Here is a 57,671-nt window from a genome sequence, read left to right as displayed (position 1 = left end):
CCGCCAGATGAAATATCCTTTGGAAATTGTAGGGTGTCCGATTGTGCGTGAGGAAGACGGGTTGGCTCTGAGCAGTCGCAATGCCCGTTTATCTGCCGAAGAACGTAAAAATGCACTGAAAATTTCGCAGACTTTATTTGAAAGTCGTACCTTTGGAGCTTCACATACGGTAGCTGAGACACAGAAGTTTGTGGAAGACACCATCGCAGCCGCCCCCGGATTGCGTTTGGAATACTTTGAGCTGGTGGATGGCAATACCTTACAGAAGATTACCGATTGGGAGGAAACTTCTTATGCTGTGGGTTGCATCACAGTATTCTGTGGGGAAGTTCGTCTGATTGATAATATCAAGTACAAAGAGCCTGCTGCCTTGTAATTTATAATTAGTAATTCGTAATTTATAAAGATATGATGATTGAAGTGTTGAAGTCGAAAATCCATTGTGCCCGCGTCACGGAAGCGAACCTGAACTATATGGGAAGCATTACGATTGATGAAGATTTGATGGATGCCGCCAACATGATTGCCGGCGAGAAGGTGTATATAGCCGACAATAATAACGGTGAACGTTTTGAAACCTACATTATTAAAGGCGAGCGTGGCTCTGGCAAAATTTGCCTGAACGGTGCGGCAGCCCGCAAGGTGCAACCTGATGACATCGTTATTATCATGTCCTACGCGCTGATGGACTTTGAAGAAGCCAAGTCGTTCAAGCCGACGGTGATTTTCCCCGACCCGGCAACGAACAAGGTGGTGAAGTAGTCTCTTTATTGAAATATGGAAATAAAGCCCTGTTTGCAATTTATTTGTAAACGGGGCTTTGTTTTACTTCTGATTCTTCTCCGCAGGGTTCGTATGAGAATGAGGAGCCGATTTAATCTTGTCGAGTAAATACAGAATCTCAGTTTGGACATCGAAATTATATCTTTGGTAATCCTGATAGGTGGGCATCAAGTCTGGATAAAGTGTGTGGGCACACCGGTCTTTGCCCGGAAAGCATATTTGTATGGAGTTGGAGATAGAGCCTTGCATACCGGTATAGGGTAGCCGGAATAAGGTTTGTTCCATGTAGGTATTGGGGGCTTGTCCGCTGGGTATTCCTACAAGGGTAGCACCCATTTTCCACAGATAGAAAGTGTAGTGGAAAGCTGCACTGAAGGTACGTTCGTTGGTAATGACGTAAATGTGTTCCGGAGTATAGAGCGCCTTTCCTTGTTGCTTTCTCAGTTCTTCCGGCACACTGGACATGCAGTTCTCGATGAAGTCGGTCCGTCGCTGTTCTATGTTTGTGGTGTCTGCTTCGTCCGTACTAAAAGTGTAGTCACCGTAGGCATAGTCTGTTCCGTATGCTTGGTTGAAATCCTGTAAGTTTGTCTGTAGTTTTTGCATGTAGAGGGGAGAGATGATACGATAGAATTCTATATCCATATCCGTTTGCAGGAAGTGGTCGCCGAACAGTTGGTAGAGTGTGGGTAGGACAATTGGAGTCCAGCCGCCGCTATTGTTGCGCAAATCTATGATGAGGGTGGAGGAGGCTTCCTTCTTCATCTCTTTCAGCATATGGGCGAAAACTTCGGAAAGGGACGGGAGTTGCCGAATGGCTTGCAGGGTATCGGCGGGCATATCTTGTTTCAGGATATCCCGATAATAGAATCCTATTTGCCGGTATAAATCTTTCAGCCCTTGTTTTTGCATATACTCAAAATTATCCCGTGCCATGATACTGTTGATATTGATGAGCATTATTTGCTTGTCGTTGTCTATGAACTGATAGGCCAGTTGTTTGTCTGTATAAGCTTTCCAACTGTTATTGTGTTGCATGGGTGTGTTTTGCACTTCCTGCCTTGACAATAAGGGAAGGGTTAATCCTCTTGATTTGCCGTCGGGAGTAAGAAGTGAGAGGTGAAGGTTGTCTTTCATTTCAGGGAAAAGCTGTCTCAAGAAATGTTCCGTAGGCATGGACCTGCATAGATTGGCATAACGGTCATATAGGTTTTCACTGGCTTGGATAGCGGCAGTGCGGGCCAGTACCTCTTCTAAAGAATCTCCGTTGATGGTTGTGATACGGCTACCTAACAAGTCTTTGTACGTTTCAGGGATTCCTTGAAGTATAATGCCGTCGGGGATGGTGCGTACTTCCAGTGCCAGGTAACGCTGATTTGCTTGTTGATTGGCTGTGGGAGGTAAAAGGTAGGTATGTCCGTCTTGCAGATTGGATAGGAAAATGCTTACCTTATCAAAAAAGGTCTGTTTCGTACCGGGAGTCCGGCGTAACTCGTTCTCCAGATGGAAAGCTTGTTCGTAGAAGAATACTTTTCCTCCGAAGCCGCTGTAAGGGTCGGGATGGGTTGCTGCCAGTTCTTTTACCAGATACCGAAAGTCTGAGGCAAGGGAATCCCCGTTTAGGGGCTCTTGGGCGCTTGCCAATAGGGAAGCCAGACAGGGAAGGAGGGATAGATAAATACGTTTCATATTCTTGAAATATTTAAATTGTATGCTAGAAGGGGAAAGTAGAGGAAGAGGTTGTAGTAGAATAAAAAAGGTGGAGTTCGTATGTCTCCACCTTTCATGACAGATTCTTATTTTTTTAGCTGTTCGTTCATCGCTGCTGCTGCCTTTCGTCCGTCTCCCATGGCAAGGATTACGGTAGCACCTCCGCGGACAATGTCTCCTCCGGCAAAGATGGTCGGGATGGACGACTGCATGTTATCGTTGACGGCAATCGTTCCTTTCCGGCCCAATTCCAGTCCCTTGATGGAGCTTGGGACAATCGGGTTGGGAGATACACCTACGCTGACGATGGCAAGGTCAATGTCGATGGTTTCCGTGGCTCCGGGGATGGGTACGGGACTGCGGCGTCCGCTGGCATCCGGCTCACCCAGTTCCATTTTCTGAAGCACCACTTGTTTCACTTTTCCTTGTTCGTCGGCAATGTATTCGATTGGGTTGTGGAGGGTCAGGAATTCTACACCTTCTTCCTTGGCATGTTTCACCTCCTCGATACGTGCCGGCATTTCTTCTTCCGAACGACGGTAGATAATTAGGGCGCGCGCTGCACCGAGGCGGCGTGCAGTACGCACGGAGTCCATGGCAGTATTACCGCCGCCTATCACGGCTACACATTTGCCGAAGGGAACCGGTGTATCGGAATCTTCACTTGCCGCATCCATCAGGTTGACACGGGTCAGGTATTCATTGGACGAGAGGATATTGATGGAGTTCTCGCCGGGGATATTCATAAAGTTGGGCAGTCCTGCTCCGGAAGCTACGAATATGCCCTTGAATCCTTCCTCTTCCAGTTGTTCCACGCTGAGCGTCTTACCGATAATGCAGTCCTTGACGAATTCCACTCCCATTTTGGCAAGGTTGTCAATTTCCACATCCACCACTTTGTTGGGCAGGCGGAACTCAGGAATGCCGTATTTCAATACACCACCAATCTCGTGCAGTGCTTCGAAAACAGTCACGTCATAGCCATACTTCGCCATATCTCCGGCAAATGACAGACCGGCGGGACCCGAACCGATGACAGCTACTTTGATACCGTTCTTTTCCTTGATTTCAGGTATGGAGATTTGTCCGCTCTCCCGTTCGTAGTCAGCGGCAAAACGTTCCAGATAGCCGATGGCTACCGGCTTTTCGTTCATTTTCAGATGGATACATTTGGATTCGCACTGTTTCTCCTGCGGGCAGACGCGACCGCAGACGGCAGGCAGTGCACTGGTTTCTTTCAGTGTCTTGGCTGCTTCGAGGAATTCACCGCGCTCAATGTTCTTGATGAAGCGGGGGATGTCGATACCTACCGGACAACCTTCCGTACATCCGGGGTTGGCGCAGTCCAAGCAACGTTTGGCCTCTGTCAGCGCTTGTTCTTTCGTTAACCCTTGGTTGACTTCCTCCTTGCGGCTGTGCGAGCGGTATTCTGCATCGAGCTCGTTCATCTCCACGCGTGGAATGGCAGTCCGTTCTTTGGCTTTCATGGATTTGCGTAACTCCTGACGCCATGCAGCATTACGGCTTTTCTCATCTTCCATGTTTTCACCGGTAGCTTGGCAGGTCTGAGGTTCTTCCAGCTTGTGCATCTCCTCGCGTTCGATGTTTTTAAAAGCGCCCATACGCTTCAGCATCTCGTCGAAGTCCACTTGATGTCCGTCGAACTCAGGGCCGTCCACACATACAAATTTGGTCTTTCCTCCGATGGTGATTCGGCAGGCGCCACACATGCCGGTACCGTCAACCATAATCGTATTCAGGGATACATCCGTGGGGATTTCGTATTTCTTTGTCAGCAAACAAACAAATTTCATCATGATGGCGGGGCCGATGGCGAAACACTTGTTCACCTTCTCGCGCTTGATGACTTCTTCTACGCCTTCCGTCACCAGACCTTTTCGTCCGTAGGAACCGTCGTCGGTCATGATAATGACTTCGTCGGAGCTTTCGCGCATCTCCTTTTCAAGGATGATCAGTTCTTTGGTACGTCCTGCCAGTACGGTGATGACGCGGTTGCCGGCAGCTTTCAGCGCTTGCACGATAGGGAGCATGGGAGCTACGCCTACACCACCTCCGGCACAGACCACAGTACCGAAGTTGTCAATGTGCGTAGCTTGTCCCAACGGGCCGACAACATCCGTAATATAATCGCCTTCGTTCAGTTCGCAAAGACGGGTAGAGGAGAGCCCGACTTCCTGAACCACCAGTGTGATGGTTCCCTTTACCGGGTCGGCTTCCGCAATGGTAAGCGGCATACGTTCGCCTTTTTCGCCCACACGTACAATGACAAAGTGCCCTGCCTTACGTGATTTGGCAATCAATGGTGCTTCAATGACTAACTTAAAGACCTTTTCAGAAAAGTGTTCTTTGCTAATGATTTTATTCATTATCTAATAATTTTGTTGGTGTAATTACGCAATTACTGTCAGATTGATAGATTTTGCAAAGATAGGGGTTATTTGGTAATATCAAAAGAAGAATAGGGTAAAACTGCATGTTGTCACTGGATAACATTCCTTTGTCACTATAATTTGTTCACTTTCTACAGCCTGCCTACTTTTGAAATAAAAAATGAGGAAGAGTATGTATCGAAATGTTTTTTTAGGGGCAATTTTATTGAGTATGCCTTTGGTGGTTTGGTCGCAGCAGGATACGATTGCCGACCAGCGTTTGGAAGAAATTATGGTAACTGCTAAACTCCCGTTGGTAGAAATATCTGCCGGTAAAACAAGTTACCGGATGGATGCGTCAGTCACTCAAAGTACGGGAAGTCTTTATGATGTTCTTGCTTCCCTGCCGGGAGTCGTGATAGATTCCAATGGTAATATCTTGCTGAACGGACAAAGCGGTGCGACGATTCTGATGGATGGCAAGCCTACTTATCTTTCGGGAGATGAATTGATGAGTCTGTTGAAATCTACTCCTGCAACTAATGCTGATAAGATAGACTTGATAACCCAGCCTTCCGCACGCCACGATGCGGCGGGAAGCTCCGGGTTGATTGATATCCGTACAAGAAAAATAAGGCTGCGCGGTGTGAATCTGGCTTTGAACGGCAATGGCAGTCTTGGACGGACGGGTGGTGGTTATGGCGGCGTTTCCATGAATGTCAGGGAGAATAAGTTCAATCTTTATTTGAATTATTCGTATTATCAGGGAAAGGATGTCATAGACTTGTTTATCGACCGTGCGTTCGAACGGGATGGAGGAAGAATGATGCAGAACTCTTACCGGAAGCGTAGGAATTATTCGCACTATTTTCGTACCGGATGTGATTATTATCTCAATGAGCGGACAGTTTGGGGAGTCTCATTGGGTGGAAACTTTTCCCGGCAAAGGGAAAATGCAGGCATGTTTACGGAAATCCGAGAAACCGGAGTTGCGGGAAATACTTACAGCCATGCGGAGCAAAACCGGAATAATGTTTCTGCCGGAACCAGTATGGTGCACAAGCTGAAAAGAGAAGGGGGAGAACTCAGCGCTTCTTTTGATTATTTCCATTACTACCGTGTTGGAAACCAGTTGATGGATAGTTTTAAACCCGATACATTGAAAGGGGACATGAAGGGAAATACCGACTTATATGTCGGACAGATAGATGCGGTTTATCCATTAAGTGAGGTTTGGAAGTTACAGGCCGGAGTCAAAACCTCATTTGTTACGATAGACAATACGGCAGGTTATATGCGTCCGTCGGCTTCCGGCTGGCTGCCGGACGGGGCGCTTGGTTCCCGATTTGTATATGATGAAAATATCAATGCCTCCTATCTGCAAGCCGGCTATGAGAAAGACCGCTTGAAAATCTCAGCGGGTTTGAGGTTGGAATATACCCATGTACACGGGGATTTTGGAGGAAATACACAACAGAAAGACTCTTCGTTTACAACGAATTACTTTCATTTGTTTCCTACTATTGCTTTGCAATACGGTTTGACTTCGGAACATCTGTTTCAGCTTTCGTATGGCAGGCGTATTACCCGCCCTAATTATGGTGATTTGAATCCTTTTACCTACATATTCGATGACTATACCCATGAAGGGGGAAATACGAAGCTGCATCCTTCCTTTTCTGATAATATAGAGTTGGGATATGTGTATCGTGACTGGTTTCAGACGGTTCTCTTTTTCTCGTATACAGATGATGCTATCATGAAGAGCTATCGCGAACAAGAGGAACGGCGTATCTATGTAATGCCTCAGAATCTGTCTTCCTATGTACAGACGGGTGTGCGTGTACATGCTGCCAACCTCTCACCTGCTTCTTTTTGGAAAGTGAATCTGACCGCTATCGGTATTTATAATAATTATAATTGGACGGAACAAGGGCAGAAAATGAAAAACCGTATGTTTACCCCGATACTCGGCTGCATGAACCAGTTTGCTTTCACTTCCGTATGGTCGGCCGAACTTTCGGCAAATTATAATGGACGAATGGCCTACGGACAAGCCACAGTACATCCGGCGCTGGAAGTGAATGTCGGCATCCAAAAGAAGATGTTCCGTAACAGATGCACCGTTACCTTGTTTGCCAAGGATGTATTCGACACCAATTATCAAAAAGTAGATATTCAATCTCCCGGTGTGCAGGCGTTTGTTGACGAACGGCACAACAAACGTGTGCTGGGTATTGCTTTCGCCTGGCGTTTTCAAAAAGGCAGCGAGACAAAAGAAAGCAGAAGGAAAAAAGAAATAGATGAAACAAAAAGAGTAAATTTGTAACTGTTATGGGCAGACTGTGGAACAAGTGGCTGGTGCCGGCATTATTTGCCGTGATTCTTTTTCTGTGTATTCGTGTGGCGAATGATATTCCGAAACATGAATACTATTGGGAAAGTAATGAGTGGAATTTCATGCTGAAGGATATGCTTGTGGTACTCTTCATGTCTTATCCTATCTTTTTTCTATTGAAGTATTGGCTTCGTTTGTGCCGGAAGCGGAAGTTGGTATGGTGGCAGGAATACGGGGTAGTTGTCCTGACGGTTCCCGTCTGGTGTCTTCTGACGATGTGGGTCATCCGCTTTTTGATGGGAGTAAGTCTTGATTTATACGATGTGCCTGTTCCGGCCATAGTCAGTATGTTGCTTGGCGGCTTCTTTTATATATTCTTGCGTAATCAGATGATACAGAAGGAAAATGAAGCTCAACGCCTGCAGTTGGAGAAGATAAAAAATGACCAGCTCCAGACAGAACTGAAATTCCTTAAAGCGCAATATCATCCACACTTTCTTTTTAATGTACTCAATACGGTTTATTTTCAGATAGATGAGAATAATGAGGCTCCGCGGCATACTCTTGAGCAATTGTCCGATTTGCTTCGTTACCAATTATACAATGATGGGGAGAAAGTGCAAGTCCGTGTGGAAGTGGAATATCTGAAACAATACATCAGCCTATGTAAACTTCGTGCTACGAAGCGGCTGCAGTTGCAGGTGCATTTCGATGAAATGGAGGCGCAGGTTGAGATTTATCCATTGTTGTTTGTACCGTTGGTGGAGAATGCTTTCAAATATGTGGGAGGGAACTATTTTATAGCTATGGATATGTGTCTGAAAGAAGGCAAGTTGTGTTTTAGTATTGAAAATTCTATACCGGAACCATTAGTGCACCAGAAAGGAAAACATGGAATCGGCATAGAAAATCTGAGGCGCAGGCTGGAGCTGCTATATCCGGAGCGTCATACGCTGGACATAAATAGAGGAGATACTTTGTTTAGAGTAAAACTTGTGATAGAATTATAGGATGAAACAGGTAAAATGTGTAATAACCGATGACGAGCCTACTGCATGTGAAGGATTGCAACGCTATGTGGAAAAGGTGGATTTCCTTTCTTTAATGGGTGTATGTGAAGATACTATGCAGTTGAACACTCTTTTGCAGACTGAGCAGCCGGACTTGTTGTTTCTGGATATTGAAATGCCTTATCTTTCGGGGCTTGAACTCTTGGCATCTCTTGCCCATCCGCCTCATGTGATTATCACTTCCGCTTATGAGCAGTATGCATTGAAAGGTTATGAACTTGATGTTACGGACTATCTGTTGAAACCGATTTCGTTTGACCGGTTCCTGAAAGCGGTGAATAAAGTACATGGTCTTTTGCAGCAGGAGAAATGGCCGGATGAAGCTAATAATTTTATATTTGTCCGTTCAGACCGTCAGATGCATAAGGTGTTGTTTAAGGATATTCTGGTGGTGGAGGGGCTGGAAAATTACGTCTGTATTTATACGGAAAGCACAAAGCTGCTTGTACGTTCTACCATGAAGCGTATGATAGAGGCTCTTCCTGGTGGAGTATTTCAGCAAGTCCATAAATCATATCTGATAAATTTGGAAAAGATTGAGATGATAGATGGCAATCGGATTATAGTTGGGAGGCATACTGTTCCGGTGGCACGTAATTTCCGCGAGGAGGTGTTTGCACGTATTTTGAAGAATACTTTGTAGTTGCGCAGGAGAAGCTTGTCATGATAAAACTCCGGGCACGAATTACATGGATTTCACGTTTTTTGCTAACCGCAACTGTGAAATTCATGTAATTCGTGCCCGAAAGAAAGTGTCAAAGGCGTATTGCTGCACGTGACTATTATGGCCTTAGTCTATTATTTCAAATCCCGTATACGGAACCAATGCCTTTGGTATGCGGATTCCTTCTGGAGTCTGGTTGTTTTCCAGCAAGGCGGCAACGATGCGTGGCAGAGCGAGTGCGGAACCGTTCAGCGTATGGCAAAGCTCTGTTTTCTTTTCTGCCGTACGGTAGCGGCATTTCAGACGGTTGGCTTGATAAGTGTCAAAATTAGAGACGGAACTTACTTCCAGCCAGCGTTTCTGTGCTTCGGAATACACCTCAAAGTCAAAACAGAGGGCAGCCGTGAAGCTCATATCGCCACCGCAAAGGCGCAGGATGCGGTAGGGGAGTTCCAGCTTTTGAAGCAAACCTTCTACGTGGTCCAACATCTCCTGGTGGGATTGTTTGCTGTGTTCCGGTTTGTCGATGCGTACCAGTTCCACTTTGGAGAATTCGTGCAGGCGGTTCAAGCCACGTACGTCTTTCCCGTATGAACCGGCTTCACGGCGGAAACATTGTGTGTATGCACAGTTCTTGATGGGCAACTGCTTTTCGTCCAGAATCACATCACGGTAGATGTTGGTTACGGGGACTTCGGCGGTAGGAATCAAGTAGAGGTCGTCCACTTCGCAATGATACATTTGCCCTTCCTTGTCAGGCAGCTGTCCCGTGCCGTAGCCGGAAGCGGCGTTCACCACTGTGGGCGGCATTATTTCCGTATAGCCGGATTTGCGTGCTTCGTCCAGGAAGAAGTTGATGAGTGCGCGTTGCAGTTGTGCGCCTTTGCCTTTGTATACGGGGAAGCCGGCACCGGTAATCTTGACACCCAGGTCAAAGTCTATCAAGTCATATTTCTTGGCCAGTTCCCAGTGGGGCAGGGCGTCTTTGGGCAGCTCGGTTTCCATACCACCTATTTTCTCTACTACATTGTCGTCGGCATCTACGCCTTCAGGCACGCTGTCGTAGGGAACGTTGGGGATGGTATAAAGCAAAGTCTGCAAATCGTTGGCAGCCTGGTCCATATTGGCTTGCAAGTCCTTGTTGACTTCTTTCAGCTCGGCCACGCGGCTTTTGGCGGCTTCTGCTTCTTCTTTCTTGCCCTCCTTCATCAGTTGTCCGATGGATTTGGAGAGTGAGTTGGCTTCTGCCAGGTTTTTATCTAGGATGGTTTGATTGGCTTTTCTTTTGTCATTGAAGTCCAGCACTTGTGCAATGGTTTCTTTTGCATTCTTGAAGTGCTTCTTTTCCAGTCCGCGGAGAACCGCGTCGGTGTTTTCTGTAATTTGTTTGATGGTAAGCATATCTTATACTTGTTTTTATGTTATTCGGTTTTGTGAGTGCAAAGATATGGAAAAAACAAATAAAGTGTTGCTTTTGACATAAAAGAAAGGGATGCAACCTATTCGGATTGCATCCCTTTTCCTTATTTCTTGTTCGGAAACTTATGCTTCTGCATTTTCTGCAGGGATAACAGAAACTGAACGTCTGTCTTCCTTGCCCACTTTGAATTGTACAGTTCCGTCTACTAAAGCGAAAAGAGTGTGGTCTTTTCCCATACCGATGTTATTACCCGGGTGGAATTCAGTACCTCTTTGACGAACGATGATGTTACCTGCTTTGCAAGCTTCGCCACCAAATATCTTAACGCCTAATCTCTTGCTCTGTGATTCGCGGCCGTTCTTAGAACTACCGACACCTTTTTTATGTGCCATTTCTTCTTACTGTTTTAATTGATTAAGCTACTACTTCTGTAATTGTTAACTCTGTGAATTGTTGACGGTGACCGTTCAACTTACGATAACCTTTTCTTCTTTTCTTGTGGAAAACAAGAACTTTATCGCCTTTTACCATGTTTGATACGACCTGGCAAACAACCTTTGCACCCTCTACTGTGGGAGCACCTACGGTGATGTTGCCGTCTTTGTCTACCAAAAGAACCTTGTCAAACTCTACTGTTGCACCGTTTTCTGCATTCTGGATGTGGTGTACAAACAGCTTTTTGCCAGCTTCTGCTTTGAATTGCTGACCGTTGATTTCTACAATTGCGTACATTTCTTATATATAATGTATAAGTTAGCTCCGTCGGGTGGTCTCTAATCACTTAGAAAGCACTTGGTCGAACCCGGTGCGGAATAATCGGGCACAAAAGTACTCTTTTTATTCTAAATGGACAAATGTTCTTTTGCTTTTTTGTTCTTTTAATGCAGATTGTACTTTTAGATTATTGGAGAAAAACTGTTTCATCAAGGAGAAACAGTCCGTGTAGGGATGGTTTCTGTTACAAAATGAATTTCAGAACATAGATACCGGCCAGCATCAGCGCCATTACAAGACACGCGAATATGACGAGTAGCACAAGACTGTAAGTCAGCATGAGGATAGTGCGCCAAAAGCTTCTCCACCAGGTGCAGCGGTACAATTGTTTGTAATCCCAACAGAATAGGACGAAAATAAGCCATAAAGGCAGCTCATACAAATCGTCTACCTTTGCGTACCCGTTGAAAGGCAGCACGATGATGCTCAGCAGGAGTATCTGGCAAGCTATGTAGGCTTGTATGAACACATGCTCCGTGGTATTGTAGTTTAACTTATATTTCCGGCGTCGGAAGGCAAGTTGGGTGGCAAGTGCAAACAAAGGCAGTGTGGCAATGATGCGGAATGCCTTGTTTCCGTGTCCCCAGCTCTTCATCAGATTCCATACTTTCATTAGGAAAGGAGAGTTCTGTAAGACTTTTTCCAGTCTGTCTCCCACTTCCGAGGTGTCGTTTACAAATTCATCGATGAGGTCGCCATCATCGCTGTTCTGTTCGGACACCTGTGTGGCAGAAGTGGAGTCGTTCTTCTCTTCCAGTTTGTTCAAGCTTTTCTCCAGGCTTTTTATAGTGATGGCGAGGGCTCGCTTTTCCTCTTTGCTATAGGTTTTCTCCATCTTTTTGGTAAGCTTCTCTTTAGCGGCAATGATTTCTTCTTTGTCTGTCTGCTCTGTCTTTTCCGTCTTTTCTTTTTTGCTTAGGGCTTCCGGGTCTACCAGTTGCACAGCCATGATATAAAGGGCTGCAAGAATGAAGAGTGTCTGGAACGGGCGAAAATACTCTACACGCTTACCACCGATGAAGTCTCTAATCATGTACCCCGGACGGTAGAGGAGTTCCAGAAGGGTACGTCCAAAGCCATTATCTATATTGAAGAAGCCTCCGGCAATGTTTTTAAGCGCGTTACTCAACCGATAGCGTGGAGTGTTACGGCTTTGTCCGCAACGGTTACAGTAGTTGCCGGTATAGGTGGTGCCACAATTCAGACAGGTGCAGGTTTCGTTGCCAGCGGGAGGAGTTTTTCTCCCTTGTATCAGCTTGATGTGAAATGCGCGTAAGCGTACTGCGCAGGGGTGCCACCATGAGTCGATGAAAGTTCTTGCTTTGTTGGGTAGTATCCTTCTTTTTTGGAGGATACCCCACAATGTCAGTATGAAAACAACCGGGAAGAAGTTGCTGTCGTCGGTCATGTCCAGCTCTTCAATAGCCAGCCAGAAGAGTGTCACTAGAAGGAGGATTTGCCAGACGCTTATCCTTTTCTGTTTCCGGGGAGAAGTGGCATGCGCATTTTCCGGCCGGATGGGATTTTCAATCTTGAATATGGAAGGATGCTCCTCCTGAACTGCCAGCAGTTCTTCCAAGGTGTTCATTATTTTCCGGTGTGGGTACTTCTCCAATTCTTTGGCAGTGGTTACTCCGTGGGTGACTCCAGCAAAGTCTACTCCGGCCGCTTGGGCTGTTTCCGCATCTACCGTGCTGTCGCCTATATAGAGGGTCTCGGCTTTGCTGACATGTAGCCGCTTAATGGCAAGGAGTAGCCCTTCGGGAGATGGCTTGGCGGCTTTCACGTCTTCACCACCCACGATGATGTCCATAAAATCTTCAGGAAAATGCTGGTCGAGGAGTTCCTTGATGCGGAATCGGTATTTGGTCGAGATGATTCCGATGCGGGCGCCGGAGTCCTTCAGTGCAGTCAGTACGGACTTGGTTTCCAGGAAAAGCACCGTGTTGACAGTCATATGCGTATCGGCCTCTTTTCGGTATTCTGCCTTGAATCCTGCCAGTTGTCCGGCATCTGTCACGCCGGTGAGGATGGAAAAAGAGTCTTCCAGAGTCTTGCCGATAGTACGTTTGATGTCGTCATCCGTCACCTCTGTATATCCGTGACGGGTCAGTACGTTGTGGAAACAAGTGACGATTCCGCGGGAAGAATCAGCAAGCGTATAATCAAAGTCGAAAAGATAGGTCGTGTAATTCATTGTGACTTTTTGTGACAAAGATAGTGTAAAGTATATTTTTACAAAATAAAAAAGAGGATTAATCGGAATTTTGTATTACTTTTGTTTGCATGAATTCTGTAGAAAAGTGACAAGATGTGTAAGTGTTTTATCCGGTTAGGTTGTTATACTATACACGTTAACCCTATAATGTTATGAATTTGATAAAATCTTGTTGTTTGTTTGTGGTCTTTTCATCCTTTCTGGCATGCACCTCGCAGGTGTCGGATGTGAAGAGTGTGTCTTATACAGAGTTTGTGAATCCCTTTATCGGTACAGATTTTACTGGAAACACCTATCCGGGTGCCCAGGCGCCGTTTGGCATGGTGCAGCTCAGTCCTGACAACGGACTGCCGGGCTGGGACCGTATTTCCGGATATTTTTATCCGGACAGTACCATTGCAGGCTTCAGCCATACCCATCTCTCCGGAACCGGCGCTGGTGACTTGTATGACATCTCTTTTATGCCGGTGACATTGCCTTATAAGGAGGCGGAAGCTCCGCTCGGCATTCACTCTTTGTTCTCTCATTCGGAAGAGTCGGCAAGCGCTGGATATTATCAGGTGCGTCTGAAAGATTATAATATAAATGTAGAGTTGACGGCCACCGAGCGTTGTGGCATTCAGCGGTATACTTTCCCAAAAGCCGATGCTGCCGTTTTCCTGAATTTGCGGAAAGCCATGAATTGGGATTTTACCAATGATTCTCACATAGAAGCCGTCGATTCGGTAACGGTGCAAGGTTACCGTTACTCTGACGGTTGGGCACGCGACCAGCGCCTCTACTTCCGTACACGTTTCTCCAAACCGTTTGCTGCGATGCAGCTCGATACAGCTGCCATAGAGAAAGAAGGCAAGCGGATAGGGACATCTGTCATTGCACGATTCGACTTTCAGACTAAGGAAGGAGAACAGATTCTTGTCAGTACTGCCATCTCCGGTGTAAGTATGGAAGGGGCGGCACGTAATCTAGCAGCAGAAGTACCTGATGATGATTTCGACAAATACCTGGCTGCTGTGCAGGATGATTGGAACGAACAATTGTCCCGGATAGAAATAAAATGCGATGACCGCGATGAGAAAGTCAAGTTCTATACAGCTTTATATCATTCGATGATTGCTCCTACCATTTACAGTGATGTGGACGGCGCCTATTACGGTCCCGACAAGCAAGTGCACCGGGTAGAGGGCTGGACAAATTACAGTACTTTCTCCTTGTGGGACACTTACCGTGCGGCTCATCCTCTCTATACTTTTATTGAGCCGGAACGGGTGAATGATATGGTGAAGTCCTTCCTCGCCTTCTTCGAACAGAACGGCCGCCTTCCCGTATGGAATTTTCAGGGGGGCGAGACAGATATGATGATAGGTTACCACTCTGTGCCGGTTATTGTAGATGCCTATCTGAAAGGTATTGGGGACTTCGATGCGAAAAAGGCCTTGGAGGCTTGTGTAGCTACTGCCAATATCGATTCCTATCGTGGCATTGGGTTATATAAGAAATATGGCTATGTTCCTTATAATGTGACAGATCAGTATAATTCGGAAAACTGGTCACTTTCTAAAACACTGGAATATGCATATGATGACTATTGTATAGCCCGTATGGCAGAGAAGCTGGGCGATAAGGAGGTTGCGGACGAGTTTTATAAGCGTTCCCGTAATTACCGGAATGTCTACAATCCGGTAAGTTCTTTCATGCAGCCCCGTGATGACAAGGGAGAGTTTATCCGGAACTTCTCGCCGGACGACTATACTCCGCACATCTGCGAGAGCAACGGCTGGCAATACTTCTGGTCTGTGCAGCAGGATATTGACGGTTTGATAGTTTTGACCGGAGGTAAGGAACGGTTTGCCCAGAAGCTGGACAGTATGTTTACTTACAATCCTTCTGCAGATGATGAGTTGCCTATTTTCAGCACCGGGATGATTGGCCAGTATGCGCATGGAAATGAGCCTAGCCATCACGTCATCTATCTGTTCAATGCTGTGGATCAACCTTGGAAAACCCAGAAATATGCAGCCCGGGTGATGCGTGAACTCTACCTGAACACTCCTGCCGGTTTGTGCGGCAACGAGGATTGCGGACAGATGTCCGCCTGGTATGTGTTCAGTGCGATGGGCTTTTATCCGGTAGACCCGGTTGGTGGAAAATATGAAATCGGTACCCCCCTATATCCGGAAATGAAGATGCACCTGCCCGGTGGAAAGACCTTTACGGTACTGGCGCCGGCGGTGAGCAAGGAAAATTGCTACATTCAATCTGTCAAACTCAACGGTAAGAACTATGACAAAAGTTATATTACGCATGAACAGATAATGGATGGAAGTGTTTTCGAATTTGAAATGGGGGATAAGCCAGGTCAGGCATGGTACAGTCCCCGATAACCGGCTAACATATGAATGAACATTTCGACTTGACATATAAATCCCTTTTCCGCAGGTATTATACCAACCTGCTGTTCTATGCCACACGCATTGTGGGGGAAGAAGATGCGGAAGATGTGGTACAGGATGTTTTCGTGGAGCTGTGGAAGCGGAAAGATACCATGAAGGTGGGAGAGCAGATTCAGGCTTTTCTGTATAGGGCGGTGTATACCCGTGCCTTGAACGTTCTGAAGCATCGGGACATTGTGAGTGGCTATGAGGCTGTCATGCTCGAAATCCATAAAAAGAGGGTTGAGTTCTATCAACCTGACAGCAATGATGTGGTGAAACGGATAGAGGATGCCGAACTCAGGAGGAAGCTGTCCGATGCCATCAATGAATTGCCGGACAAGTGCCGGATGGTATTCAAACTCAGCTATCTGCATGATATGAAGAATAAGGAGATAGCTGATACAATGGGAGTGTCATTGCGTACGGTGGAGGCCCACATGTACAAAGCTTTGAAGTTGCTGCGTGATAAACTGGGGTATCTGAACCTGATGTTGGCTCTGTTTTTCATCGGGAAAGTAAGTGTTTTTGCGAGCAGCGTTGTTTTATTATCATAATGAAGGAAAGAATGAATAAGTTGAATGAGGAGATATTGGCCAAGTTCCTTATGGGTGAATGTACGGAAGATGAACTTCGTGAGGTGAACGCCTGGCTGGAAGAGTCGGGTGAGAATGCACGCGAATTGTTCAGGCTGGAGGAGATTTACCACTTGGGGAGACTGGGGGATACTTCGAATACACAAGACATAGAAAAGGCCGAAAAGCGATTGTTTAAAAGGCTGGAACAAGAGAAGACGAAACAATACAAGGTACGGAGGATGGTTGGGTGGATACGGTATGCGGCCGTATTTGTGGGCTTCTTCCTTTTGGGTACTTTCGGCTATCTTTTTTATCAGACTTATAGCCAGCCGGAAACATTACTGGCTGTCACCACTCATGATAAGATTAAGGAACTGAAACTGCCGGATGGAACCAAAGTCTGGCTGAATAAAAACACTACCCTGAAATATCCACATGAGTTTGCAGGGAAGGGAAGAAAGGTTTATCTGGAAGGAGAAGGATATTTTGAGGTGATGAGGAATCCGGAAAAACCGTTTGTCGTACAGAGTGAGGTCATGCAGGTCAGAGTATTGGGAACTGTTTTCAACCTCAAGTCTGACAAGGCTAAGATGTCTGCAGTAGCTACCCTTTTGAAAGGCGAAGTAGAGGTGAAAGGTAATCATGGCGAGGGTATGATTATCCTTGCCCCCGGACAGAAAGCCGAGCTGAACGGAATGACTAGGCGTCTGGTGGTGAAGCAGGTGGATACGGGAATCGAAAACTGGCACAATAATGAGTTTGTCTTTGAGAAGGCTGACCTATACACCATTGCGCGTACATTGGAGAATTCGTATGGGGTGAGGGTAATTCTGGCACCGAACATAGATGTAAGCAAGACTTACTCGGGTACACTGAAGAAAAAAGAGAGTGTAGGGGCTGTGCTGAATCTGATAAAGAATGCCATTCCATTGGAGTATAAAATTGTGGGGAACAGTGTTTTCCTCTCCTCAATGAAGTAGGAAGGCCGCACAAATTCGAGATATGACGAGAAGAATTTATTTAATACTAACAACTTTCTAATATTATGCGAAAATTAATCCTATTGTTTTTTTTTGTGAGCAGTGCTTTATGGCTGCATGCCAAAGACTTTACCCGGTATGTCAGTCCTCTTGTCGGCACGCAGTCTACTTTCGAGCTTTCCACCGGTAATACCTATCCTGCGATCGCACGTCCCTGGGGTATGAACTTCTGGACTCCTCAGACAGGTAAGATGGGTGACGGCTGGCAATACGTCTATACCGCGAACAAGATCCGTGGTTTCAAGCAGACACACCAGCCCAGTCCCTGGATTAACGACTACGGGCAGTTCTCCATTATGCCGGTGGTTGGCAAACCCGAGTTTGATGAAGAGAAGCGTGCAAGCTGGTTCTCCCACAAGGGCGAAGTAGCACTTCCTCATTATTATAAGGTATATCTTGCCGAACACGATGTGGTTACCGAGTTCACCCCTACCGACCGTGCCGTATTGTTCCGTTTCACTTTCCCTGAAAATGATCATTCATACATTGTTGTCGATGCCTTTGACAAGGGCTCTTATGTGAAGATACTTCCGGAACAGAATCGTATTATCGGTTATACTACCCGTAACAGCGGCGGTGTTCCCGAGAACTTCAAGAACTATTTCGTGATAGAGTTCGACAAGCCTTTTACTTATAAGGCGTCTGTAGCCGATGGCGTCTTGACCGAGAATAAGGTTGAGCAGGAAGCCGGACATGCCGGTGCTGTTATCGGTTTCAAAACCCGTAAGGGTGAAGTGGTACATGCCCGTGTAGCCTCTTCTTTCATCGGTTTTGAGCAGGCTGACCGTAACTTGAAGGAGCTTGGCAATGACAATTTGGAAACACTGGTTCAGAAAGGTCAGGATGCCTGGAACAAGGTGCTGGGCCGTATTGATGTGGAAGGCGGAACCCTTGACCAGTACCGTACTTTCTACTCATGTTTGTATCGTTCCTTGTTGTTCCCGCGTGCATTCTATGAACTGGATGAGGCGGGAAATCCGATTCATTACAGTCCCTACAATGGGCAAGTGTTGCCCGGCTATATGTATACGGATACCGGTTTCTGGGACACTTTCCGCTGTCTTTTCCCATTCCTCAACCTGATGTATCCGTCGGTGAACAGGCAGATTCAGGAAGGTCTTGTCAACACCTATAAGGAAAGCGGTTTCTTCCCCGAATGGGCAAGTCCGGGTCACCGTGGCTGTATGATTGGCAACAACTCTGCTTCCGTACTGGCAGATGCCTATCTGAAAGGTGTGAAGGTGGAGGATGTGCAGACGTTGTACGAAGGTCTCATCAACGGTACAAAGAATGTCCATCCCGAGGTCTCTTCTACGGGTCGCCTCGGCTATGAGTATTACAACAAGCTTGGTTATGTTCCCTACGATGTGAAAATCAACGAGAACACTGCCCGTACTTTGGAGTATGCTTATAATGACTGGTGCATCTACCGCATGGCAAAAGAACTGAACCGTCCGAAGAAGGAGCAGAAACTCTTTGCGGAACGTGCCATGAACTATAGGAATGTATTTGATAAGGAAAGCAAGCTGATGCGTGGTCGTAATCAAGACGGCCAGTTCCAGTCTCCTTTCTCTCCTTTGAAGTGGGGTGACGCCTTTACTGAAGGTAACAGCTGGCACTATTCCTGGTCTGTATTCCACGACCCTCAAGGTCTGATAGACCTGATGGGTGGAAAAGAGTCTTTCGTAGAGATGCTTGACTCTGTATTTATTGTCCCGCCCTTGTTCGATGACAGCTACTACGGCCAGGTAATCCATGAAATCCGTGAGATGACAGTGATGAATATGGGTAACTATGCCCATGGCAACCAGCCCATCCAGCACATGATTTACCTTTATAACTACGTCGGGGAACCTTGGAAGGCCCAATATTGGCTTCGTCAGGTAATGAACCGCATGTATACTGCCGGTCCCGACGGTTATTGCGGTGACGAGGACAACGGTCAGACTTCCGCGTGGTATGTCTTCTCTGCACTTGGTTTCTATCCGGTTTGCCCTGGTACGGACGAGTATGTATTGGGCGCCCCTCTGTTCCGTAAGGCTACCCTCCATTTCGAGAACGGTAAGTCCCTGACAATTGACGCTCCGGATAACTCACCGGAGAACATGTATATCGAGTCTCTCAAGGTGAACGGCGTGGATTATTCCAGGAATTATCTGACGCATGGCGATTTGCTGAATGGCGGTACCTTGAGGTTTGATATGGGCAGCCAGCCTAATATGAAGAGAGGTACGCAGCCGGAAGATTATCCTTATTCTTTCTCGAATGAACTGAAGAAGTAAAGAATAGTAATAATATAGTAAGAAAAGGGTTGCCTCGAAAATAAGTTGATATATCATTTTGTTATTTACTATCTGTATTATAGGTGTTTTTCTTGAATCAGGTGGAAATAATTATTTACTTCGTTAGTAATATTGAGCAAAATGATATATCAACTTATTTTCGGGGTAACTCTTTTTTTTAGGATTAATGATAAAAAAGATACTTTTTCAGTAAGTGTATTTTCATTGTCTGTTGTTTTATATAGGAATGCGAGAGAATGAATCTCTCGAAGTAATTTATTGTATAACCTATAAATTGTGTTTATGAAAGACAATTATGCTTTTCGGAGTTCGACGTTCATGCGGGCTTTATTAGTTTTGTTGTTCATGGCAGTTTCTATCGAGTGGGGCTTTGCCCAGTTAAACCTGAATGTGTCTCGCGGTACATTGGGGACAGTCATTGAACAAATCAAGTCTCAATCCAAGTATCAATTTTTTTATGACGACAAGCTGGCTGCGCTGTCAGTAGAAAACGTTAAAGTGAACAATGTATCCATTGAAGATGCTTTGAATGTTATTCTCAAGGGGAAGAACATTTCGTATAAAGTGGAGGACAACATCGTTTATCTTTCAGAAAAGACCGCTACTTCACAAGAAGGTAAGCAACAGGGGAAAGAGCGGACTATTACCGGAGTCGTATCAGATGATATGGGGCCTCTGATTGGTGTGAACGTATTGGTAAAAGGTACCAGCAATGGTTGTATTACAGACCTGGACGGTAACTTTACGTTGACCACTACAGAAGCGAATCCGGTACTTGTATTCTCTTATATCGGTTATAAGTCGCAGGAAATTTCGGCGACCGGTTCAGCTTCCATTAATGTACTGATGCAGAATGACACGCAGATGATTGAAGAAGTGGTGGTCACTGCCCTCGGTATCAAGCGATCGGAAAAGGCATTGTCCTACAATGTACAGCAGGTGAATACGGATGCCATTACTTCCAATAAAGACGCCAACTTTGTAAATTCATTGAGTGGCAAGGTAGCGGGTGTGAACATCAATGCTTCTTCATCCGGTGTGGGTGGCGTATCAAAGGTAGTGATGCGTGGTACGAAATCCATCATGCAGTCTTCCAATGCACTTTATGTTATTGACGGTGTGCCTATTTTCTCCGGACGTGGTACTGCCGGAGGTAAGGAGTTCGACTCCCAGGGATCTTCAGAACCGATTGCCGATATCAACCCGGAAGACATCGAGTCAATGTCAGTCCTGACTGGTGCCGCCGCTGCTGCCTTGTATGGTTCGGAAGCTGCCAACGGTGCCATTGTCATTACTACAAAGAAAGGTAAAGAAGGTAAGGTGAGCCTTACTGTCAGCAGTAATACTGAATTCACCAATCCGTTTGTGATGCCGAGCTTCCAAAACCGTTACGGTACGGGAACCGGTGGTGTGATGAGCACTTCAGGAGCCATGAGCTGGGGAGCGCCTTTGTCTGCAGCCAATAACTACAATTACAGCCCGAGAGATGATTATTTCCAGACGGGTATTGTAGGAACAGAGAGCATTTCTTTGTCAACCGGTACAGAGAAAAACCAGACGTATGCATCGGCTGCTGCTGTAAACTCCAAGGGTATTGTTCCCAACAACAAATACAACCGTTACAACTTTACGGTACGTAACACCACTACTTTCCTGGACGACAAGATGACTCTGGATTTCGGTGCAAGCTATATTCTGCAGAATGACCAGAACATGACGAACCAGGGTACTTACAACAACCCGTTGGTGGGTGCTTATTTGTTCCCGCGCAGCAACGACTGGTCTGATATCAGCATGTATGAGCGCTATGACGCTGCCCGTAAAATTTATACGCAATACTGGCCGGTAGGTGACGAAGGTATGGTAATGCAGAATCCTTATTGGATTAACTACCGCAATCTGCGCCAGAACAAGAAGGACCGCTATATGCTGAATGCCGGTTTGAGCTATAAGATTCTGGACTGGCTGACTGTTTCAGGACGTGTACGTTTGGATAACTCCAACAATGATTATACAGAAAAGTTCTATGCTTCTACCAATACACAGCTCACCGAGAGCTCTTCACGAGGTCTTTATGGTATTACCAAGACGCAGGACAAACAGTTGTATGCAGACTTCCTGGTGAGTATCAACAAATATTTCGGTGAAGATTGGTCACTCCAGGCCAACGTCGGTGGTTCATTCTCCGATATACGTTCGGATGCAATGAAAACACGTGGTCCGATTGCTGATGGTGGCGATGCCTTCAGCGGCGAACCGGTAGGTTTGACCAACTACTTTGCCATCCAGAACCTGAGTGCCAGCAAGACACAGCGTTTGCAGGAAGGATGGCGTGAACAGACCCAGTCTCTCTTCGCTTCGGCTGAGCTTGGTTACAAGAACACTTACTTCTTGACGCTGACCGGACGTAACGACTGGCCTTCACAGCTGGCAGGTCCCAACTCCAACAGCAAATCATTCTTCTATCCTTCAGTCGGTGGTTCTGTTGTACTGTCTGAGCTAATGCCTAACTTGAACAAAGATTATCTTTCTTTTATAAAGGTTCGTGGTTCATGGGCATCTGTTGGTAGTGCTTTCTCCAGATATTTGGCTAATCCCCACTATGAATGGAATTCAAGTTCCGGCCAGTGGAGTATCACGACCCAATATCCGTTGTACAATTTGAAACCTGAACGTACCAATTCTTGGGAAATCGGTTTGAACATGCGTTTCCTCAAGAACTTTGAATTGGACGTGACATATTACAATGCCAAGACTATGAACCAGACATTCAACCCGCAGTTGCCTGTCAGCGGTTGGTCGGCTATGTATATCCAGACTGGTGCCGTACGTAACTCCGGTATTGAGTTGTCGCTGAATTACAAGAATACCTGGAAAGATTTTACATGGGATACCGGTATAACCTTCTCCAGTAACAAGAATAAAATCCTGACTTTGGCAGACAATGCCATCAATCCCGTTACCGGTGAGCTGTTCTCTTTGAGCACGTTGAACATGGGTGGTTTAGGTGATGCCCGCTTCTTGCTGAAAGAGGGTGGGAGCATGGGTGACCTTTACTCCCTGCGAGATATGAAACGTGATGCCAACGGACAGATTTTTGTGGACCAAAATGGAACGGTTGCTACGGAAGCCATAACGGACCCGGATAAATATATCAAGTTGGGAAGCGTACTTCCTAAAGGTAATTTGGCATGGCGTAATAACTTCATTTGGAAGAATTTTACAGCAGGTTTCTTGATTTCAGCCCGTTTGGGTGGTGTGGTTTACTCACGTACACAAGCTATGTTGGACTACTACGGTGTGTCTAAGGCATCTGCCGATGCACGCGATTTAGGCTACGTGCTGGTGAATGGTAGAGATAAGGTAAGCCCCGAAACATGGTACGGTGTAGTAGGTAGCGGTACGTCTGTTCCCCAATACTATACTTATTCTGCTACCAATGTTCGTTTGCAGGAAGTGTCTTTGGGTTACACCATCCCCAGAAAGTTGTTGAATGATGTGTGCGATATCAAGGTTTCGTTGGTAGGCCGCAACTTGTGGATGATTTACAGCAAGGCTCCTTTCGACCCCGAAAGTGTAGCTTCTACCGATAACTTCTATCAGGGAATCGACTATTTCATGATGCCGGCTTTGCGTAACATCGGCTTTAGCTTGAGCTTTAAATTTTAATACCAAACGATATGAAAAAGAGAAATATAATAAATAAATTGATTGTTGCTCCGTTGGTTATGGGCTTTATGTCCTGCACCGGCAATTATATGGATATCAACTCCAATCCTTATCAACCGGGTGATTTGACTCCGGATGATTATGCACTGGGTTCTGCCATGAGTAACTTGGCAAGTACGGTTATCTCATCAGATGTCAATACGGCACAGTTTACTGATTGTTTGTTGGGTGGACCGTTGGGAGGTTATTTTGCCGATTCAAATGCCGGCTGGTCCAATACAATATCCAATTTTAACGCTACAAATGACTGGACGCGTGTATTCTTGATAAGTGACCGTATCATTTCAACACTTTACGGTAACTTGAGCACAGTGAAACAAGTATCGGAGAATACCAATAATCCGGTTCCTTATGCCATTGCTCAAATCATAAAGGTTGCTGCCATGAGTCGCGTGACTGATGCGTATGGTCCTATTCCTTATTCTAAAATCGGTCAGGATGGCAAGATTACCATTCCTTATGATACGCAGGAAGAAGTATATAACGCATTCTTCAAGGAACTGGACGAATCCATCGAGGTGCTGACTGAAAACAGAAATGCGGCGTTGGTTGCTTCTGCAGATTTCGTGTACAGTGGTAATGTACAGAAGTGGGTGAAGTTTGCCAATTCATTGAAACTGCGTTTGGCTATCCGTATTGCCAATGTAAGCCCTGCTAAGGCTAAAGAAATGGCTGAAAGTGCAGTGAATCACGAGTTGGGTCTGATTGAAACAAATGCAGACAATGCTACATGGAAGTATTTCGGTACAATTAGCAATCCGTTGTTTGTGGCAGTACGTTACAATGAAGAAGCTTCAGGTGGTGATACCCATCCTGCTGCCGACATCATCTGCTACATGAACGGTTACAACGACAATCGTCGTGCCAGCTATTTTGAGGAATCAAAATGGCCTGGAGAGACTTATGTAGGATTACGTCGCGGTATCAACCTCAGTAAGATGAAGGAGTATTTCATCAATTATTCACGTGTGAAGATTTCCTCTTCTGATCCCGTGCTTTGGATGAATGCGGCAGAAGTTGCTTTTTTGCGTGCTGAAGCCACTGCAATCTATGGTTTCAACATGAAAGGAACCGCTGCTGATTTTTATGAACAAGGTGTCCGTCTCTCTTTCGAACAGTGGGGAGCTACCGGTGTAGACAGCTATCTGGCTGATGAAAGCAGTGTACCTGCTCTTTACAAAGATCCCGCCGGTCTTAATACTTATGAAAAGAACCTTTCAGCCATTACTGTCAAGTGGAATGAAGGGGCATCCAAGGAAGAAAAACAGGAACGTATCATTACCCAGAAGTGGATTGCGAATTGGCCGTTAGGTAACGAAGCTTGGGCTGACTATCGCCGTACAGGCTATCCCAAACTGTTGCCTGCAACCAGTGAAGGTAACTTGAGTGGTGGAATTGTTGATAGCGAGAAAGGTGCACGCCGTATGCCTTATCCTTCTGAAGAATATACAAGTAATACTGAAAACGTGCAAGAGGCAGTAAACAGCTATCTGGGTGGACCGGACAACATGGCTACTGACGTATGGTGGGCACGCAAATAATAACAATAAATGCTGAATAATTATGAAATTATATAAGAAATCATTCAAAGGAATCGCGCTGGCAGCTTTTTCCGTATTGGCATTGTCTGCCTGCTCTGACTGGACGGATTCAGAGAGTATTAAACTGAAAGAACCCGGAATCGACGAACAGTCTCCCGAACTATATGCCAAGTATCTGAAGAACTTGCGGGAATACAAGAATTCTGACCATAAGATTGTATACGGCTGGTTTGATAATAGTGAGAAAGTTCCTTTCAGCCGCGGGCAGCACATGTCGGATGTTCCCGACAGCCTGGACGTAATTATCGCAACTACTCCCGATTTGGCGGAATTCGAATTGGAAGATATTGCAAATGTACATGAGAAGGGAACGAAAGTATTCTATTCCATCAGCTATGACAATATCTTGAAGGAACATACCGACAAGGTGAAAGAAGGAACAGAAACATCTGCATTCTCGGCTTATCTGTCGGCTGAGCTGAACAGACTGATAGCTCTTGAAGCACCTTTCGACGGTATTGTAGCCGAGTATCGTGGTAGCAATCCTATCTACATGTCCGAAGCCGACAAGGCTGAAGCAAAGGCAAATCAGGATACTTTCTTCGGTGTGATATCCAACTGGAAGAGTGCCAATTCAGGTAAGCAACTGGTGTTCCAGGGGTATCCTGCCAACCTGATAGGCCAGTCTGTGCTCTCTTCTTGTGACCATATCATCTTGATTACAAATGATGTCACGGATGTTGCCCAACTGGGGATAGAAGCGCTTCAGGCCTTGATGGCAGACGGTGTTCCGGCTGACCGCTTCATTGTATCGGCATCTACCGTCTCTCTGGATACAACAGATAAGACTACCGGATATTACAATGCTTTGAGAGCTCTGTCGGAAGCTGCTTATTGGGTGACAGAACCGTCTGCAGAGTTTACAAAAGCTGGTCTGGCTATTGAGAACATGCAGAATGATTATTACAATGCTACCAATACCTATCAATACGTGAGAGAAGCTATCAATATTATGAATCCTGCTCCTAAAAAATAAAAGAATATCATGAAACTGAAAAGTATATATTTAGTATCGATGGCATTATTGGCAGGTGTATTTGCTGCTTGTAATGATAATGACGTTGAGAATTTCGATAATCAGGTGTATATCAACGGCTCGGCGATGACCAGTACTGTGTTGTTGAAAAACACTGTTTCCGATACGGAAGGTTCATTCCGGATTTCAATGGCCCGTCCTGAATCGCAGGATATAACTATTGCCTTGAAGGCGGACCCTTCACTGGTAGCTACTTATAACGCTACCTATTATGACACAGCCGAGGCTCTGCCGGAAAACTATTATACGGTAGAAACTCCGCAGGCTACCATTTTGGCCGGTGCTGTCATTTCAGACGACATCACTGTCAGCTTCAAGAACTTGACGGAGCTGGACCGTGAGAAGGTATATGTATTGCCGGTTACGGTAGACCAGGCAAGCATCGGAGTCTTGAAGAGCTCCGGTACCATGTACTACGTGCTGAAGGGTGCCGCATTGATTAATACGGTTCCTGATATTACCAAGAATCTGGTTTACGTAACTTGGACCAATCCAGATGTAGCCAATAATATGAATAAGCTGACGGCAGAAGCGTTGATTCGTGTAAGCAAGTTTGACAAGATGCTGACTTCCATTATGGGGATCGAAGGTAAGTTCCTGCTCCGCATCGGTGATGCCGGAATTCCTCAAAACCAGTTGCAGGTGGCTACAAGTAGCGGCAATGTGACCGATGAGAGTCTGGTTATTCCGACAAACGAATGGACACATATCGCTGTGACCTACGATGCGGATGCAAAAACAGTTATAATCTACATCAATGGTAAGAATATGCTGGAGACTACTTTGGACTGCGGAGTCGTGAACTGGGGCCAGACCATGACCGATGAAGGTAACGGATTCTGGATTGGCCATTCATACAATCGTGACCGTTGGTTGGAAGGTAATATCTCAGAGGTGCGTATCTGGAACAAGGTGTTGACATCAGCAGAAATCAATGCAAAGGACCACTTCTACCAGGTAGAGCCGGATGCTGACGGACTGGTTTCTTACTGGAAGTTCGATGAGGGCGCCGGTACTGCCATTCACGATTATAGCGGAAATGAGAACAATGCTACTGCAGTGGAATCATTGACTTGGACTGCTGTGGAACTGCCCGCTAAATAATTTAGTTATACCTTAATTCAAATAAAAAGATATTGATTATGAAATATATGAATCATGTAAAATCAGGCTTGCTGGCAATGGCTTTTGCATGTGCAGGAATATGCTTCACCGGTTGTGAAGATGATGTTGTCATCAACACCGGCAACAGCGATAAGCTGGATACTGTGGATGGCGTGTATGGCTATGTAAAGTCTGCTGCCGGTGCACGTGAACTTACTCCGATTTCTGTTTTTGGCGACAAGGTTGCTACCGGACATCTCTATTTTGAACTGAGCAAAGCTGCAGAGCAGGATGTTACGGTGACCTTCAAAGTGGACGAAGACGTTTTGGAGGCTTACAATAAGAAGAATGGAACAAGCTATAAAATGTATCCCGCCGATAAGCTGAGCCTGGCGAACGGTGGAACTGCCACTATCAAGGCGGGCGAACAGAAGTCGGCTTCTGTGGAACTGAATATCAATGCCGGAGGCACAATCGGACAGACTTATGCTGTTGCCGTTTCTGCATCTGCCAATAACGGTGTGGAAGTTTCTACAAACAATCAGGAATATATTTACTTGGTAAAGCCTTTGGCTGCTATTCCTGAGAGTATCAGTAAGGGTGATATACTTACACATTGCTTTGTGGAAGTAAATGACGAGAACATCTTGAATATGGGTGAATATACCATGAAGAGCAACGGAAAGCCTTTCTTTGATGTAGTCAGCATTTTTGCTGCCAACATCAATGTGGATAGCAAGACCGGTCGCGTACATGTTTTCTGCAATGACCAGGTTTCCTTCTTGCTGAGAAATGCGGATAAGTTCATCCGTCCTTTGCAGGCTAAGGGCATTAAGGTGGCTATGACTATTCTTGGCAACCATGACGAGGCTGGTATGGGTAACCTTTCGGAAGCTGCCGCCAAAGACTTTGCCAAGGAACTGAAAGCTTACTTGGATATCTATGGCTTGGATGGTATTGACTTTGATGATGAGTACACCAGCTACAACAACTCCAATCCCAGCCCCGGCTTCGAAACACGCTCACGTGCCAACTTCGCGCGTTTGGTTTATGAGTGCCGCCAGGTATTTGGCAACAAGTTGATTGGTGTGTATGAATATGGTTCGCTCGACTCTCCAGACGGTGAGGTAGAGGGTATGAAGGTAGGTGACATTGTGGACTATATGACCTACGGTTACTACCAGAATCAGAATCCCGAGGGAGCCTTTGGCCGTGAAGAGTCTCATTTTGAGAACCTGCCCAAATCCAAGTATGCTCCGCTGCCTTGGAAGATTAATGATGAGTTGAACGGAGGTTGGAGTGGATTTGACAAGAGCAAATTCCAGAAAGTGAAAGATGAAGGTTATGGCATTCAGATGTTCTACAATCCCAAACCGCTGGTGTATCAGTATTATACGTTGCTTTCGGAAATAAGTAAAGTACTTTTTGATGATGAAGTGGAGTGGAGCGGCAAGTACTGGAGCCGTATCGGTGAAGCTTATCAGGGCAAAATGTTGGGTTATGAAGATTTGGTCGGCGAGTGGAAAGTAACTTCCAGTAACTCTCTCTTTACCTATGTGGATGAAGAAGGCAATCCTCGCTGGTGGGATTGGAAAGGCAGTCAGGAGTTTGAGAAGAATGTAATTATAGAGAAGGATGAAGAAGGTACCGGATATGTGGTTTACAACTGGGGTACTTTCCCCGAAATCACCGGTAAGTATCCGATGCATTGCGATTACTATAACGGTGCACTGCTCATCTATCCGCAAACCATTCATGAGGGCGATGCTGAAGACCCTGCTACCTACAAGATGCATTTCGGTACTTACAGCAAGAATTTCCAGTGGAAAGCATATCCTAACTATGATGATTACTATATGGATGGTGCTATTGCTCCTAACGGTGATATGCATATCTATGGCTTGGGCAACAGATGGGCTATCAATCCCTATAAGTATGTAGGCGGTGAGATTGAGACCGACATCTTCCCCGATGTTCCTTACTTCGTGAGTGAGAACTATACGATGAAGAAGGTACGCTGATGCCGTGTTTTCCGTAAACTGAGGTTTCGGAAAACGGATGCTTGAACCTTTTCATACATGAAACAAAGGAGGGCTTTGCTCAAAGTAATAGGGCGGCCCTCCTCAAGCATTCTCATATAACAAGATTCTATTATGAAGCTATACACCTACTTATACAATAAACAATATGAAGAAAAACATGAAATCTAGTTCCATACTGTTGGGCGGACTTTTTCTGCTGGGGGCGGTTTGCAGCTGTACCCAGACGGCACCGGACTATGCGTCTTACGTCAATCCGTTCATCGGTACGGGTGGACATGGGCATACCTATCCCGGAGCGGTAGTTCCCAACGGGATGATTCAGCCCAGCCCCGACACGCGTATCTACGAGTGGGATGCCTGCTCCGGATATTACTATGCAGATACTACTATCAACGGATTTTCACATACCCACGTCAGCGGTACGGGTTGTGCCGATTACGGGGATGTGCTGCTGATGCCCACTGTAGGTCGGCAGGATTACCACTCCATGGGCTCGAAGAGCCAGCAGATGGCGTACGCCTCTGCCTTTTCCCACGAGAATGAAACAGCCGAACCGGGATATTATTCCGTATTTTTGGACCGCTACGGGGTGAAAGCCGAACTGACCTCTACCAAACGTGCGGCGATTCATCGCTATACCTTCCCGAAAGCGGAAGATGCAGGTTTTATCCTCGACCTGGATTACAGTATCCAGCGCCAGAAGAATGAACAGATGGAGCTGGAAGTAATCAGCGATACTGAAATCCGTGGACGCAAGAAGACTGTATATTGGGCTTTCGACCAGTATATCAACTTCTATGCCAAGTTCTCCAAACCATTCACCTATACGCTGGTCACGGACTCCATGGCATTGGACGAAGGCGGTCCGCTTCTGCCTACAGCTAAAGCTTTACTGCAATTCCAGACGGAGCCCAATGAGGAGGTATTGGTAAAGGTAGGTGTGTCTGCCGTGGATATGGACGGTGCCCGCAAGAATGTGGAAGCCGAAATCTCCGGATGGGATTTTGACGGTGTGCGCCGTGCTGCCCGCCAGCAGTGGAACACTTATCTTTCCAAGATTGACATCGATACGAAGGACAACGACCAGCGTACCATGTTCTACACGGCACTTTACCACACGGGTATGCAGCCCAACTTGTTTACCGATGCTGACGGACGTTACTTTGGTATGGACTTGAAGCCCCATCAAGGCAGGGTGGACGAGCCTATCTACACCATTTTCTCTTTATGGGACACTTTCCGTGCCTATCATCCGCTGATGACGATTATTGATCCTGAACTGAACGAGGCTTTCATCCGTTCGCTCATCCAGAAGTCCCGCGAGGGCGGCGTCCTGCCTATGTGGGAACTGGCCGGAAACTATACGGGTACCATGATTGGTTATCATGCAGCCTCCCTCATAGCGGATTCTTATGTAAAGGGATACCGTAACTTCGACGTGCAGGAGGCTTACAAGGCTTGCCTCCGTACGGCAGAATACGATACGACGGGTATTATCACCCATCCTTTGGTTGTGCCGCATCTGATGCCGCAGGCCAAGTACTGGAAGAACAAGATTGGCTACGTGCCTTGCGACAAAGACAATGAGTCCGTGGCAAAAGCGCTGGAGTATGCTTACGATGACTGGTGCATCTCCGTACTGGCAGGTGCCTTGGACGACGAAGCCAACCGCGACAAGTATGCTGCCTTTGCCGAGGGATATAAAGTTTATTTCGATCCGAGTACCCGCTTCATGCGTGGACTGGACAGTGAGGGTAACTGGCGTACGCCTTTTAACCCCCGCGCATCCAATCACCGTAACGATGACTATTGCGAAGGCACTGCCTGGCAGTGGACTTGGTTCGTTCCCCACGATGTGGACGGATTGGTAGAACTGATGGGAGGACGCGACGCCTTCATCGGCAAGTTGGATTCTCTGTTCACGGCCGATTCCAAGCTGGAAGGTGAGTCGACCTCGGTGGATATTTCCGGTCTGATAGGCCAGTATGCCCACGGCAATGAGCCAAGCCATCACATTGCCCATCTCTACAACTACGTAGGCCAGCCCTGGCGTACGCAGGAGATTGTGGATGAGGTGCTGCATACGCTTTACTTCAACAACCCCGACGGACTTTCGGGCAATGAAGACTGCGGACAGATGTCTGCATGGTACATTCTGAATGCGATGGGCTTCTATCAGGTATGCCCCGGCAAGCCGGTATATTCCATCGGACGCCCGCTGTTCAACGAGGCGACCGTTCATCTGAAAGATGGCAAGTCGTTCAAGGTGATAGCCCATAATAATAGCCGCGACAACAAGTATGTGCGGAGCATTGTGCTGAACGGCAATAAGTTGGAGACTCCATTCTTCACGCATCAGGATATAGTGGACGGCGGTACGCTGGAGCTGACTATGGGCAGTGAACCGTTGAAGTGACACAGATAATATACAGAAGGGATGAGCCGAAAAAATCATAATCCTATATCGTGGGTCCCCACCGTATATTTTGCCATGGGATTGCCGTTTGTGGTGCTGAACATGGTTTCTGTGTTGATGTTCAAGGGGCTGGGTATCGGTGACGCGCAGATTGCTCTGTGGACGTCGCTCATCATGATGCCCTGGACGCTGAAGTTCCTTTGGAGTCCGTTCCTTGAAATGTTCAAGACGAAGAAGTTTTTCGTGGTACTGACGCAGATGGTTACCGGAGCAGGTTTTGCTCTGGTGGCTTTGGCGTTGCAGTTACCGTTCTTTTTTGCGATATGCATTGCGCTGCTGGCAGTGATTGCTTTCAGCGGAGCCACGCACGATGTGGCTACGGATGGTGTCTACATGTCGGAACTGAACAAGCAGGACCAGGCCAAGTATATCGGTTGGCAGGGAGCCTTCTACAATATAGCGAAGATTGTGGCGTCCGGCGGGTTGGTCTGGCTGGCAGGTGCCTTGCTGGTAGGTTTCGGTGGGGTGGAGGGTGCCACAGAGGCAGTCCGCCACGAGGCTACCCGGCATGCATGGATGACGGTGATGCTGATATTGGCGGCGGTGATGCTGCTGCTTGGCTTCTACCACATGCGCATGCTGCCATCGGGCGGTGCTGCCGCATCCGGCGCCAAGTCGGCAAGAGAGACGTGGGAGCAGTTGGTGGCGGTAATCAAGGATTTCTTCTTGAAGAAGCACATCTGGTACTATATAGCGTTCATTATCCTTTATCGCCTTGCCGAGGGTTTTGTCATGAAGATTGTCCCTCTTTTCTTGAAGGCGGAGCGTTCGGCAGGTGGCTTGGGACTGAATGAGCAGCAGATAGGTTTGTACTACGGCACTTATGGGGCGGCAGCCTTTGTGCTGGGGTCACTGTTGGCAGGCTATTACATTTCGCACCGGGGATTGCGGCGGACGCTGTTCTCTCTGTGCTGCATCTTCAATCTGCCTTTTGTGGCGTATACCCTGCTTGCCATGTACCAGCCGGAAAGCGGGTTGCTGATAGGTAGTGCCATCGTGCTCGAGTACTTCGGTTATGGTTTTGGTTTTGTGGGACTGACTTTGTTCATGATGCAGCAGGTGGCGCCGGGAAAGCACCAGATGGCACATTATGCCTTTGCTTCGGGCATCATGAATCTGGGTGTGATGTTGCCGGGCACAATCAGCGGTTTTGTCAGCGACTGGTTGGGGTACGAGGCGTTCTTTACCTTCACGCTGTTTGCCACCATTCCGGCGTTCCTCATTACGTACTTCATACCATTTACGTATGCCGATGAGAAGAAACAACAATAACCAATTAATAATATAGAGCAATTATGAGCAACAAAATCACAATGCCTTGGGAAGAACGGCCGGCAGGCTGTAAGGATGTAATGTGGCGTTATTCGGAGAATCCCGTAATAGACCGCTACCATATTCCGTCGTCGAACAGCATTTTCAACAGTGCGGTGGTTCCGTTTAAGGATGGTTATGCCGGTGTGTTCCGTTGTGACAACCGGGCGGTGCAGATGAATATCTTTGCCGGTTTCAGCAAGGACGGCATCCACTGGGAAATAGAGCATGAGCCAATCAAGTTCAAGGCCGGGAATACGGACATGATAGAGTCCGAATATAAATACGATCCGCGCGTGACATGGATTGAGGACCGCTACTGGATTACGTGGTGCAACGGCTACTACGGCCCCACCATCGGCATCGGCTATACTTTCGATTTCAAGGAGTTCTTCCAGTGCGAGAATGCTTTCTTGCCTTTCAACCGCAACGGTGTGTTGTTGCCTCAGAAGTTCGATGGCAAATATGCGCTCTTGAGCCGTCCCAGCGATAGCGGACATACTCCTTTTGGCGACATCTACATTAGCTTCAGCCCTGACATGAAATTCTGGGGCGAACACCGCCATGTGATGGCTCCTACGCCTTTCCCCGAAAGTGCCTGGCAGTGTACCAAGATAGGGGCAGGTTCGGTACCGTTCCTCACGGACGAGGGTTGGCTGATGTTCTATCATGGCGTGATAACCACTTGTAACGGTTTCCGTTACTCCATGGGAGCAGCTATTCTGGATAAGGACAATCCTGCCAAGTTGCTCTACCGCACCCGTGAGTATCTGCTTGCGCCGGCTGCTCCTTATGAGTTGCAAGGTGATGTTCCCAACGTGGTGTTCCCTTGCGCAGCGTTGCAAGATGGAGAACGTGTAGCTGTATACTACGGTGCAGCCGATACGGTAGTGGGGCTTGCCTTTGGGTATATCCGCGAGATTCTGGAGTTCACGAAGCGCACAAGTATTTTGTAAGTACCAAGCAGTTGGCAGGCGCTCGGTATTGCTGAAAAGCGCCTGCCGTAACTGCTTTATACTTAGTGTAATATCACTGCAAAGATACTGCATGCTTTTTGCAGTGCTACTGCAAAGCCGTTGCAGCGCCACTGCAAAGCTGATGCAGCGTCACTGCAAAACTGTTGCAGCGCTACTGCAAAGTAGTTTGCAGTGTCACTGCAGACCGTTTGCAATAACTTTGCAGAGTGCATGCAATGACACCGGCATGGGTAGCGTGCTCACTAACTAATAAAGAACAAATCCTTACTATATTATGAAACGACTGATTACTTTCTGTATCATCTCCTTTGGAATGCTCACGGCATCTATGGCTGCGGAGAAGCATCCTGCGGACTATGTGAATCCTTTTGTCGGTACCACCAACTTCGGTACCACGAATCCGGGAGCCGTCTGTCCCAATGGAATGATGTCCGTAGTGCCCTTCAACGTGATGGGTTCGGAGGACAACAAATACGATAAAGATGCCCGCTGGTGGTCTACTCCCTATGAGTATCACAATTGTTTCTTTACCGGATACTCGCATGTCAATTTGAGCGGTGTGGGCTGTCCGGAATTGGGTTCTCTGCTGCTGATGCCCACTACGGGAGAGCTGTCCGTAGATTATAAGGAATATGGAAGCCGCTATAAGGACGAGCAGGCATCCCCCGGATATTACAGCAACTTCCTGACCCGCTACAATGTGAAGACGGAAGTGACGGCAACTCCTCGCACGGGTGTGGCGCGTTTCACCTTTCCTGCCGGGCAGAGCCATGTGCTGCTGAACCTGGGCGAAGGCCTGACCAATGAATCGGGAGCTTTTCTGCGCCAGACGGGTAAATGCGAGTTTGAAGGTATGAAGCTGCTGGGTACTTTCTGCTACAACCCACAAGCCGTTTTTCCCATCTACTTTGTGATGCGTGTCAACAAGCAGCCCGCCGCTTCGGGCTACTGGAAGAAGCAGCGCCCCATGACCGGTGTAGAGGCCGAATGGGACCCCGATAACGGACGCTACAAACTTTACACCCGCTACCAGAAGGAACTGGCGGGAGATGATATCGGCGCCTATCTTACATTCGATACCGAAGAAGGCGAGCAGGTGGAAGTACAGATGGGAGTCTCTTTTGTGAGCATGGAGAATGCCCGCCTCAATCTGGATACCGAGCAGCAGGGAAAGAACTTCGGTCAAGTGCTGGAAGAAGCCCGTCGCCGCTGGAACGATGACCTTTCGCGCATCCTTGTAGAAGGAGGTACGGAGGAACAGAAAATCGTTTTTTATACGGCACTCTATCATACGCTGATACATCCCAATATTCTGCAGGATGTGAACGGGGAATATCCCGCTATGGAGAGTGATAAGATTTTGACTACCCAAGGCGACCGTTATACCGTCTTTTCTTTGTGGGACACTTACCGCAATGTGCACCAGCTTCTTACGCTGGTATATCCCGAACGGCAATTGCAGATGGTGCGCTCCATGCTCGACATGTACCGCGAACACGGCTGGCTTCCCAAATGGGAACTCTACGGACGTGAGACGCTGACCATGGAAGGTGACCCTTCCATTCCCGTCATCGTCGACACCTGGCTGAAAGGTCTGCGCGACTTTGATATAGAACTGGCCTACGAAGCCATGCGCAAGGGAGCCACCCTGCCGGGAGCGGAGAATCTGCTCCGACCGGACAATGACGACTACGTGTCATTGGGATATGTGCCCCTGCGGGAGCAGTATGACAATTCCGTTTCGCATGCCCTGGAATACTATATTGCCGACAATGCTTTGTCGCGCATAGCCGCTGCGCTTGGCAAGAAGGAGGATGCCCGTCTGTTCCACGAACGTTCGCTGGGCTACAAGCATTATTACTGTAAGGAGTACGGTACTTTCCGTCCTATCCTGCCTAACGGTGAATTCTATGCTCCTTTCGACCCGAGGCAGGGAGAGAACTTTGAGCCGAACCCCGGATTTCACGAAGGTTGTGCCTGGAACTATACTTTCTATGTTCCCCACGATGTGAAAGGGCTTGCCCGGCTCATGGGTGGAAAGAAGCCGTTCGTAGACAAGCTTCAGCGTGTGTTCGACGAAGGACTGTACGACCCTGCCAACGAACCGGACATTGCATACGCCCATCTTTTTTCTTATTTCAAGGGTGAGGAGTGGCGCACGCAGAAAGAGCTGCACCGCCTTTTGCAGAAGTATTTCAAGAATGCCCCCGACGGAATTCCCGGCAATGATGATACCGGAACGATGTCCGCTTGGGCTATCTTCAATATGATGGGCTTTTATCCGGATTGTCCCGGAGAACCGGCTTATACGCTGTCTACTCCGGTATTTGATAAGGTGACCATAAAGCTCGACCCTAAGTATTGGGGACGCGACCAACTGGTGATAGAGACGGAACGCCCGTCGGCAGAGTCGCTTTATATCCGTGAAATGGAACTGGGAGGAAAAAAACTGTCCCGATATCGTATCACTCATGAAGAACTGGTGCAGAGTGGAAAACTGCGATTTAGTCTTCGATAGGTATTGTGAGTCAGGATAGCATCGGTGATGGTTTAGGTTGCCCGTCGTTGACAGAGTTCATGTCAGTGGCGGGCTTTTCTATGCAGGTTGGCTTCCGGTAGGTTGATAGGGTATTTCGAACCAGAATTCGGAACCTTTCCTCGGAATAGAGCTGACGCCCACTTTTCCGTTCATTTTCTCGGCAATCATGGTGCAGATGGAGAGTCCGAGACCCGTGCCTTGTTTAAAACTGTTTAGCTTGACAAAGCGTTCGAATACATCCTTTTGCTTTTCAGGAGGAATGCCGCAACCGGTATCACGGACAAAGAAGCGAATCCTGTCTTCTTGCGGCAGGTGATAACCAATGTCGATGAAACCTTCTTCCGTATGCTTGAGGGCGTTTGACAGATAGTTGTTCAGTACTTGTCTTACCCGTTTGGGGACTGTGTGAATAATACAGTAATCCGCACCGGGCAGGAGACGTATACTGACTTCGGACGGAAGTTTCAGTTTTGCCATCGTCTGCATTTCATCAAGCGTCTTGTTTACATCCATATCTCCTTCTGTGAATTCGAGAATGCCGGCTTCGATGCGTGACAGGTCGAGAATATCGTTAATCAGTTGCAGCAGCAGTTGGGTGTTTTCTTCGATGATATGTATGTATTCCTTTGTATCTTCGTCTTGTATATAATCGGAAAGTATGGAGGAGAATCCGACGATGGCGTTTAGCGGAGTACGTATCTCGTGGCTCATGTTGGCGAGAAAAGCCGATTTCAGGCGGTTGGCTTCTTCTGCTTTCTCTTTGGCTGCCAGCAGTTCGGTGATGTCCAGTGCAGAACTGACAATCCACCTCTCTTTCCCTTTGTTGTAGGACACCAGCGTTTTGTGAAACGACAGAATATACTCTCTGCCTTTGGGATTGACAAAGTGTTTGATGTAGGACTGGGGAGTTTCCGACTCTTCAACTTCTTTGTCTGTCTCTTGGATGAAATTATCTTGCATTAGGGGTTTGAACTCCTCTTCATAGTGTCCCACAATATCCTCAGCGGGGACTTCCATCATCTCTGCCGCTTTTTTGTTCCATATCAGGTAACGTCCTTCATCGTTTTTGTCTTTTACTGTAGTGGCGATGGGAAGGTTCTCCAGAATACTTTCAAGGAAGAAACGGTATTTTTCGTTTTCCCGGCGTTGGACTTCATCTTCCGTAATGTCGCGTATGAAGGCCATGACATAATTTCTGTTGAGGTAGACCATGCGCACTGCGATATATAGTTTCTCACCACTTTCTATTCTTATCTTTAGGGTCAGGCTGTCCGAAGTGCGGGTATTCAGTACGCGTAACAGCGACGTCATGTATTTCCGGCATTCATCGGCGTCTGTCACTAAATTATTGATATTTAGAACTCCCGGATTCAGGAACGGAAGTCTGTTTGCCTTTTCGGTAGGTGTATTAAGTAGTTTTACGACAATACCTTGTCTGTTCAGCAGATATACTGGAATGTCTATTGCCCGGATAATCTGTCTGTTCAGACTTTTGTATTTGTGATTTATCCAGTATAGAAAGCTTGCAGATGTAACGGCAATTAACAGAAATAACTGTACTTCTCCAAATAATGTAAGATGCATACGCGGTATCTTTCATTTCGTCTGTCCTCATTGACGAAGGTTATTATATAAAAAGCGCGAGGACTGTTATTGTCTATCTGCATTCGAGGCTCTGGAAAATGCCCACACCGTTAATAGACAACAGCCCCCACGCCTAAGTATATAATAACATAGACGTGAAGAAACTGTTGCTATTATCCTGCGGTGTTTAAGAGAATTTTCCAGATTCCGAATAGCAGGGATAATAACTTTCGCTTCTTGCGTTCTTATCGAATCGAGTCAAAAGTGACCGTTATCACTATAACAGCCAAGACTTTGGTGCAAAAGTAGTATATTTTTCGGGATGTACGGTATGATGAGGGCAATAAAGTGTGTATGCAAACAAAGCGTGATGGTATTTGACCGTCACGCTTTGTATAGCTTGCCATTAAAAATTGTTAGAGAGAATTGTTAGAGGATTTATTTCATGGCTTCTATAGTGTATCCTTGTTGCTTCAGAAGGTTCAACACTCCATTGTCTCCGGGCAGGTGTCCGGCGCCGACTACGAAAAGGGTAGGGGCTTCTGTCATGATAGCAGGCATCTTTTCAACCCATGCCTTGTTGCGGTTGTCCAGCATGGCTTCCATCTCTCCGGGCAGCGGGTCGCATGAATTGCCGTCGCGCTCTTCCATCAGTTGCAGCATGGCATCCAGGTCCTGCTTTTCATAAGCGGCAATCAGGCGCTTGCTTTGCTCGATACCTTTCTCGATGTCACTGATGGCGCAGTAGAGGAGGCTTGCCTGGCGTTGCAGCGTCTGGCTGTTGAACAGAATGTCTATTTGTGACTGGGCTGTTTCCAGACCGCCAACTTTCTTGCCTTGCTGTGCGGCCTGCTGCTGGAAGTAAGTGTCGAGTTGTTCTTGTGGGTTGAAGCCCGGAGTGTGTTTCATGTAGAGCAGGACGACAAGCTGCTGGTTGATGGCAGCCGGTTTAAGTTGCGCCAGCATGGCGATGTCCACCATCATGTTTTCCTTGATGGCTTTGCCCACTTCTTCGTATTGTTCGGGAGTAAAGAGGCTTTGCAGCGTGGTGTCTTTGGGCATCATCATCTGCTGTTGCATGCTTTGCATGAAGGCGGGAGTCGCCATTTCGCTCATCACGACCTCACCGTAGACTTGGGTGGTTTCGCTCATGGCCTGCGGCATGGCGGCAATGCTGTCCTTTATACTTAGTGGAGAGAGGTGATAAGTACCGAAAATATAGGATGGTTTCTCTAATCCTTTACCGGATACTTTCCATAAAAGTTGTGCATTGGCGCTCAGCGCAATGCTGATGAATAAGAGGATGCCTAAAAGTTTCTTCATTGTTTTCTTCTTTTAATAGTTTCTGGACTATCAGTCGGGACAGAGTAAAGAAAATCACAAGAAGGGAAAAATTAGTATTATTTTATTCTTCCTCCGCAGAGCCAGTGTTGGGTGTAATATTTTTCCCGGAGGTTGCTGACTATGACTCCCTGGCTGGTGCTGGCATGTATAAACTTGCCGTCCTTGAGGTAGATGCCTACGTGTGCCACTTTTTTGCGGGAAGCACGGCTGGTGAAGAACACCAAATCTCCCTCACGCAAGTTGCGGCGGGAGATTTTGCTGCTCTCTTTCAGTTGCCCGTCTGTGCTTCTCGACAGACGGGTGTGATAAACTTTCTTATACAGTTGCGATACCAGTCCGGAGCAGTCCGTTCCACGCTTGCTGTCACCGCCTGCACGATAGGGGGTGCCTATCCATTCGGAGGCATGGATGTACAGCTTGTGGTTGTCCTGCAGTTCAATATCCACTCCCAAACGGACGGATGCCTGTGCCAGGGCTTTGTAGTCCAGGCGTGGCGCGGAGGTATGGCAGGAACTTAGACCTATCAATATGATGGTAAGAGCTACTATATAAGAAAGATATTTTTTCATGCTTCCGCGTTTTTTTCTTCTACCGTTTTTTCTTCTTTTTCCGTTATTTCTTCTACGGCTTCTTCTTCTACCGTTTCTTCTACTACGGCTTCTTCCTCCACGCCGACGTTGAAGTAAGCTTCCAGTTCCTGCTCGGCAGAGTTGTTCTCATTTCGTATATCGCGGATAATAACACCGTTTTCCAGCAATGCAATACGCGGGCAAACGTCCACTGTATGATTTAGGTTATGGCTGGAAATGATGACGGTGGCTCCGTGTTCTTCATTGTATCTTTTCAGCAAGTGTTTGATTACGGACTGTGAACTGGGGTCAAGGAAGTTGAACGGTTCATCCAGAATCAACAGTTGCGGATGGTGGAGCATGGCGGAGATGATGCCGATTTTCTGCTTGTTTCCGGCAGAATAGTTGCGGATGAATTTCTTCTGGCCCATTACTTCGCCGTTCATGAAGCGTTCGAAGGGAAGCAGGCGTTCGTCTACCTCCTCTTTCTTCAGACCATACATCTTACCGATGAAGTAGAAGTATTCTTCGGGGGTGAGGTAGTCTATCAGGAAACCGTCGTCTATAAAGGCTCCCGTGAAGTTCTTCCAGTCCTCACTTTTGCTGACGTCAATGTCATTGATGGTTACATTGCCCCGGTCTGCCTGCAGCAAGTCAAGAATCAGACGGAAGAGGGTGGTCTTGCCTGCACCGTTGTTGCCTACCAGTCCCAGCATATCGCCTTGCCCGATGGTGTAGTTCTCTATATCTACGGCTTTTTTTGTGCCGAAATTCTTTTGTAAATTGTTGATGCGTATCATGTTAGTGATTGATGTTTAATGATTTCTATTTCTGTCTACTGTCCCTGAAGCCTTCCATATTCTTGTAGCGGCGTTTCATGAGCCGGTGATATACATTCATCAGCCAGAATTTGGAAGTGGCGATAAATGCCACGCCGATGCCGATAAGTATCCAGGGGGTGACCTCTTTGCCAAAGATGGCATTCAGTGCAAAAAGCAGCAGTAAAGGTATGCCGAAAGCACCTCCTGAAATCAGATTCTGCAGACCGGTGCCTATATTCTGCCGGCTGGTCATCTTTGAATTCAGGTCGGTAGTCTTGTTGTTGTAGACTGCCAGTTGGAACAGACAGCAGTATACGGCTCCCGGAATGAATATCAGCCATGCAATGCAACCGAGTACGGATACCTTCCCGGTAACCATACCGGGAATCATCAGAATCGTAGGAATGAGCAATGCAATGCTGTACAGTATGTATTTGGCACGCAGCAGCGAGTAGATAGATTCCTTGCGGCTCATCAGTCCGTCAATGTAATTGCCTTCGTAACCCATCAGTGTGCTGAGGAACATGATGCCGAAGATAATGTAATTATAAAGGACGAAGAAATCTCTCAGACCTCCGTCATACACATCGGAAAAGCTAATGATACTACTGAACATTATCACTACACCGGTGATGGAATAGAGCGAACGCTTACAAATCTTGTTGCGTAGCAATAACTTGAGTTCCAGTCTCATGTATTCGCCTATTTCGCCGTAGCGGTCGAGGAATTTGTATTCGGATACATGTTTTATCCGTGTATCTTCCACTTTGTTCAGTTCATTGTAGATGAGTTTCTGCATCAGGGTGCGGTTGATGAACCACATGAGGGCGATGGCAGCCAGTACACCGATGAATGACAGTATATTACCGGTGATGAACCCTTCTCCCAGATTGACAAAACAGTCGAAAAGCGGACTGTTGTCCGGAATGAATAGTGCGGCGGCAATGCCACCATATACTACTACCGGTAGTGCCAGCCACCAGATGCGCTCACCCATCAGTGTGCGGCACAACAAGAACCAGTAGTTATTGAATACCATCAGCAGCCAGATGCCAATGCAATAGGTCAGCACACCACTGATTCCATAGAATTTGGTGACGGTGATGATGGAAAACGGAACAAACAGAAACAGCCAGAACAGATTGAAGCCATCCAGTCCGGAACGGATCAGCAGGAAGTCGATAAGACGGTTCCGCTTGATGGGAAGCAGCAGGTAGGGCTTCACTTCCTGGGTGGGTGTTTTTTGGAAAGGCAGGCGTATCAGGAAATCCAGCACAAGGACAAATATCAATCCGGAATTCATTACGTGATAGGCTTCTGTGGCACCGCCGTCAAAGGCGAATGCAAAGGTCGTACCGAAGAATATCAGGTAACCGGCCCAGAAGACAAACATGAAGTACATCCAGAATTTTCCGAATTTACTTTTTTCGTACATCGGATTTCGTTTTTCTGCCAGTTTTCCGTGCTTGCGCAAATCTAAGAAAAGACTCATAGTATTTGTATATATAGAGTTTGTATAAAAAAAGCTGCGCTGCCTTTCATCGAACAACGCAGCCTTCTGTGTGTATGGCTCTCTTATTCTTTGTCAGGAGTTTCAGGACTGATCATTGATACCTCAATCTCGTTCTTCTGCTTGAACAAGTCGTCGGTGAACTTCTGGATGTCCTTCACGGTGATGCTGTTGACAATCTGTTCGTAATCCTTTATCGGATTCATACCGGTGAACAGGTATTCGTCAATGCTTCCCAGCCAGTAGCTGTTCTCCTTCAAGTCTTCGGCATGTTTCTTCAGCATGAACTCCTTCACTTTATTCAAGTCTCCTTCCGACGGACCTGCTTTGGCGATGTTGTCGAGTTCTGCAAAGATAATCTGCATCAGCTTTTCTCTTTTTGCCGGAGCGGTTTCGAATACAATCTGCAAGAGAGCCTTTTCTTTCGGATATTTGCTTAATTGGCCGCCTACATATACACCGTAAGTGCCCCCTTCGTCTTCACGTACCTTGGCTGTATAAACCAAGTCGAGAATCTGGCTGGTCATACTCAGCAGGATGTCATTTTTCAGGTCGTACTTGCAGTCACCGTTCAGCAGGACAAAGTTCGACGCTTTGGCAGTTTCCTGCTTCCGTACGAATTCGTTCTTATAAACTCCCTGGCGCATGTCCACTTTATTGTCCTTGAATGTTTCCTTGCGGTTGATGGCAGGCAGTGAACCCAGGTACTCGGCGATGAGTGGTTTCATTTCCTCCACATTCACATTTCCTACAAAGATAAAGGTAAAATCGCTGGCATCTTTGTAGCGGTCTTGATACATGGACAGAATCTTGTCATAATCCATCTTGTCAATCATGTCCGCCTTTATTCTGGCTCTTCTGGGATGGTGCATGTAAATACCGGCCGAGACAGAGTCACTGAACGCCACCTGGGGATTCATTTCCATATTCTGCAAAGCAGCTTTGTTGCGGTTCTTGTAGGATGCGAAGGCATCGTCGTCACGGCGTGGAGCGGTGAACGTCAAGTAAGTGAGCTGCATCATTGTTTCGAAGTCTTTCGGTGAACAGCTGCCATTGACGGTTTCTGTCTTGTCACCGATACCATAGCTGACGGAAGCTTTCTTGCCGGCCAGAACTTTTTCCAGGTCTACGGCACTGAAATTACCCAGACCACCGACACTCACTGCATCCAGTCCGTTGATGTTGATGATTTCCGAGTCGGGGAACAAGGAACTACCGCCTAGGCTGACTCCCTTCATGCGGATTTCGTCTGCCTTGAAATCTGTCTTCTTGATAATGACCTTGACTCCGTTGGAGAGTGTCAGCGTTGTAGTGCCGAATGTATCATCTGTCTGCTCGGATACAATCTTTCCGCCTTTCGGGGCTTCGGCCATCAAAGGTTCATCCGACACCTTGTCTACGTAGGCAGTCAGTTTTTCAGCTTTAATATCTTTCAGAATCTTCTTGATTGCATCTTCTGTCGGCATTTTCAATCCTTCCTTATCCGGACCGAGAATTGCGACTACCTGGTTACTGTCTGTCACGAGGGCTTGCATCATCTGGTTCAGTGCGGCAACCGGAATGGCGGGAGCTATCTGATTGATGATGGCGTATTCGTTTTCGATGCCCGGAATCGGTTCGTTATCGAGGAAATGACGGACATATTCATCCACGTACTCTTCATTCTTGCGTTTGTCACGCTCGTTATAAGCAGATTCCAGTTGGCGCAGATATTCGGCACGGGCACGGTTGTATTCCGTTTCCGTAAAGCCGAATTGGCGGGCGCGTTCTGTTTCGCGCAGGAGAGTGGCTATTCCATTTTCTATGGCATCTTCCTTGCAGACAACGACACCGGTGAAGGCATCTTTGGTTTTGGCAACAAAGAAATCATCGTCATAAGTGGCGGCATATATATAAGGAGGATTGGCGGTCTGTACCAATTCGTTCAGACGCGCATTCAGCATATTGTTGATGAGCGTGGTTGCATAATTCTGTACCAGATAGCCCATGTCGCCTTTCTGCTCGTCAGGAGTGGCTTCGTGCTTGTTGAAGATGAGGGCTTGTACATTGGACTGTTCCTTGTCCTGATAAACCAATACAATAGGCTCCTTGTTGTCGTTTACCGGATAGTACTCGCGTTTGGCAGCATTGGGCTGGGCGGGAATATCAGAAAACATTTTCTTGATTTGGGCTTCGATGGCGTCCACATCTATATCGCCAACTACCACAATACCCTGAAGGTCCGGACGGTACCACTTTTCATAGTAGTCTCTCAAAGTTTGCGGTTTGAAGTTCATAACGACCTCCATCGTTCCGATAGGGAAACAAGTGGCATACTTCGTTCCTTCGAACATGACTGGAAGCATCTTCTCCTGGAAGCGTTGTATGGCGCTCATACGGGTGCGCCATTCTTCGTTGATGACTCCGCGTTCTTTGTCTATTTCCTTCGGGTCCAGGGTCAAATCGTTACTCCAGTCGTGCAGAATCAGCAGGCAGGAGTCGATGGCTCCCGGAGTAGTGACCGGCACATTGGAAATGTTGTATACGGTTTCGTCTACGGAAGTATAGGCGTTCAAGTTCTCACCGAATTTCACCCCGATACGCTCCAGGTATTGCTTCAGTGCATCACCGGGGAAGTGGGTCGTTCCATTGAAACACATGTGTTCCAGGAAGTGGGCAAGGCCGCGCTGGTCGGCTTCTTCCTGAATGGAGCCTACCTTTTGGGCAATGTAAAAGTCGGCCCGGTTTGCAGGCTGGCTGTTCTTGCGGATATAATAGGTCAATCCGTTGTCCAACTTTCCGATACGGACATTTTTGTCGACCGGGATAGGCGGCATTTGCTGTGCAAATACCTGCTGAAAATTGCAGCAAAGAATTAACGCTACAATCCATAAACCACGTAATAGATGTTTCATATTATTATGAATTTAAATTGTTCTTGAACTATCTGTCGGACAGCCCTTGGATAAATCACAACTTCTGTTGTTTTTTTCGGATTCCATTCCGGATAAATGGAATTTATCTGACTGCTTCCCGGATGCGGACCAATTTGGTCAGCAGGTCTTCCAGCAGGTCGAGTTTCAGCATGTTGGCGCCGTCACTCTTGGCTACGGCGGGATTTTCGTGGGTTTCGATGAACAGTCCGTCTACACCTACGGCAACACCGGCTTTGGCTACGGTCTCGATAAGTTGCGGCATACCTCCCGTGACGCCACTGGTCTGGTTGGGCTGTTGCAAGGAGTGGGTTACATCCAGGATGACGGGGAAACCGAAGGTCTGCATTTCGGGGATGCCGCGATAGTCGATGACTAAATCCTGATAACCGAAAGTAGTTCCGCGTTCCGTCAGCATGACGTTCCTATTGCCTGCTTCCACTACTTTATCAGCCGCAAAGCGCATGGCAAGCGGAGAGAGGAACTGCCCTTTCTTGATGTTGATGGTTTTTCCGGTTTTGGCGGCGGCTACAAGCAGGTCTGTCTGCCGGCAGAGGAAGGCGGGAATTTGCAGAATATCCACATATTCGGCAGCCATGGTGGCTTCTTCGGCGGCATGAATATCGGTTACGGTAGGTACTCCGAAAGTGGTGTGCACTTTTTGCAGTATCTTCAGCGCCTTTTCGTCACCGATACCCATAAAGGAATCCAGACGCGAACGGTTGGCTTTACGGTACGACCCTTTGAATACGTATGGGATTTGCAGTTTTTCTGTGATGGTCACGATACGTTCGGCAATGCGCATTGCCATTTCTTCTCCTTCAATGACACAAGGACCTGCCAGTAGGAAGAAGTTTCCGGTAGGATTATTCTTTAATTCAATCATAGGTTGTTACTGATTAAGTATTTTCAATTGGGTATAATCAATGTTATTGCTTCATGCAGTACGCTGATGTCCAGTGGAAAATGACGGTCAAGAATACGTCCGTCCAAATCGACAGAGGCATTTTGCGCACGCAGCACTTTTACTTTTTGCGTACGGTAGGGCATCACTACCTTATGGTTCAGAATCCGCCCTTGGATAAGCATCCACAATCCCGACCATAGTTGCAGCAATTCGGGACGGTAAATGACGGAAACATCCAGCCAGCCATTATAGGGCACTGCACTAGGCGCTTGTCCGTATCCCCACGCACTGCCTATGCAGACAGTCATGATGCGTCCGCGTATATGCTCGCCGTTTATCTTGAGATGCATGCGGTACAGCTTCCGTTCGAAGATAATGGATAGCAGTGCCATGAAGTAAGAGAGGAACTTCACTCCCCAGAAACGCTTGCACTGGTCGGTGATTTTCACGATACGGGCTCCCAGGCCTATGTTGATGGCATTGAGAAAGTAGCGTGTCAGATGCTTTTCACCGTCGTAATAATAGCAGGTACCCACGTCTATTTTCCGGCGGCGGTTGTTGATAATGCAATCCACCGCTTTCTTGTAATCCGAACTCATTTCCCAATAGTCGGCAAAGTCATTTCCTATACCATTGGGGATGATGCCGATGGCTATATTCTCCTTGTCCGGTGCATTGGAAAGCATGATGCCGTTAATGACGTCATTCAGTGCGCCGTCACCGCCTACTACAACAATGGTGCGGTAGCCGTTGTTGGCGAGGATGCCTGCCAGACGCTCTACCGAACCGAACCCTTCGGACTGCACATAGTCGTAAGGCACACCTTTGCTGTCCATGTATTCTTTGATTTCTTTCCACCGTTTCTGCACTTTCCGTGTTCCGGCTTTGGGGTTGTATATCACTCCCAACTTTTCGGGTTCTGCACTCATGATTCTATTTACAATTTGACTATTTACTATTTACGATTTAAATCACCCGGTCACTTTATCATTTCATCATCCTTCCAACTTCTTCTTTACAAAAGCTATCTTTTCTTCCATCGGCCACCGGGCATTCATCCAATGGATGGTAAATCCACGCCGTTCCATACGGCGGAACCAGGTCATCTGGCGTTTGGCAAACTGGTGGATGGCTGTTTCCAGTTGCGTGAACATCTCTTCATAGGTCAACTTGCCGATGACATAAAGTGTCAGATACTTGTATTCCAGTCCGTAATAGATGAGGTCATCCGGTTGGATGCCTTGCTCTATCAGACGGCGCACTTCGTCTATCATTCCTTCTTCCAGGCGCTGGTGCAGGCGGCGGGTGATTTTCTCCCGACGCAATTCCCGGTCGATGTCCACACCTATGATGAGGCTGTTCATCTGGGGGAAGGAACGTTCGTCTACTGGGGTATGGGCATAGTACTCTTCGATTTCGATGGCTCGTATGGCACGTTTGGCTGTGTCCACGTCCGTAGTATTGTGCAGGCTTTTGTAACCTTTCAGTATGTCGGTCAGTTCTTCCAGCGATTTGTCCGCCAGACGGGTGCGCAACTCAGGATTCTCGGGTACGGGCAGCAGACGGTAGCCTTTCAGCACTGATTCGAGATACATTCCGGTTCCTCCACATACAACGGGCAGGCAACCTTTTTGTTTAATAGTCTCGTAAGCATTCAAGAAATCACGCTGATACTCGAAAACATTGTACTTATAGCCCGGGTCGGCTATGTCGATGAGGTGATAGGGAATCTGTTTCCCGTCGACGGTATAGTCGGCAAGGTCTTTGCCGGTGCCCAGGTCCATCCCCCGGTAGATTTGCCGTGAATCGGCACTGATGATTTCCGTATGGAGTTCGGCGGCCAAGGCGGCTGCAAATGGAGTCTTTCCTGAGGCGGTAGGCCCTAATATGGCGATTAAATCATAGTCTGGCATATATAAGTTCTTGTTAATCTCATTACAAAGATAGTGCAAACCGAATGCAGAATAAAATGAACTCGTTCATTTTTTATGCTGAGGTGCAGCTTATCTTCGTGTTAGTGCAAAGATAATGCAAACTGGGAGTATAATGGAAAGAACTTGCTTATTTTTTTACGTGATGCTATACCTCCTTTTCTATTTTGAAGCAGAAAAAGTGAAAAAGGACGTGAAAACGAGCATTTATCTTATTAAAATGTGTTATGAAACATGCTTTTTTTCTTGGAAAGTTTGTCAATGTCCCAAAAGTCCGTACCTTTGCAATGTGTTTTTCATAGTATTAGATTTAAGGTTAACAAAGGTTGGAGTACAGCGGTACTCCTTTTTTTATGCCCTAAACTGAACTTTGGCACATTTTTTCTGTACTTTTGCACTATATCTTGAATGAACAAACATATTCACCTTTTATGAAGCTCTGTATATAGCTACGCTCAACGAATAGCCCTGCTTGATAAAGCTATTCAGCTATCTGGCAAGCGATGACTCGTTTGCCACAGAGATTGTGTATCCTTTTATTCATGAATTTGCAGGATGGCATGCTGTACTTGTACAGTGTGTTGTTTTGTGCTATTTTATTGTTGAGCAATGCATTATACATATAAACAGATATGGCTTATCAACTTTCCGGTAATGATGAGCATTTTGATGGAGCAGCTGATAAATATAACCGATGCTGTTTTCTTAGGTCACGTTGGCGAGGTGGAATTGGGAGCATCTGCCATTGCGGGGATTTATTATTTGGCGGTCTACATGCTTGGGTTTGGGTTTAGTATCGGATTGCAGGTGATGATTGCCCGAAGGAATGGAGAATGTGACTATGGTAAGGCTGGGAAGATATTTTTTCAAGGTTTCTTCTTTTTATCGGGATTGGCCATTTTGCTTTGTCTGCTGATGCAGGCAAGTTCTCCTTTCATATTGGGAAGGTTGATTTCCTCGCCGGAGATTTATCGGGCTGTAATTCAATATTTGGACTGGCGCAGTTTCGGTTTGCTGTTTTCGTTTCCGTTTTTGGTTATCCGTTCTTTTCTTGTGGGAATAACATGCACTCGGGCATTATCGTGGGCTGCTGCCGTTGCAATAGTGATTAATATTCCTTTGAATTATATTCTGATAATTGTTGGAGGACTGGGAATATCGGGAGCTGCCATTGCTTCTTCTCTGGCAGAGATGGGTTCTTTGGTGATGCTTCTTTTCTATGTATGGCTGAAAATAGATAAAGGGAAATATGGATTGAAACCGGTATATGACGGAAAGCTGTTGGTGGATGTGCTGAGCTTGTCGGTATGGAGCATGCTTCATGCCTTTATCAGCGTGGCTCCGTGGTTCTTGTTTTTTGTGGCGGTGGAACATTTGGGTAAAACGGAATTAGCCATTTCCAATATTACGCGAAGTGTATCTGCTGTCTTTTTTGTAATAGTCAATTCTTTTGCGGTCACTACGGGTTCGCTGGTCAGTAATGCGATTGGGGCTGGAGAAAGGAGGGCTGTTTTCATTATCTGCCGTAAGATACTGAGGTTGGGCTATTCTGCTGGATTTCCACTGATAGGGGTAGCTGTATGCTGTAATCGCTTGATAATAGGAATCTATACAGATAACGAACTGTTGACGGAGCAGGCTTTCATCCCTTTTGTTGTGACGTTGCTGAATTATACCTTTGCCTTGCCAGGCTATGTATATCTCAACGCAGTTGGAGGGACCGGTAAACCCGGATTACTTTTCTTTTCCAAGTGACTACCACTGTCGTGTATTTGGGGTATCTTTATTGGTTAAGCGCTTGCACTCATGCATCCTTGGCTATTTACTTAACGGCAGAATACCTTTTTGTGATTTTGCTGGCACTGCAATCGGTTTTCTATTTAAGAAGTAAACAATAAACCGTTGGCGGAATTGACTTGGCATATCTTTCATGTTACCGATGTGATGATTGTTTTAACTTGTTGTCAATCAGAGAGTAATTTTGCCAACCTATTGCCGTGCTTTTGGCAAACTTTTGCCAAGCCGATGGCAAAGTTTTGCCAATGCGGTGGCAAAGTCTTGCCAAGAAGGAGGCAAAACCTTGCCAACTTGTCGGCAAGAAAAGATACACTATTGATGAGATACGCCGTTGCTTGCCGCATCTTGTACAAGGCTGTTGGGATAGATTTCCTTAATAATCCATCATCAGTGAGTTGTCGGTCTTGCCTCGTGAAATGTCAAGGTTAGGCGGTGCATAGCTCTGGTTACAGCTACATAAAGCATACTCTTGTCAATCTCCGAACGGTAATTTCTCTCATCCGTCTGTGGAATAATGACTTCGTCAAACTCAAGCCCTTTTGCCATGTGGGCAGAGGTGATGACGATGCCTTGCACAAATGCGGAGCTTTGACTTGATAGGAAGCTGATATCATTGGCATATGATTTCAGCACGTCTGCCATCTCCCTGGCTTGCTGCTCCGTCTTGCATATGATGCCAAGAGACTTATATCCGGATTTCCGGTAAGTGGAGATTAGTCCCATAATGCCGGACAGTTCTTCTACGGCACTGCCGAACTGCAGGATTTGTGGCTTTTCTCCATGCCGGGCAACCGGTTCCAGCTCTGCGTTAGGATGAATCTTTTGCGCAAAATCCGTAATCTCGAAGGTGGAACGATAACTCTTACACAATTTCATGATTTCACTTGCAGTAAGTGACTTTTGGATAGTTTCTGCTGTGGATGAGCCATAAGGATTCACGGACTGTCCTGCATCGCCCAACACGGTTTTCCGGCATGGAAAGAGTTTCTGTATTACCTTGTACTGTATGGGCGAATAGTCCTGCATCTCATCTATCAACAGATGTTTGACTCTGAATGGCTGGTTCCCGCTTCCCTCCAATGCCAAGTGTAGGTATGCCAGCGGTGCCAAGTCTGAGTATTCGAGTGTATGTCCCTTTCGCATTTTGAACATTCCGGGATTATTTGTCCATTTAAAGAAATCTTTGTAGACTTGAATGTCGTTATTGCCTGCAAACATTAGTCTGATTTCTTTTTTCAAAAGGTTTCTGCCGGCGGTGGTTACCGTAAAGGCGTATTGTATTTTCAACATATCCAGCATATAATCAGCCATAGCATCAAATCGTCGGCGTATGGGATAACGGTTGAAACGTAGGTACTGTTCTTCGATAAACGGGGCAGGTATGGTGATGTATTTGGTCAGCTTCACGTCTGCTGCCTTGAAGTAGGTGTTCTCTATGTGGAGGATAAACTTGTCAAGCTCTGAAATGAAGCCGAAAGAGGCTTTATAGGCTATTCTGTCGATGAGGCTTGAGGATGGCTTCTCTAACAGTTCATTCACTAACCCGAAGTATGTTTGGTACTTGTATTTGTGTTCCAACACTCCGGAGAGTATTTGTTCCATACTGGTTTCGGGCACGGTTTCTTCTCCAAGTTCGGGGAGGACGTTGGAGATGTAATCGGAAAACACTTTGTTGGGGGAGACAATCAGAATATCTTTTGACGAGATGCTGTCTCTGAAGGTATAGAGCAGGTAGGCTATGCGGTGCAGGGCGATGGATGTTTTTCCAGAGCCGGCCACTCCTTGAATAATAAGCGTGCGGATATCTTCGTTACGGATAATCCGGTTCTGTTCCCGTTGGATGGTGGCAACGATATTTTTCATCTTGTCATCTGCATTGGAACTTAACTCCTTTTGCAGAATGTCGTCATGGACGGTCAGGGCACTTTCAATCATAAATTCCATTTTGCCGCCCCGAATTCTGTATTGGCGTTTTAGGGAAATTTCTCCTTTAATCTCTCCCGATGGAGACCGATAGCCTGCTTCTCCTAATTCATGGTCATAGAACATGCTCGAAACGGGTGCTCGCCAGTCATGGATAAGGGTAGCTCGACTTTCCGGGTCATAGAAGGTATGGATGCCTATATAGATAGGCATCACTTTGCTGTTTTCTTTCTTTTCCAAAAAATCAATTCGTCCGAAGTAAGGAATGGCAAGTATCTTGGTGAGCCGCTTACGCTTGTTGATTACACTTTCCCCCAAGGCAAAATGGTTTAGGATGCTTTCGCGCATGGAGCGTATCTCATGCGGGTCGATGTCTTTGTTGGACCAGATATAGTCTTTGTATTCTGCCAAGGTGTCGACGTGGTCTTTCACTGATGCGTCGGTATTACCGATAACCTTTTTCAGAAAACTGATTATTTGCTTTAAATATTCTTTCTCTTGTTTCTCTGTTTGATTGAATGCCATAATTAGTTGTTGCTAAAAGATAAGACAGTGTGCAAAATTAGTGTATTGTATCGGGAAGGGAAATGGCTATTTATAGCTATATACTGGGAAGTTTTATATCTTTGCACATTCAAAAAAGTGGAGGTAAATGGACATTCATGAGCTTGCAAGGCAGAATCAGCAATCTGCATGGAAAGTATTGGAAGATACCCGTATTATTGAAGCATGGGAGCGCATTGGAGCAACCGTTCATTTGGTGGGCTCACTCCGTACCGGGCTGTTGGCGAAAAGTAGGGATATAGATATCCATATTTATACCGATAGGTTGGATGTAGGAGAGAGCTTTTCGGTCATCCGGGAACTTGCGGAACGGTTGCCTTTGCAGGAAATACAATATAGGAACCTTATCCATACGGAGGAAGAGTGCATGGAGTGGCATGCTTTATATAAGGATAGAGAACAGAATACTTGGAAGTTTGATATGATTCACATCCGGAAAGGTTCCAGGTATGATGGTGTTGTAGAAAAGGTGACTGCCGCTATTGCGGAGCGCCTTACTCCTGAAATTAGGAAAACGATATTGCAAATCAAATTCGATGTGCCGGATGGTGTAACGATTCCAGGTATAGAGATTTATCATGCTGTCTTTACGGGAGGTGTCCGCACTTATAAGGAGCTTGAAGAGTGGCGCAAAACAAATCAGTTGGCGGACAGTCTCGGTTGGCTTCCGTAATCTTAGAGGTAGATACCAAGATTTTCTACTATATGGATGGCTTCCATTATATTGTTGGCATCTAACTTGCTTAGGATGTTTTTCCGGTGATTGTTCACAGTATAGATGCTCACTCCCAGCTGGTAAGCGATTTCCTTGCTTAGAAAACCTTGTCGGATGAGTCGTAATATTTCTTTCTCCCGGTTGGATAATTGTTTGTCGGGAGAAACAGTGCATGTTGGAAGCATCTCTCCCGTTTTTCTGTTCACCACCGTCCGTTTGATTCTTTCGATAGGGGTCTGGTCGGGAAGTATGTCCATTACTCCCATGATTATCCAGGCTTTACCATTCCGGTCTGTTTCTATGACTTGTTGCCGGCTACTTACATTGATATACTGTTGCCGTGCATTCAACATACGGAATTGAAATATTTGCCGGTAGTCATTTCTTTCTTCCGGTGGGAGTGAGTAGATGAACTGTCCATGCTCGATTTGGCATTCCGTGAGTTGCATTCTGTCATCAGGGTGTATTCTCTCTTCCAGTAAATCGCCTTGTTGCCTGATTGTCTTTATCCAAGTGGGATTGTATCCGAAAAGATGGGCAAAACTGTCGGATGCAAAATCGTATCTCTCTTTAAATACGTCAACTGTAAAAATACAGCTCTGACTCATTTGTGAGAACGCTTGCACGGATATTCTTTTCTTGTTCCATAAATCATAGTCCACATCGGGACCGCTAATCTGCTGTCTTGCCCATAATTCTTTGGGAGTTGTCTTGTTGGTAGTCATGGAACAAAGATAACTGATAATTTTCTTTTGAGTTTTATCTTTTACGGGATAATATTATTTCTAAGAATATGTTGTAGGGTTGGATTAAGTGGCTACCTTTGTAGGCCGTGTCATTGGGGACGCCGTGAATGAAAAGCAAACGAGTAATAAATTCAATATGTGATAAGATGAAAGATATACCGGCAGACAGCTTAATAAAGAATTATTTTCCTGTAGATTATATAGATTCTTTTTCTAAAGTGATGGTCACTGGGCAGGCTTTGACACCGGAAGATTTTCGCAATCTTGCCTTCAGCCGATTTCCTAAGTGGATTGGTTGGCTCATGAATTTCAGGAATGCGATTGTAAAGCCATTAGGACTGGATACAGCAACCAGATTTACAGATATGGTCTTGGATAAAAATCTGCATGAAGAAATTCTCGGAATGCCGGATAAGCATCTTGATTTCCATGTGTCCATGTGGTGCGGGGAATATCACGAAGGAAAACAAGAACTTCGGATTACTACTGTTGTGAAGTACAATAATTGGCTGGGAAGGGCATATTTCTTTATTATCAGACCTTTTCATGGGATAATAGTAAAGTCTATCTTAAAGCATGTTGCTGGGGATAGGGGGAGTGGGTGTAAATAAATACTCCCATTGAAATATTATCATTTCAATGGGAGTATTTATTTGAGTGGTGCCACCAGGAATCGTAATTTATTTCCAAGTGGCTGGATATCATTGCTTTCTAAAAGCTACTCAACTGTAATCTCCTCCTATTGTTCCACCAATGACTTGCGTTGTTCTGCGCAAGGTTGCGTGAAAGTTTCCGAATACAAAGATAGTGAATTTGTTTGATAAATCTCCATATTTTTGTGTTTTATTGTTGTGTGTAGCATAATAATAAGCTTTACAAAGAATCAATAAAATTAGAATCTATTCTTTCAGAACACTTTATTCTCTTTTCTATCTTAGATATAACCAAATCATAGTTATAATTTGAAAGGAATGGCAATATGTTATTTTTTGACAGTAAATCTCTAGATTCTTCAAAGTACTCATCAGTATTATCTTTTTTCCCATGTTTATATCTATTACGAGAGGCTTTTAAATAATTATCAAATACTATATTGTAATTTTCGTGCTCTTTGTTAAAATCTCTTTTCATATCACTATCTATTAAGAATGAAATAGAATTAATTGAAGTGAAAAAACTTATCACTTCCGAAGTCTCAGAGATTCCATTAACTCGTATCGATATTTCCTTTAAAAATGGAATTATAAGTCTTTTCTGAAATTCAATTGTATCTATTTCACTTAATAACAAAAAGAAGTTAGAGTTATTATCACCAATTGTTCTATCATTTAATATATTGACAAACAACTTATAAAGAAACCCATAAACTTTCAATTTATTTTCATACGCAATAGTAGTAACAAATAGAGCTGCAAAATATTCCTGTAATGACCTATGGGGATAAGTAATATCTAACCCATCTTGTGTCAAAATTCCTATAGCTACTTCTAAATCATATATTATATCTTCATTTCTAAATGATAATCTAAGATCTTTTTTTATTTCTTGCAAACGATTTTCAAAATATTCGGTTGTAAAAGTGTAATTTTGATTAAAGAATGATTTAAAAGAAAAACGCTTCAATATTTCAACGAAATTTTCTTTTGATAATCCACTTTTTTTCTCTCTGACAAAGCCTAATTTAGAAGATGTGTCATGAACAGAATATAAAGTGTTAAAAACTTGATTATAATAATCACTTCTTTTTTGAGGAATATTAGAATCTGTTTGGTAGGTTATGATAAACATGGATAACAATAAAGGATTACTTAAGAAGCTTTTATACGTTTGCACATCTTCACTATTTATTGTTTGAATAATCTTTTCCGCTAATTCTTTTTCCGTTTCATTGAATTGTTTTTCAATAAAACTTTTAATTTCCTCTATCGACAAGTCACAAACTTCATAATTGTGAAAATTCTCAAGTAATTCAATATTTACAAACGGTCTAGATGTCAATATGTATTTATTTCTTGAATATTTTTTCGTTATTTGACAAATACTCCGAGTTATCTCATCTTTTCTATTTGAAGATATTTCATCAAATCCATCAAAAAACATAATAAATTCCCCAGAACTTAGTAACTTTTCAACAATATAGTCCCCCTCCCCGATATTGTAAAATTTGATGACTTCATTTTTTATATATTCCAATAAATCTCCAGCATAATTATTTAAATAGCGCAACTCTATTTTTAGTGGTATTTTATATTTTCTTGTTATAGTATCTACAAATAAATACTTAACAAGAGTACTTTTCCCGCTTCCAGCTGTTCCTATAATCGTTATACAACTATTCTTTCCGAACAAGTCTTTAATATTCTCAGTACTTATACGTTTCTCAACATCTATTAACGAAATACGATTCCACCTTTCCGACGTTTTACATAAAAATAAAGGTTGATAGAATTTATTTAAATCTACAGGCTCACTGCGATGAAGTATCGTCTTGGTTTTAGAATTTCTTTCGTATTCAATGCTTAAATACTCTAATATTTTATTATTTGCAAAATGACATACCTCATCTGCTATTTTATTAGTTCCCGCTTTTAAAATATTAATTAAACGATCTCCTAAGAATGTTGTAACAAGTTCTTTTATGATTTCCATAATATATATGTTATGTCGACTAATGTATCTGATTATCAATAAATTTTTGCACTAATAGAAATAGGTAATAATTGAAAAACCATCAGCCTTTATCATTTTGCTTGATTCTTAATCATTACAAATAACTGGGGGTAAAGATAATCAAATTCAGCGAATTGCAGACTATGTTTACTCAAATTTGTACTTCAATCCATATTCTTCCAGCTTTTTATAGAGTGTTGTCCTGCCTATTCCGAGCATTTTGGTAGCAAGGTTACGGTTTCCGTTGGCTTGTTTCAAGGCTCTCATGATTCGTTCCTTCTCTTCCTCATCGTTACGTAGAGAGAAACCGACAGTAAAGACGGTTTCTTGCAAGCCAAGTTCCAGATGCTCCTTCATAATCGTTCCTTCCTGGGCTTGTAACACCGCACCCATAATTTTTTGTTTAAGTTCACGTACATTGCCCGGCCATGTATGTGTCAGCAATTTCTTCTGAGCTTCTGTACTGAATCCGTCCACACGACACTCCAGTTCTTTGTTGGCAATCTCGCGGAAGAACTCTGCCAACGGCATGATGTCCTCCAGACAATCGCGTAGCGGCGGAACGGTTATCTCGAAATCGTGGAGACGATACAGCAAATCTTGTCGGAAACGCTTCTCGCTTACAGCCTTCTCCAAGTTCTCATTGGTCGCGGCGATGATACGGACATTGAAACTCTTATCCGCCTTGTCACCGACTGGACAATACCGCCGTTCCTGTATGGCGCGCAGAAGCATCTGCTGTGTTTCCGATGAGAGGTTGCCCACCTCATCCAAAAACAGCGTGTCGCCTTCTGCTATCCTTTCGTGCTGCAATCTGCACCTGTGAATACTCCTTTAACGTGCCCGAAGAACGCAGAAGGTGCAAGTTGTGCGGAGAGTGAACCATAGTCCACAGCCACGAATGGTTTACCAGAACGCCTGCTTTTCTCGTGTAGATGGTGTGGGTTATATGTTCCTTACCCGTACCGTTCTCTCCGAAGATAAGCATCCTCATATCGGTGGGAGCGACCAATTTAATTCGTTTCATGATGGCTTGAAATGCCGATCCGTTACGAGAAAACACAGGTATGCGGTTCTGATTTATGCGCCGTTCTTTCAAAATTGTAGCTAACACTTGAAAAGGGACCCGGAACAACATTTAAA

Annotated in this window: 38 protein-coding genes and 2 pseudogenes (1 of these 40 running past the window's edge); 21 read left to right on the top strand and 19 right to left on the bottom strand. The window is 45.9% G+C overall.

Going from position 1 to position 57,671, the window contains the following annotated elements:
- Together panC and panD are read left to right on the top strand one after the other, a co-directional pair.
- Positions 1 to 376: the final stretch of a pantoate--beta-alanine ligase gene (gene panC / locus DW800_RS16780; protein WP_044469131.1), read on the top strand. It extends 482 nt beyond the left edge of the window; 376 of the gene's 858 nt are visible here — the last part of the coding sequence; its start codon lies off the left edge, out of view; its stop codon occupies positions 374 to 376.
- A 32-nt stretch (positions 377 to 408) separates the two neighbouring features.
- A complete protein-coding gene (gene panD / locus DW800_RS16775; RefSeq protein WP_005823568.1) occupies positions 409 to 762 on the top strand; it encodes an aspartate 1-decarboxylase in 354 nt (117 codons plus the stop codon).
- Between the two features lie 63 nt (positions 763 to 825).
- Here the strand turns inward: panD and DW800_RS16770 are convergent, their stop codons facing one another.
- Together DW800_RS16770 and DW800_RS16765 are read right to left on the bottom strand one after the other, a co-directional pair.
- Positions 826 to 2,472 carry a S41 family peptidase gene (locus DW800_RS16770; protein ID WP_117703444.1) on the bottom strand — a complete coding sequence of 549 codons (1,647 nt, stop codon included), beginning with the start codon at positions 2,470 to 2,472 and terminating at the stop codon, positions 826 to 828.
- 107 nt (positions 2,473 to 2,579) lie between these two features.
- Positions 2,580 to 4,880 (bottom strand): bifunctional dihydroorotate dehydrogenase B NAD binding subunit/NADPH-dependent glutamate synthase, encoded by a 2,301-nt coding sequence (locus DW800_RS16765; protein ID WP_005835472.1) that lies wholly within the window; start codon positions 4,878 to 4,880, stop codon positions 2,580 to 2,582.
- A gap of 196 nt (positions 4,881 to 5,076) precedes the next feature.
- On the opposite strand from DW800_RS16765, the gene DW800_RS16760 reads away from it, so the two are divergent.
- From DW800_RS16760 to DW800_RS16750, 3 genes are read left to right on the top strand one after another with little or no spacing between them, the layout of a single operon-like run.
- On the top strand, positions 5,077 to 7,212 hold the full coding sequence (locus tag DW800_RS16760; protein ID WP_227224199.1) for an outer membrane beta-barrel family protein: 2,136 nt from the start codon (positions 5,077 to 5,079) through the stop codon (positions 7,210 to 7,212).
- Positions 7,213 to 7,217: 5 nt separating this feature from the next.
- On the top strand, positions 7,218 to 8,231 hold the full coding sequence (locus tag DW800_RS16755) for a sensor histidine kinase (protein WP_005828900.1): 1,014 nt from the start codon (positions 7,218 to 7,220) through the stop codon (positions 8,229 to 8,231).
- A gap of 1 nt (position 8,232) precedes the next feature.
- Positions 8,233 to 8,934: a LytR/AlgR family response regulator transcription factor gene (locus DW800_RS16750; protein ID WP_005828898.1), complete on the top strand. Its 702-nt coding sequence runs from the start codon at positions 8,233 to 8,235 to the stop codon at positions 8,932 to 8,934.
- Positions 8,935 to 9,081: 147 nt separating this feature from the next.
- Here the strand turns inward: DW800_RS16750 and serS are convergent, their stop codons facing one another.
- The 4 genes from serS to DW800_RS16725 form a co-directional block, all read right to left on the bottom strand.
- On the bottom strand, positions 9,082 to 10,356 hold the full coding sequence (gene serS, locus DW800_RS16745; RefSeq protein ID WP_117703442.1) for a serine--tRNA ligase: 1,275 nt from the start codon (positions 10,354 to 10,356) through the stop codon (positions 9,082 to 9,084).
- 141 nt (positions 10,357 to 10,497) lie between these two features.
- Positions 10,498 to 10,767 carry a 50S ribosomal protein L27 gene (gene rpmA, locus DW800_RS16740; RefSeq protein WP_005828893.1) on the bottom strand — a complete coding sequence of 90 codons (270 nt, stop codon included), beginning with the start codon at positions 10,765 to 10,767 and terminating at the stop codon, positions 10,498 to 10,500.
- A gap of 22 nt (positions 10,768 to 10,789) precedes the next feature.
- A complete protein-coding gene (gene rplU, locus DW800_RS16735; protein ID WP_005828892.1) occupies positions 10,790 to 11,107 on the bottom strand; it encodes a 50S ribosomal protein L21 in 318 nt (105 codons plus the stop codon).
- A 226-nt stretch (positions 11,108 to 11,333) separates the two neighbouring features.
- The gene (locus DW800_RS16725; protein WP_117703441.1) at positions 11,334 to 13,346 is read right to left on the bottom strand and encodes an HAD-IA family hydrolase; all 2,013 of its coding nucleotides are present in this window, start codon (positions 13,344 to 13,346) and stop codon (positions 11,334 to 11,336) included.
- 173 nt (positions 13,347 to 13,519) lie between these two features.
- On the opposite strand from DW800_RS16725, the gene DW800_RS16720 reads away from it, so the two are divergent.
- The 13 genes from DW800_RS16720 to DW800_RS16660 all read left to right on the top strand — a co-directional run bounded on the left by DW800_RS16720 (position 13,520) and on the right by DW800_RS16660 (position 36,514).
- On the top strand, positions 13,520 to 15,751 hold the full coding sequence (locus tag DW800_RS16720; RefSeq protein WP_016272631.1) for a GH92 family glycosyl hydrolase: 2,232 nt from the start codon (positions 13,520 to 13,522) through the stop codon (positions 15,749 to 15,751).
- 11 nt (positions 15,752 to 15,762) lie between these two features.
- Complete coding sequence (locus DW800_RS16715) at positions 15,763 to 16,356, top strand: RNA polymerase sigma-70 factor (protein ID WP_005828885.1); 594 nt, start codon at positions 15,763 to 15,765, stop codon at positions 16,354 to 16,356.
- An 11-nt stretch (positions 16,357 to 16,367) separates the two neighbouring features.
- Positions 16,368 to 17,357 carry a FecR family protein gene (locus tag DW800_RS16710; protein ID WP_005835480.1) on the top strand — a complete coding sequence of 330 codons (990 nt, stop codon included), beginning with the start codon at positions 16,368 to 16,370 and terminating at the stop codon, positions 17,355 to 17,357.
- Positions 17,358 to 17,422: 65 nt separating this feature from the next.
- Entirely contained in the window at positions 17,423 to 19,699 is a 2,277-nt protein-coding gene (locus tag DW800_RS16705; RefSeq protein WP_119958215.1) for a GH92 family glycosyl hydrolase, read from the top strand.
- Positions 19,700 to 20,002: 303 nt separating this feature from the next.
- Positions 20,003 to 23,389 (top strand): TonB-dependent receptor, encoded by a 3,387-nt coding sequence (locus DW800_RS16700; protein WP_119958214.1) that lies wholly within the window; start codon positions 20,003 to 20,005, stop codon positions 23,387 to 23,389.
- Positions 23,390 to 23,400: 11 nt separating this feature from the next.
- Positions 23,401 to 24,990: a RagB/SusD family nutrient uptake outer membrane protein gene (locus tag DW800_RS16695; protein ID WP_119958213.1), complete on the top strand. Its 1,590-nt coding sequence runs from the start codon at positions 23,401 to 23,403 to the stop codon at positions 24,988 to 24,990.
- A 22-nt stretch (positions 24,991 to 25,012) separates the two neighbouring features.
- Positions 25,013 to 26,026, top strand: coding sequence for a glycoside hydrolase family 18 (locus DW800_RS16690; protein WP_057282035.1), 1,014 nt, complete (start codon positions 25,013 to 25,015; stop codon positions 26,024 to 26,026).
- A 9-nt stretch (positions 26,027 to 26,035) separates the two neighbouring features.
- Positions 26,036 to 27,190, top strand: coding sequence for a DUF1735 and LamG domain-containing protein (locus DW800_RS16685; RefSeq protein ID WP_005828870.1), 1,155 nt, complete (start codon positions 26,036 to 26,038; stop codon positions 27,188 to 27,190).
- Between the two features lie 38 nt (positions 27,191 to 27,228).
- The gene (locus DW800_RS16680; RefSeq protein WP_044467815.1) at positions 27,229 to 29,211 is read left to right on the top strand and encodes a BT_3987 domain-containing protein; all 1,983 of its coding nucleotides are present in this window, start codon (positions 27,229 to 27,231) and stop codon (positions 29,209 to 29,211) included.
- Between the two features lie 166 nt (positions 29,212 to 29,377).
- Positions 29,378 to 31,648 (top strand): GH92 family glycosyl hydrolase, encoded by a 2,271-nt coding sequence (locus tag DW800_RS16675; protein WP_005828868.1) that lies wholly within the window; start codon positions 29,378 to 29,380, stop codon positions 31,646 to 31,648.
- Positions 31,649 to 31,669: 21 nt separating this feature from the next.
- Entirely contained in the window at positions 31,670 to 32,980 is a 1,311-nt protein-coding gene (locus DW800_RS16670; RefSeq protein WP_016272635.1) for an MFS transporter, read from the top strand.
- A 23-nt stretch (positions 32,981 to 33,003) separates the two neighbouring features.
- Entirely contained in the window at positions 33,004 to 33,975 is a 972-nt protein-coding gene (locus DW800_RS16665) for a glycoside hydrolase family 130 protein (protein WP_005828866.1), read from the top strand.
- A 295-nt stretch (positions 33,976 to 34,270) separates the two neighbouring features.
- A complete protein-coding gene (locus DW800_RS16660) occupies positions 34,271 to 36,514 on the top strand; it encodes a GH92 family glycosyl hydrolase (protein ID WP_117866269.1) in 2,244 nt (747 codons plus the stop codon).
- Positions 36,515 to 36,592: 78 nt separating this feature from the next.
- Here the strand turns inward: DW800_RS16660 and DW800_RS16655 are convergent, their stop codons facing one another.
- From DW800_RS16655 to miaA, 9 genes are all read right to left on the bottom strand, one after another.
- The gene (locus DW800_RS16655; protein ID WP_119958212.1) at positions 36,593 to 38,119 is read right to left on the bottom strand and encodes an ATP-binding protein; all 1,527 of its coding nucleotides are present in this window, start codon (positions 38,117 to 38,119) and stop codon (positions 36,593 to 36,595) included.
- Between the two features lie 438 nt (positions 38,120 to 38,557).
- The gene (locus tag DW800_RS16650; protein ID WP_117749684.1) at positions 38,558 to 39,442 is read right to left on the bottom strand and encodes a TraB/GumN family protein; all 885 of its coding nucleotides are present in this window, start codon (positions 39,440 to 39,442) and stop codon (positions 38,558 to 38,560) included.
- A gap of 77 nt (positions 39,443 to 39,519) precedes the next feature.
- Positions 39,520 to 40,032, bottom strand: coding sequence for a C40 family peptidase (locus tag DW800_RS16645; RefSeq protein WP_005828855.1), 513 nt, complete (start codon positions 40,030 to 40,032; stop codon positions 39,520 to 39,522).
- On the bottom strand, positions 40,029 to 40,832 hold the full coding sequence (locus tag DW800_RS16640) for an ABC transporter ATP-binding protein (RefSeq protein ID WP_057282038.1): 804 nt from the start codon (positions 40,830 to 40,832) through the stop codon (positions 40,029 to 40,031). The genes DW800_RS16645 and DW800_RS16640 overlap by 4 nt, the downstream gene beginning before the upstream one ends.
- A 25-nt stretch (positions 40,833 to 40,857) precedes the next feature.
- Positions 40,858 to 42,345, bottom strand: coding sequence for a DUF5687 family protein (locus DW800_RS16635; protein WP_005835497.1), 1,488 nt, complete (start codon positions 42,343 to 42,345; stop codon positions 40,858 to 40,860).
- A gap of 83 nt (positions 42,346 to 42,428) precedes the next feature.
- Complete coding sequence (locus tag DW800_RS16630) at positions 42,429 to 45,257, bottom strand: M16 family metallopeptidase (RefSeq protein ID WP_044467820.1); 2,829 nt, start codon at positions 45,255 to 45,257, stop codon at positions 42,429 to 42,431.
- A 103-nt stretch (positions 45,258 to 45,360) separates the two neighbouring features.
- A complete protein-coding gene (kdsA, locus tag DW800_RS16625) occupies positions 45,361 to 46,161 on the bottom strand; it encodes a 3-deoxy-8-phosphooctulonate synthase (RefSeq protein WP_057089669.1) in 801 nt (266 codons plus the stop codon).
- A gap of 23 nt (positions 46,162 to 46,184) precedes the next feature.
- Entirely contained in the window at positions 46,185 to 47,111 is a 927-nt protein-coding gene (locus DW800_RS16620) for a diacylglycerol/lipid kinase family protein (RefSeq protein ID WP_005828845.1), read from the bottom strand.
- Between the two features lie 66 nt (positions 47,112 to 47,177).
- Positions 47,178 to 48,095: a tRNA (adenosine(37)-N6)-dimethylallyltransferase MiaA gene (gene miaA, locus DW800_RS16615; RefSeq protein WP_005835499.1), complete on the bottom strand. Its 918-nt coding sequence runs from the start codon at positions 48,093 to 48,095 to the stop codon at positions 47,178 to 47,180.
- A gap of 627 nt (positions 48,096 to 48,722) precedes the next feature.
- On the opposite strand from miaA, the pseudogene DW800_RS16605 reads away from it, so the two are divergent.
- Positions 48,723 to 50,011, top strand: a pseudogene (locus tag DW800_RS16605) (MATE family efflux transporter).
- 286 nt (positions 50,012 to 50,297) lie between these two features.
- Here DW800_RS16605 and DW800_RS16600 read toward each other — a convergent pair.
- On the bottom strand, positions 50,298 to 52,358 hold the full coding sequence (locus tag DW800_RS16600) for a HelD family protein (RefSeq protein WP_117703367.1): 2,061 nt from the start codon (positions 52,356 to 52,358) through the stop codon (positions 50,298 to 50,300).
- 127 nt (positions 52,359 to 52,485) lie between these two features.
- Between DW800_RS16600 and DW800_RS16595 the strand changes: the two genes are divergently transcribed.
- Positions 52,486 to 53,070, top strand: coding sequence for a nucleotidyltransferase domain-containing protein (locus DW800_RS16595; protein ID WP_117703366.1), 585 nt, complete (start codon positions 52,486 to 52,488; stop codon positions 53,068 to 53,070).
- Positions 53,071 to 53,072: 2 nt separating this feature from the next.
- Here DW800_RS16595 and DW800_RS16590 read toward each other — a convergent pair whose 3' ends face one another.
- The gene (locus DW800_RS16590) at positions 53,073 to 53,837 is read right to left on the bottom strand and encodes a LuxR C-terminal-related transcriptional regulator (protein WP_057097189.1); all 765 of its coding nucleotides are present in this window, start codon (positions 53,835 to 53,837) and stop codon (positions 53,073 to 53,075) included.
- 167 nt (positions 53,838 to 54,004) lie between these two features.
- Here DW800_RS16590 and DW800_RS16585 point away from each other — a divergent pair, with 167 nt between their 5' ends.
- Positions 54,005 to 54,469, top strand: coding sequence for a DUF2867 domain-containing protein (locus DW800_RS16585; RefSeq protein ID WP_005835508.1), 465 nt, complete (start codon positions 54,005 to 54,007; stop codon positions 54,467 to 54,469).
- Between the two features lie 262 nt (positions 54,470 to 54,731).
- Here DW800_RS16585 and DW800_RS16580 read toward each other — a convergent pair whose 3' ends face one another.
- Positions 54,732 to 56,507: an NACHT domain-containing protein gene (locus tag DW800_RS16580; protein ID WP_117463797.1), complete on the bottom strand. Its 1,776-nt coding sequence runs from the start codon at positions 56,505 to 56,507 to the stop codon at positions 54,732 to 54,734.
- A 168-nt stretch (positions 56,508 to 56,675) separates the two neighbouring features.
- A pseudogene (locus DW800_RS16575) lies at positions 56,676 to 57,642 on the bottom strand (sigma-54-dependent transcriptional regulator); the annotation flags it as partial.
- Positions 57,643 to 57,671 lie beyond the last annotated feature (29 nt).

Source organism: Bacteroides sp. AM32-11AC, from assembly GCF_003603515.1.
In the GTDB taxonomy this organism is placed as follows: domain Bacteria; phylum Bacteroidota; class Bacteroidia; order Bacteroidales; family Bacteroidaceae; genus Bacteroides; species Bacteroides uniformis.
This window is presented reverse-complemented; position numbering and strand designations above follow the sequence as displayed.

Coding starts and splice junctions, on each gene's coding strand:
- panD (WP_005823568.1), top strand. CDS start 409: ATGATGATTGAAGTGTTGAAGTCGAAAATCCATTGTGCCCGCGTCACG.
- DW800_RS16770 (WP_117703444.1), bottom strand. CDS start 2,472: ATGAAACGTATTTATCTATCCCTCCTTCCCTGTCTGGCTTCCCTATTG.
- DW800_RS16765 (WP_005835472.1), bottom strand. CDS start 4,880: ATGAATAAAATCATTAGCAAAGAACACTTTTCTGAAAAGGTCTTTAAG.
- DW800_RS16760 (WP_227224199.1), top strand. CDS start 5,077: ATGTATCGAAATGTTTTTTTAGGGGCAATTTTATTGAGTATGCCTTTG.
- DW800_RS16755 (WP_005828900.1), top strand. CDS start 7,218: ATGGGCAGACTGTGGAACAAGTGGCTGGTGCCGGCATTATTTGCCGTG.
- DW800_RS16750 (WP_005828898.1), top strand. CDS start 8,233: ATGAAACAGGTAAAATGTGTAATAACCGATGACGAGCCTACTGCATGT.
- serS (WP_117703442.1), bottom strand. CDS start 10,356: ATGCTTACCATCAAACAAATTACAGAAAACACCGACGCGGTTCTCCGC.
- rpmA (WP_005828893.1), bottom strand. CDS start 10,767: ATGGCACATAAAAAAGGTGTCGGTAGTTCTAAGAACGGCCGCGAATCA.
- rplU (WP_005828892.1), bottom strand. CDS start 11,107: ATGTACGCAATTGTAGAAATCAACGGTCAGCAATTCAAAGCAGAAGCT.
- DW800_RS16725 (WP_117703441.1), bottom strand. CDS start 13,346: ATGAATTACACGACCTATCTTTTCGACTTTGATTATACGCTTGCTGAT.
- DW800_RS16720 (WP_016272631.1), top strand. CDS start 13,520: ATGAATTTGATAAAATCTTGTTGTTTGTTTGTGGTCTTTTCATCCTTT.
- DW800_RS16715 (WP_005828885.1), top strand. CDS start 15,763: ATGAATGAACATTTCGACTTGACATATAAATCCCTTTTCCGCAGGTAT.
- DW800_RS16710 (WP_005835480.1), top strand. CDS start 16,368: ATGAATAAGTTGAATGAGGAGATATTGGCCAAGTTCCTTATGGGTGAA.
- DW800_RS16705 (WP_119958215.1), top strand. CDS start 17,423: ATGCGAAAATTAATCCTATTGTTTTTTTTTGTGAGCAGTGCTTTATGG.
- DW800_RS16700 (WP_119958214.1), top strand. CDS start 20,003: ATGAAAGACAATTATGCTTTTCGGAGTTCGACGTTCATGCGGGCTTTA.
- DW800_RS16695 (WP_119958213.1), top strand. CDS start 23,401: ATGAAAAAGAGAAATATAATAAATAAATTGATTGTTGCTCCGTTGGTT.
- DW800_RS16690 (WP_057282035.1), top strand. CDS start 25,013: ATGAAATTATATAAGAAATCATTCAAAGGAATCGCGCTGGCAGCTTTT.
- DW800_RS16685 (WP_005828870.1), top strand. CDS start 26,036: ATGAAACTGAAAAGTATATATTTAGTATCGATGGCATTATTGGCAGGT.
- DW800_RS16680 (WP_044467815.1), top strand. CDS start 27,229: ATGAAATATATGAATCATGTAAAATCAGGCTTGCTGGCAATGGCTTTT.
- DW800_RS16675 (WP_005828868.1), top strand. CDS start 29,378: ATGAAGAAAAACATGAAATCTAGTTCCATACTGTTGGGCGGACTTTTT.
- DW800_RS16670 (WP_016272635.1), top strand. CDS start 31,670: ATGAGCCGAAAAAATCATAATCCTATATCGTGGGTCCCCACCGTATAT.
- DW800_RS16665 (WP_005828866.1), top strand. CDS start 33,004: ATGAGCAACAAAATCACAATGCCTTGGGAAGAACGGCCGGCAGGCTGT.
- DW800_RS16660 (WP_117866269.1), top strand. CDS start 34,271: ATGAAACGACTGATTACTTTCTGTATCATCTCCTTTGGAATGCTCACG.
- DW800_RS16655 (WP_119958212.1), bottom strand. CDS start 38,119: ATGCATCTTACATTATTTGGAGAAGTACAGTTATTTCTGTTAATTGCC.
- DW800_RS16650 (WP_117749684.1), bottom strand. CDS start 39,442: ATGAAGAAACTTTTAGGCATCCTCTTATTCATCAGCATTGCGCTGAGC.
- DW800_RS16645 (WP_005828855.1), bottom strand. CDS start 40,032: ATGAAAAAATATCTTTCTTATATAGTAGCTCTTACCATCATATTGATA.
- DW800_RS16640 (WP_057282038.1), bottom strand. CDS start 40,832: ATGATACGCATCAACAATTTACAAAAGAATTTCGGCACAAAAAAAGCC.
- DW800_RS16635 (WP_005835497.1), bottom strand. CDS start 42,345: ATGAGTCTTTTCTTAGATTTGCGCAAGCACGGAAAACTGGCAGAAAAA.
- DW800_RS16630 (WP_044467820.1), bottom strand. CDS start 45,257: ATGAAACATCTATTACGTGGTTTATGGATTGTAGCGTTAATTCTTTGC.
- kdsA (WP_057089669.1), bottom strand. CDS start 46,161: ATGATTGAATTAAAGAATAATCCTACCGGAAACTTCTTCCTACTGGCA.
- DW800_RS16620 (WP_005828845.1), bottom strand. CDS start 47,111: ATGAGTGCAGAACCCGAAAAGTTGGGAGTGATATACAACCCCAAAGCC.
- miaA (WP_005835499.1), bottom strand. CDS start 48,095: ATGCCAGACTATGATTTAATCGCCATATTAGGGCCTACCGCCTCAGGA.
- DW800_RS16600 (WP_117703367.1), bottom strand. CDS start 52,358: ATGGCATTCAATCAAACAGAGAAACAAGAGAAAGAATATTTAAAGCAA.
- DW800_RS16595 (WP_117703366.1), top strand. CDS start 52,486: ATGGACATTCATGAGCTTGCAAGGCAGAATCAGCAATCTGCATGGAAA.
- DW800_RS16590 (WP_057097189.1), bottom strand. CDS start 53,837: ATGACTACCAACAAGACAACTCCCAAAGAATTATGGGCAAGACAGCAG.
- DW800_RS16585 (WP_005835508.1), top strand. CDS start 54,005: ATGAAAGATATACCGGCAGACAGCTTAATAAAGAATTATTTTCCTGTA.
- DW800_RS16580 (WP_117463797.1), bottom strand. CDS start 56,507: ATGGAAATCATAAAAGAACTTGTTACAACATTCTTAGGAGATCGTTTA.